Below are 51,194 nucleotides of genomic sequence, written 5' to 3' on the forward strand. Positions count from 1 at the left end.
GGAGCGTTCTGACCTGACCGAGTCGGCAGACGAGACCAGCTGAGACTCAACGCCCTCAAGGTCTTGCCCTTGACCTTAACACCTGAGAAGCGCATTTTTGCCAGGGGTGAATTTGCGCAGAATGCGCAAAGAGGGGACGCTTTTTGCAAGAGAAAAAGCGTCCCCTGGAAACCGGAACCTGCCGGCGGCGGGCAGCTTGGACAAAGCCAACTCGCCCGCCCGGACTGGGTGCCCCTCACCGCGCCGCCGGGCTTGCTTGCCCCCCTAATAAACTACACAAAAAGAGAGGAAAGGTACATGGAGGAAAATCAGAAGAGGCGGCGGAAGGGCCTGGTGCGGCGCTTTCTGCCCTATTTCAGAAAATATCTGTGGGTGATGGTGTTCGACCTGTTCTGCGCGGCGCTGACCACCCTGTGCGAGCTGACTCTGCCCCTGCTGGTGCGCTACGTCACTGACTTAGGCATCAATGACCTGGGGGCCTTGACCCTGGAGTTGGTGCTGAAGATTGGCGCGCTCTATCTGTTTTTGTGCGCGGTGGACGCCGGGGCCACGTTCTTCCGGGCCTCCATCGGTCATATTATGGGAGCGAAAATGGAAACTGACATGCGCACGGACCTGTTTGCCCATCTGCAAAAGCTTAGCTTCAACTATTTTGACAATATGAAGGTGGGGCAGATCATGTCCCGGATCACCTCGGACCTGTTCGACGTGACGGAGTTCGCCCACCACTGCCCGGAGGAGATCTTCATGGCGGGCATCAAGATCATCGGGGCCTTTGCCATCCTCTGCGGGGTGAATGTGCCCCTGACCCTGATCGTCTTTTCCATCGTGCCCTTCATGGTGCTGGCTGCAGCCTGGTTCAATATGAAAATGCGCAGCCAGTTCCGGCAGCAGCGGGCCCAGATCGGTGAGATCAACGCCCAGGTGGAGGACAGTCTTTTGGGCGTGCGGGTGGTAAAATCCTTTGCCAACGAGGACGTGGAGACAGAGAAATTTGAGGCCGGAAACCGGAAATTCTTTCATATTAAGCGGGGCCGATACTATTTGATGGGCGGCTTTGAGGCCACCAACCGCCTGTTTGACGGACTGATGCACTTTCTGGTGCTGCTGGTGGGGGCCATCTTCATGATAAACGGCAAGGTGAATCCTGCGGACCTGGTGGCGTATATGCTCTATGTGGGCACCCTGATCACTTCCATCCGGCAGCTGGTGCAGTTCGCGGAGCAGTTCCAGCAGGGCATGACCGGCATTGAGCGCTTCTTCCAAATTATGGACGCGGACGTGGAGATTTTCGATGAGCCCGGGGCGAAGCCCCTGCGGGTGAAGGCCGGCGGGGTGCATTTCGAGCATGTGGGATTCAGCTATGCCGACGATGGGAAACAGGTGCTTTCCGAGATCAACTTAGACGTGAAGCCCGGCCAGAATATCGCCCTGGTGGGCCCCTCCGGCAGCGGCAAGACCACCCTGTGCAACCTGATCCCCCGGTTTTACGACGTGACCGAGGGAAGGATTCTCATCGACGGCCAGGATATCCGGGAAGTGACCCTGAAGTCCCTGCGGGAGCAGATTGGCTTTGTGCAGCAGGACGTATATCTGTTCTCCGGCACGGTGTTTGAGAATATTGAGTATGGCAGGCCGGGCGCCAGCCGGGAAGAGGTAGAGGCAGCGGCAAGGCAGGCCGGGGCGGACGGATTCATAAACGGGCTGAGCCATGGCTATGATACTTATGTAGGCGAGCGGGGCGTGAAGCTCTCTGGCGGGCAGAAGCAGCGCATCAGCATCGCCCGGGCTTTCTTGAAGAATCCGCCTATTATGATTCTGGACGAAGCCACCAGCGCCCTGGACAACGAGAGCGAGAAGATCGTGCAGGAATCCCTGGAGAAGCTCTCAAAGGGCCGGACCACATTTACCATTGCCCACAGGCTTTCCACTATCCAAAACGCTACGATGATTCTGGTGCTTACGGAAAAGGGTATCGAAGAAAAAGGGACCCACCAGGAATTGATGGAGAGGGGGGGCGTATACTACCATTTGTATAGTACTTACAGCGGCGATCCGGAAGGCCGGAGAAAAGAGGGAAACAATGGATAAAGAGCGGTTTTTTCAGGAGGTTCGGGGCAGGCGGGTGGCGTTCTGCGGTGTGGGAAGAAGCCATATGCCGTTAATCGAACTGTTTCAGGACAGAGGAGCGGTTGTGTCTGTGCGGGACCGCCGGAATCTTTCGGAGCTGGGAGAAAACGGGGAAAAGCTCCGGGCTTTGGGCGTGGCGCTTCACCTGGGGGAGGACTATCTCCGGGACCTTTCCGAGGACGTCATCTTCCGCACGCCAGGGATGAAGTTTCACCTGCCGGAGCTGGAGGAAGCCCGAAAGCGGGGCCAGACTGTTACTAGCGAGATGGAGGTGTTCTTCCGGCTGTGTCCCTGCAAGATCTATGCCGTCACAGGCAGCGACGGCAAAACCACTACCACCACCATCCTCTCGGAGTTCTTGAAAGCCCAGGGGAAAACCGTGCATCTGGGGGGGAACATCGGCAAGCCCCTCTTGCCGGAGATTGACGGGATCCGCCCGGAGGATGTGGCAGTGGTGGAACTCTCCAGCTTCCAGCTGATCTCCATGGGCAGCGGCCCGGACGTGGCTGTGGTCACCAATCTGGCTCCCAACCATCTGGACGTGCACAAGGACATGGCGGAGTATGTGGAGGCCAAGAAGAATATTTTTCTGCATCAGGACGGCTTTTCCCGCACAGTGCTCAACGCCGACAACGAAATTACCGCCGGTTTCCAGGGAGAAGTCCGGGGAGACTGCTGGACCTTCAGCCGCAGGAAACGGCCGGCCAGGGGTGTTTTCTGCGACGGTCAGGCGGTGTATGTTAATGGGGAAAAGTTGCTGGCGGTGGACGAAATCAAGCTACCCGGTTGGCACAATGTGGAAAACTATATGGCCGCTATCGCCGCCGTCTGGGGGGACGTAGACCCAGAGAATATGCGGCGGGTGGCGGCGGAGTTTGGCGGTGTGGAACACCGGATGGAGTTCGTCCGGGAGCTGGACGGGGTAAAGTATTACAACGATTCCATTGCCAGCTCCCCCAGTCGGACCATTTCGGGAACGCTCTCCTTTTATAAAGAAAATCTGGTGCTCATCTGCGGCGGCTATGACAAGCACATCCCATACGACCCTCTGGGTCCGGCCATCTGCCAGAGGGTGAAAGCCCTGATTCTGATGGGGGATACGGGTCCCAAAATCCGCCGGGCGGTGGAAAACTGCGGGGAGTACCGGCCTGGAAAGCCGGAGATCCACGAGGCTCGGGACATGGCCCAGGCAGTGGAGCTGGCCAGAAGAGCGGCAGAGCCCGGAGATGTGGTGTCCCTTTCCCCGGCGTCGGCCTCCTTCGATCTGTACCCGGGCTTCGAGGTCAGAGGACGGCACTTCAAGGAGATTGTGAACAGGCTGGAATAAGAAGAGTACTGGCTCATGGAGCGCCACTATCAAAAAGGATAATAAATAAAGAAATGAGGAATATGATGAGAAACCACAAGTCAGCAGCGCCGGGCGGAAACAGCGTGGAAAGCTATACCCTGCCCTCTGCCGCCAACACTCCGGAGGAAATGCTCATCATCGCCGCGCTGAAACGCTGCGGCGGGGATGGCGTTCCCTCCAAGGCCCTGCACAGGGAATCGGGCGTGCGGGATAAAGACGCCTTTTACCAAGCCCTCCACAGCCTGGAGGAGAAGGCAGAGGTAAAAATTGACAAAGACCACTGGGTCAAGCTGGCCCCGCCTGCCAGAGAGGTGGAGGCGGAGCTGGTGTCTCTGTCCCAGAGGTTCGGCTTTGCCCGGCCTAAAATCGGCGAGGATATTTTTATTCCCGGCAGGGACCTGAACGGCGCTTTTGTGGGGGATACCGTTTTGCTCTATGACCTGCAAAAGCGGGACAGGGGCCCCAGCGGCAAGGTGAAGCGCATTTTAAAGCGGGGAGAGAAGAAGCTGACGGGCACCATGCGGGTGGACCCCTATGGAGCCCGGGTGACTCCCGACGGCCCGGTGCGCTACGACATGGAGGTCTCCCCCAATAAAACCGGCGGAGCCAAAGACGGTGATAAGGTACTCATAGAGCCCATCCAGGACGGCCGGGGAGACTGGAGCCAGGCTGCGGTGACCTTTGTGTTCGGCACGGGGGACCGGGCCCGGGTCTGCGCGGACGCTATCATTGAGCGCTGCGGTATTCCCACAGAGTTTCCGGAAGAAGTGCTGGCCCAGGCGGAGAAGATCGCCGGGATGACCGTGACCCAGGCGGACATTGACCAGCGTCTGGACCTGCGGGACGAGCCTATCTTTACCATAGACAGTGCCGACGCCAAGGACCTGGACGATGCGGTCTCCGCCATGAAAACCGTGGACGGCTACAGTCTGGGGGTGCACATCGCCGATGTGTCCCATTATGTGAAATACAATACCCCCATCGACCAGGAGGCCTTTCTCCGGGGCACCTCGGTGTATTTCGCGGACCGGGTGATCCCCATGCTGCCCGAGGCCCTGTCTAATGGGGTCTGCTCTCTGAACGCCGGAACCGAGAAGCTCACCTTCTCCGCCCTGATGGACTTCGACAGGGAAGGCAATATGATCGACTACCGCTTCGCCAAAACCGTTATCAACTCCAAGGTACGGGGAGTATACAGCGAGGTGAACGAGATCTTCCACGGCACGGCCAGCCAAGAGATTCTGGATAAGTACGCCCCGGTGCGGGAGAGCCTGGAGACCGCCAAGGAACTGGCGGATATCCTGGCCAAAAACGGTAAAGGCCGGGGTCAGATGGACCTCTCCAGCGACGAGACCAAGTTCATCCTGGACGAGGACGGAGTGTGCGTGGACATCCAGCCCCGGACCCAGGGGCTGGCAGAGGAGCTCATCGAGCAGCTGATGATCGCGGCCAATATCGCGGCGGCCAAAGCCTCTTTGGCGGCGGAGATCCCCTTCCTGTACCGAGTCCACGAAAAGCCCACCCCGGACCGGGTGGTCGAGCTCTGCGACCTGCTGGACAGGCTGAGCGTTCCCTGCAAGGAGCTGAGCCGGGGTACGCCAACGGCCAAGGATTTTGCCGCCGTGTTGGAACGGGTGAAGGGCACCGGCAAGGAGGCGGTGGTGAACCAGCGGATCCTCCGCACCATGGACAAGGCCCGCTATGACCACCGGGAGCTGGGGCATTTCGGCCTGGCACTGGGAGAGTACAGCCACTTCACTTCGCCCATCCGCCGGTATCCGGACACCTCCATCCACCGGATTCTCAGTGATCTGGTAAGAGGGGAGGACCGGGGAGCTATCCGGAAGCGCTATAAGGCGTTCGCGAAAGAGTCGGCGCTGGAGAGTTCTCAGAACGAAGTGCGGGCCGTCACCGGAGAGCGGGACGCGGAGGACTGCTACACCGCCGAGTATATGCGCCAGCACTTGGGGGAACATCATATCGGAGTAATCAACGGCGTGACCCCCAAGGGCGTGTTTGTAAAGCTCCCCAATAACGCCGAGGGCTTTGTGAGCCTGAGCGATTTTGAAGGCTGTGATTTTGAGTTTGACGGGGAGATCTGCCACCGGGATCTGCGGGGCGGCCGGACGCTGATGATGGGCCAGGAGCTGGGAATCATCATTGCGGCGGCGGACGTGGCCACCGGGCGCATCGATTTCGTGCCGGAGGAGGCATAGGAGGCTGCTTTCGCGCATAGTTTTGAAGTATTACGGAGTGGCCTCCGTCTGCATAGCGGCGCAGACTGCGGCAGGACCTTGAGGACTTTGCCCTCAAACTCCCACCACTTTTGAAAAAGTGGACAAAACTTTTTCTGTTCCACCAGGCTAAAATTATCTTATACTTCAAACTCTGTTGAAAGGGCTTTCCGCCATGAAAAGTTTTCTCATTTCCGCCGCCCTGGGGCTGCTGGCCCTGGCGCTGGTGAATCTCACCGGGCAGTACACCGGCGTGTGGATCCCGGTGAACCGGCTGAGCCTTGCGGCCTCCGGGGTGCTGGGCGTGCCGGGGGTCACCCTGCTGGTGATCCTGAACACGCTTCTATTATAAATTAAGGAAGTGCAAAAATGTTTCTTATCAACGGAAAATATTTGGATCAGGACTTCCGTCTGGCGGCGGGGGACGTGGAGATTGACAAGGGCAGGATTCTGCGGGCGGGAAAGGACTTGTCCCGCAAGTCTGAGGATATTGCCGTGGACATGGCGGGCTATACCATTGTGCCCGGCTTTGTGGACGTGCACATCCACGGCTGCGCCGGGGTGGACGCCTGCGACGGAACCCCGGAGGCCATCCGGGAGATGAGCCGCTTCCTCCTGCCCCACGGGGTGACCTCCTTCTGCCCCACCACCATGACGGTGGGCCGCAGGGTCATCGAGAGCGCCCTGCTGGCCGCCAAGGCCTGTATGGACGAGCCCGTCCCCGACGGCGCCAAAGTGGCCGGGGTGAACATGGAAGGCCCTTTTATCTCTAAGGAGCGCAAAGGCGCCCAGAACGAGGCGGACATCGCGGCCCCGGATTTCCAGATGTTCCGGGAGATGTTCGACCTGTGCGGGGGCATTGTGCGACTGGTGGACGTGGCCCCCGAGCAGCCCGGCGGGGAGGAGTTCGTGAAGCGGGCCAAAGAGCTGTGCACCGTGTCCATCGCCCACACGGTCTCCGGCTATGAGCAGGCCAAGGAGGCCTTCGACTGGGGCGTGACCCACGCCACCCACCTGTTCAACGCCATGAGCGGCCTGCACCACCGGGACCCCGGCGTGGTGGGCGCGGTGCTGGACGACAGCCGGGTGCGGGGGGAGCTGATCTGCGACGGCCAGCACATCCACCCGGCGGTGCTGCGGACGGCTTTCGCCCTTCTGGGGGACCGGGCCCTGATCGTCAGCGATTCCATGCGGGCAAACGGGATGCCCGAGGGCACGGCCTTTGACCTGGGGGGCCAGATGGTGACGGTGCGCGGCGGCAAGGCCACCCTGCAGGATGGCACCATCGCGGGCTCCGTGACTAACCTCCACCAGGAGGTCAAAAATCTGGTAAGCTACGGCGTGCCCTTTGAGCGGGCGGTGAAGTCCGCCACCCTGATCCCCGCCCGAGCCATCGGGCTGGAGGAGGAGATTGGTAGCATTGAGCCGGGTAAGGCGGCCGATCTGGTGGTGCTGGACGAGAACCTGGAGATCGTCTCCGTGTTCGTCAGCTACGGGACGGATACCCAGATGCTTACCTTTGGGGAGGATTGAGCGGGAAATTTTTTTGAGTAGTGGGAGGCCTCCGGCGCAAAGGGCGCGCCTACGGCAAGGTCGTGGAGCTCTGCTCCACACCTCGCCACCTTTGAAAAGGTGGACGAAACTTTTACCCTGGTTAGCTTTGTGCGGTAAAGCAAGACACATTGCGCGGTCCAGGGGCGGGGAAAATCGCCAGTGGCGATTGTTCTGACCCGGCCGAGCTGGCAGGTGAGACAGGCCCTTGGCCAGCTGAGAGCGTCCGCACCCAGCTTGGTAGAGTTTTGCGAAGCAAAACTCATGACACACCGCGAAACCCAGCCTGCGCATTTCGCCTCGTTTGGCGCGGTGTGCCGGAGGCCTCCTATTACTTCTCCAAAAGCGGAGGTTGTTTATGCTGCTAAAGTACAAAAATCTCACCATCCGAAACGCCGTCCCCGCCGACGCGCCCCAGCTGGCCGTCTGGTGGAACAACGGCGAGCTCATGGCCCACGCGGGGTTCCCCCTGGGCACCGGGGAGACGGCGGCGGAGATCGCCGCCCGCATCGCCCAGGGCACGGACGAGAGCCGGCGGCTGATTCTGGAGCTGGACGGCGCCCCCATCGGCGAGATGAATTACGGGCCCAATGACGGGTCCAGCGCCTGGATCGGCGTGAAGATCTGCGAGATTCCCCAGCAGGAGCGCGGGTACGGAAAGATCTTGCTGAGTATGCTCATCCGCTGGCTGTTTGAGGTTCAGGGGTACCACAAGATCACGGTGGACCCGGACCGGGAAAACCTGCGCTCCCGTCACGTCTACGAGCGGCTAGGCTTTCAGGCGGTGGGCCTGCGAGAGGACGCCTGGACCGACCAGCTGGGCGCGCACCGCTCCTATGTGGACTACGAGCTGACGCCGGAAAATTTCGTGGATTTTGCCAAATAACGAGAGTCTGTTTTATATCCGGCATTTCTCCGTTTTTAAAACAGACTCTAAGGCGGGGCCTAGAGACGGGTCCCGCTCTTTTTGGGAAATCCGGTTGAAACCTGCCAGCTTTCGTGCTATAAACGGCTTCGTATTGAAAAGGAAAAGGGGAGGTCCCTTGGAATTCCGCGTCCTGCAATACTTTTTTGGCCGTGGCCCGGGAGCAGAGCCCTACCAGCGCGCCGGAAACTCCCTGCCATATCATTTGGAAAAAGGTTTCGCTGCTTTCAAAGCCTGCGGAGAAATTCCCGGCTTGCTTGCAAGAGATGGTCTAACCTATGTGTGGCATAAACCGCCTCCGGTATACGGGGGCGGTTTTCGTTAACTATATTCTCCGCTGACGGTTTGGATAGAGGAGCGCTTTCCATCACATCTCTTTATGGAAACTTTTCGATTGCCGCCGCGCTGTCCTTCCCTTGGGATAAGGTTGACCTTCGCGCCCCAGTGTGCTATACTTACTTTATATTGCGCTTTGATAGGAGAGTCGATACTATGTTAACCCCCAGAACCCATACCTGCGGCCAGCTCCGCCTTGCTGATGCCGGGAAAACTGTCACCCTTTGTGGCTGGCTGGAAAACCTCCGGGAAGTGGGCGGCGGCGTGGCCTTTCTGATCCTGCGGGATTTCTTTGGCACCACCCAGGCCGTCCTGGAAACCCCCGAGCTTTTGGCTCAGATCAAGGCTCTTAATAAGGAGAGCACGATTGCCGTTACCGGCGTTGTCCGGGAGCGTACCAACAAGAACCCCAAAATCCCCACCGGGGATATTGAAGTTGCTCCAACCGAAATTCAGGTTCTCAGCCGCTGCCAGCACAACGAGCTGCCCTTTGAGATCAATTTCTCCCGGGATGCCGACGAAACCCAGCGCCTGCGCTACCGGTATCTGGACCTGCGCAACCCTGCCGTAAAGAAGAACATTGTCCTGCGCAGCCAGGTGGTTTCCGCCCTGCGCCGGGCCATGGAGGACCTGGGCTTCCCGGAGATCAACACCCCCATCCTCACCGCCTCCTCCCCCGAGGGCGCCCGGGACTATCTGGTTCCCTCCCGCAAGCATCCCGGCAAGTTTTACGCCCTGCCCCAGGCACCCCAGCAATTCAAGCAGCTGCTCATGGCCTCCGGCTTTGACAAATACTTCCAGATCGCCCCCTGCTTCCGGGACGAGGACGCCCGGGGCGACCGCTCCCCCGGGGAGTTCTACCAGATGGACATGGAGATGGCCTTCGCCGGACAGGAGGAGGTCTTTGCCGTGTTGGAGCAGGTTCTGCCCCCCATCTTCGAGAAATTCGGCCTCTACAAGCGGATTTCCCAGGCCCCCTTCCGCCGGATCCCCTATCTCCAGGCCATGGAGGACTACGGCAGCGATAAGCCCGACCTGCGCATCGACCTGCTGATCCGGGACGTGACGGACCTGCTGGGCGGCTGCGGCTTCGGGCCTTTTGAGAACGCCGTGGTGAAAGCGGTGCCCGTCTCTGGGTGCACTCTCACCCGCAAGGCCATCGACAAGCTCTGCGCCGACGTGGAGGTCCAGACCGCCCAAAAGACCTACTGGTTCAAGGTGGACGAGAAGGGGGAGATCGCCGGGGGCATCGCCAAGTTCATCAACGCCGATCCAGCCCTGGCGGAGAAGGTGACCGCCGCTCTGGAGCTGGAGCCCAACTCCCTGGTGATGCTGGCCGCTGGGCCCAAGGCCGTGGCCCAGAAAACCGCCGGAGTGGCCCGGAAGCTCCTGGGCGCCGCCTGCCCCCAGCACATGGACGAGGAGCAGTACGCCTTCTGCTGGATTGTGGACTTCCCCATGTATGAGATCGGCGAGGAAAGCGGCAAGCTGGAGTTCGGCCACAACCCCTTCTCTATGCCCCATGGCGGCAAGGAGGCCCTGCTCAAGGCGGAGCGGGGGGAGATGGACCCCCTGGACCTGCGGGCCCACCAGTATGATCTGGTGGTGAACGGCTACGAGACCGCCTCCGGCGCGGAGCGGAACTACGACCCCGAGGTGATGGTGAAGGCCTTCGAGCTGGTAGGCCTCACGGAGGAGGACGTGCGCAGCAAGTTCCCCGCCATGTACAACGCCTTCTGCTACGGCGCGCCGCCCCATGCGGGAGCCGCCCCCGGCGTGGACCGGATCATTATGCTGCTGGCCGGGGAGAGCTACATCCGGGAGGTCATCGCCTTCCCCATGAACCAGTCCGCCCAGGACGTGATGATGGGCGCTCCCAGCCCCGTCTCCCAGGCCCAACTGGACGAGCTACATATTGCGGTGACAAAAGAGGAGGACTAGCCTCCCAAAACCCGGAAACCCCTAGAAATATCTGGACGCCCGACCTTGCGGAGAGCTGGCACCGGCTCTCCGCCTTCCCTATATTTAGGGGTTGTTCTCAAAAAGAAATTTTAAAATCCACAAGATGTAGTTGACAACCGGTCCGGTTTGGCTTATAATAGAGTTAGCGGGGCCAGTCCTCTTAAGACCTTGGGGTGTTGCCCCAAACCCCACAAACTTTTACCCACTCCTCACTGCGTTCGTCGTGAACGTTTTATTATGTCTTGCCAAGCTAACCAGGGTAAAAGTTTCGCCGGCCTTTTCAAAGGCCGCAGGGAGTGGGACGGAGTCCCACGGTCTTGCCCTTGACCTTAAACACCTGAGAAGCGCATTTTTGCCAGGGGTGAATTTGCGCAGAATGCGCAAAGAGGGGACGCTTTTTGCAAGAGAAAAAGCGTCCCCTGGAAACCGGAGAAGGCCAGCGGCTTCGCACCTAGCCTCCGCCTTCTGCCTGCTTCGCGGGCCGAGAGCCAGCCCAACACGCTATATCTGGGGCGCGTCTAAAAAAGTATACAACCCTGTCTTTTCGGTAAAATATATATCTTTCTGAGAGGAGCCGTTCGCAAACCCATGCCAAAGAAAATCATCAAACGCAATGGCGAGCAGGTGAAGTTTGACCCTGCCAAAATCCGGGGGGCCATCTTCAAGGCCAACGTCCGCATCGCCACGGAACGCTTCAGCGACGCCGACCTGGATGCCCTTACCGCCCAGGTGGTGGCCGAGCTGGAGAAGATGAAAACCGTCCCCACCGTAGAGCAGACCCAGGATATTGTGGAGGAAAAGCTCATTGCCGCGGACTACGCCAAAACCGCCAAGGCCTACATCCTCTACCGGGCCCAGCACCAGCGCCTGCGGGAGATGGACGACGAGCTGGTGAAAATCTATTCCGCCCTGACCTTTGTCCCTGCGGAGGACGTGGACTTGAAGCGGGAGAACGCCAACATCAACGCCGACACCGCCATGGGCACCATGCTCAAGTACGGATCCGAGGGGGCCAAGAGCTTCTACGACAAGTACGTGATCCCGCCCCATCTTGCCAAGGCTGATGCGGACGGGGATATCCATATCCACGACAAGGACTTCTACACCCTCACCGAAACCTGCTGCCAGATCGACCTGATCCGCCTGTTCAAAAACGGCTTCTCCACGGGCCACGGCTACCTGCGGGAGCCCCAGGACATCCGCAGCTACGCCGCCCTGGCCTGCATCGCCATCCAGGCCAACCAGAACGAGATGCACGGCGGCCAGAGCGTGCCAAATTTCGACTATGCCATGGCCCAGGGCGTGGACAAGACGTATCACAAGGAATACTTCAAGGCTCTCACCCAGTTTTTGCAGCTGATGAAAGTGATGCCTCATGGGCAGGCTGAAGCCATGGTGAACGCTGCCCAGACGGCTCTGCACAGCAAAGTTACCATGAAGAATGTGGACAAGTACGGGGAGGCCTTTGCGGAATTCCTCCCCCGCCACCAGAAGGACAGCGGCTTTGAGGAGGTCACCTGGGAGGAGGCCAGCGACGCCGCCGCCTATGCCAAGGAAACCGCCTGGCGGGAGACGGACAAGGCCACCTATCAGGCTATGGAGGCCCTGGTGCACAACCTGAACACCATGAATTCCCGGGCTGGAGCCCAGGTTCCCTTCTCCTCCCTGAACTACGGCACCGACGTGAGCGAGCAGGGCCGCATGGTGATCCGCAACCTGCTGCTGGCCACCGAGGCCGGCCTGGGAGACGGGGAAACTCCCATCTTCCCGGTGCAGATCTTCAAGGTGAAGGAGGGGGTCAACTACAACGAGGGCGACCCCAACTACGACCTGTTCAAGCTGGCCATGCGGGTGTCCGCCAAGCGGCTCTTCCCCAATTTCAGCTTCATCGACGCGCCCTTCAACCTGCAATACTACAAGGCCGGGGACTACGATACGGAGATCGCCTATATGGGCTGCCGCACCCGGGTGATGGGCAACGTCCACGACCGCACCCACGAGACCACCTGCGGCCGGGGCAACCTGAGTTTTACCTCGGTGAACCTGCCCCGCATCGGCATAGAGGCCAAGGGCGACGTGAAGAAATTCTATGAGATCCTGGACCAGCGGATAGACCTGTGTGTGGAGCAGCTGCTCCACCGGTTCAAGATCCAGTGCAGCAAAAAGGCGTTCAACTACCCCTTCCTCATGGGCCAGGGGGTGTGGATCGACTCCGACAAGCTGGACCGGAACGACTCCGTGGCGGAGGTGCTGAAGCATGGGACCCTTTCCGTAGGCTTCATCGGGCTGGCGGAAACCCTGAAGGCCCTGACAGGCAAGCACCACGGGGAGAGCGAGGAGAGCTACCAGCTGGGCCTGGAGATCATCACCTACATGCGCAAGCGGATGGACGATCTCTCCGCCCAATACGGCCTGAACTTCACTCTGCTGGCTACTCCGGGAGAGGGGCTTTCCGGCACCTTCACCCGGCTGGACAAGAAGAAATTCGGCGTGATTGAGGGCGTCACGGACCGGGAATACTACACGAACTCCTTCCACGTGCCGGTCTACTACCCTATCAGCGCCTTTGAAAAGATCCAGAAGGAGGCTCCCTTCCACGCCCTGACCAACGCCGGGCACATCAGCTATGTGGAGCTGGACGGGGACGTGTGCAAAAACATCGAGGCCTTCGAGAGCATCATCCGCTGCATGAAGGAGTCCGGCGTGGGCTATGGCTCTGTGAACCACCCGGTGGATCGGGACCCGGTGTGCGGGTATAACGGCATCATCGACGACGTGTGCCCCCGCTGCGGGCGGCATTCCGGCGAGGGCGTGCCCCTGGAAAAGCTGGAGGAGCTGCGGAAGAAATACCACGATGTGCCCGACTATTCCAGCCTGATCAGCTAAGGTCGTGAGGCTCTGCCTCACACTCCGCCACCTTTTGAAAAAGGTGGACGAAAACTTTACCCACTCCTCACTACGTTCGTCGTGAACATTTTGATGTTTTGACGAGCTAACCCAACAACCGTAAAATGTTTCGTAGACTTCGTGAAACGAAGTCTTACCTTTCTCAAAGGTTGCGGTGGTTTGGAGGGCGACAATCGCCAGTGGCGATTTCCCGTCGCCGACCGAAGCGGCAGCTGAGACTCAGCGCCTCCAAGGTCTTGCCCTGAAACACCTGAGAAACGCATTTTTTGAGGGTGAATTGGCGCGCAGCGCCAAGAGGGAACTTTTTACAAGAGAAAAAAGTTCCCTAGTCCCGGAGTGTGTCAGCTCTGTGCGCCCAGCACCCAGCTTCGCAGAGTTTTCCGCAGGAAAACTCATGTCACACGGCGAAACTCAGCTATATCCTTTCGCCATTCTTCGCGCCGTGTGCCGCAATCAGCCAGCGTGCGCACTCACGCGCCTATATCAAAAACGATCAAAATAAATATAGTATTTATCCAAGGAGGAACTATTATGTCTAACACATCCAAAAAAATCGCAAAAATCTCTGGAACCGATCACATTATGGTCGGCGAGGGACGGGATTTCGAGCGCATCCGCCGGATTACCGGCTACCTGGTGGGCACCATCGACCGCTGGAATAACGCCAAGCGCGCTGAGGAGCGGGACCGGGTAAAGCACTCCATGACCCAGGAGTCCCGTCCATGAATATCCTGCTGGTAAACGACGACGGAATCAATTCCTCGGGCTTATGGGCGCTGGCTGGAGTTCTGGTGCGCAACCATGTAGTTACGGTGGTGGCTCCCGACCAAAACCGCAGCGCCATTGGCCATGGGATCACTCTGGGCACGCCCTTGTTTGCCCATCGGGCCGATTTTCCTCGGGGTGTGGAGGCTTGGTCCATTTCTGGTACCCCTGCCGACTGCACCCGCTTAGGCCTGCTGAATCTGGCTCCGGGACCGGTAGACCTGGTGATCTCCGGTCCCAACAAAGGACGAAATCTGGGCTATGATTTACCCTATTCCGGCACAGTGGCCGCAGCTTTGGAGGCGGCGATGTTCGGCGTAAAGGCGATTGCCTTGTCTGCTCCCATCGGGGCGGACGACCAGCGCACCATTGAGAGCTTTGCCTGCATTTTTGCTCTGTTGGACCTGGAGAACGATTTTGACCAGGTGCTAAACATCAATATTCCTGATCTGCCTATCCAGGAAATCAAAGGCCTGCGTTGGACGCCGTTGGGCTGCAACCGCTGGGAGGGCGCCTATCTGGAGCAGCCCTCTCCCAATGGGGAGTGCGTCCATGTGTTCCGGCCTCCCGCCCAGCCACCGGACTGGAACCCCGGCAAGGCGGACGATTGGAACAGTCTAAATGACGGCTACATCACCCTGACTCCTCTGACGTTCCGGCAGGAGCAGACGATTGAGGGACGCAGGGAAATTCCCTGGCAGTAGGAGGGAGAAATGGATTTAAATATTGCGGGGATCGTGGAGGAATCCATTGTGGACGGTCCAGGGATCCGGTATGTTGTTTTTACTCAGGGATGCCCCCACCATTGCCCCGGCTGCCATAATCCGGAGACGCATTCCTTCTCTGGCGGTCATTTTATATCTGTGGAGGACATTTTCACGCAATTCCAACAGGATGCCTTACTGAAGGGGATCACCTTTAGTGGCGGCGAGCCCTTCTGCCAGCCGGAGCCATTGGTGGAGCTGGCAAAGCTCGTACATGGCATGGGCAAGGACGTGGCGGTCTTTACCGGCTATACCTATGAGGAACTGATCAAAATGGAGGACCCCGCTATTCGCGTACTTCTGGATGAGACAGATTTACTCATCGACGGGCCCTATCTAGAGGACCTGCGGAATCTGGAACTGCGCTTTCGGGGCAGCGAGAACCAGCGTCTCATTGACATGAACGCTACCCGTACCGCGAGAAGCGTAATGTTGTGGGAAAACTGATCTCCGCTTCTTGCTGAATTTCGCGTTGCGAAATTCTTGTGAAAACAGCCAGGGGTTTTCTCTGGCTGTTTTCCATTGCAAGGTTTGCCTAGGGCAAACCTTGGCAAGAAGCGGGTCGGATAAAACGCAAAACGCAAAGACGAGGAGCCGGTTTTCCAGCCGCCCCTTTCCTTTTTTGGCGTGGCGGCATAAAGGTTCGCGTGCGCCTTTAGCGGTGCCGGCAGTATAGGAGAAACCAGCTCAAGTTACATGGGCATATCCTTTGCCAAGTGACAGACTTCCTCCACAGCCACCGCTCCATTCTCCTAGGACGTATCAGCCGACATATCAGTGCTCCGCCAAAAACCAAAGCGAATAAATTCATCGGGCCTAGCCACCCTAATGGAACGAGGTGATAGCATGAATTCGGTTTGGACAAAAGATATGGATCTGCCCCGGTTTCAGCCGCTGAAAGGGGATTTGCGCACGGATGTGTTGATCATCGGCGGAGGAATGGCGGGAATTTTGTGCGCCTATCAGCTGGCGAGGGAGGGCGTTGATTACGCGCTGGTAGAGGCTCGCTTCATCGGCGAGGGCATTACCAAGAACACCACCGCAAAGATTACGTCTCAGCATGGACTCATCTATGATAGATTGATCAAAAGGTTTGGTCTGGAGACAGCCCGGCTGTATTTACAGGCAAATCAGGCGGCGCTGGATAAATATAGAGAGCTCAGTCAGGACATGGATTGTGATTTTGAGGAAAAGGATGCCCTCGTATATTCTTTGGACGGCGCGGAGAAACTCCAACGGGAGGCAGCGGCGCTGGAGCGCTTAGGCTCTGCCGCCTCCTTCCAGCCGGAATTGCCGCTGCCCTTTCCTGTGGCGGGGGCGGTGTGGCTTCCCCACCAGGCGCAGTTCCACCCCCTTAAGTTTTTGCGGGGAATCGCCCGGGGCCTGCGGATCTATGAGCATACCAAGGTGCTGGAGCTGATGCCCGGGAAGGCTGTGACGACTGGGGGAATGGTGAGAGCGGATAAAATCATTATTGCCACGCATTTCCCCATTTTAAACAAGCATGGCAGCTATTTCCTCAAGCTGTACCAGCAGCGCTCCTATGTGTTGGCCCTGAAAGGCGCGCCGGACGTAGGCGGCATGTATGTGGACGAGAGGACGCCGGGGCTGAGCTTTCGCAATTACAACGGCTTACTGCTGCTGGGCGGTGGTAGCCACCGCACTGGGAAGCCCGGCGGCTGGAAGGACCTGGAGGCCTTTGCCCAACGCTTTTATCCAGGGGCAAAAATCGCCGCCCGCTGGGCCACCCAGGACTGCATAACTCTGGACGGTATGCCTTATATCGGCCAATACGCCAAAAGCACGCCGGAGCTTTTTGTGGCCACTGGATTCAATAAATGGGGAATGACCTCTTCTATGGCAGCCGCCATGTTGCTGACGGATTTAATTTTGGGCCGGGAAAACAAGTATGCCCGCGTGTTCCGGCCATCCCGGAGCATCCTGCGGCCGCAGCTGGCGGCCAACGCTACAGAGGCCGTCGCCGGGCTGCTGACGCCTACTGTTCCCCGATGCCCTCATATGGGCTGTGCCCTAAAATATAATGCCGCCGAGCATAGCTGGGATTGCCCCTGCCATGGCTCCCGGTTCCAAGAGGATGGGAGTCTCATTGACAACCCTGCCACGGACGACAAAAAGGAAATGGGTAGGGCACGCGGCGGAGCATAAGCAAAAGAAGGGATGACCGGTGGAGCGATCCGCCGGTCTTTTCTATGGCCATACGTTTTTTCCATTTCCGGCAATCGTTGTGACGCATTTGCCAATCACCGCAGGATTCCGGGAGTGCCCTAAGCGCGCGTTTTTGGACGATATTTACGGCCTCCGGCGGTTTAGGGGTTCCGGGTCTCGCCTGCCGGCTCGGTCGGCGACGGGAAATCACCACCGGCAATTGTCGCCTCTTAAAAACCCGCAACCTTTGAAAAAGTTGACGAAACTTTTACTGGTTGCCTATCGAAATTCTTTCGCTAACTCCCTTTTTCGGACACTCTCAGGATTCCCATGCTCCCCCAAAGCCAAACCTGGTTGACAGTATCTCGGAAAAGCCTTATAATGAAACAGCCCCTTCTGGGGGCGGACGCTTCTCAGGCGGCAGTTCATTCCAAGGAGAATCACATATGGACAAATCGAAAATCCGCAATTTCTGCATCGTTGCCCACATCGACCATGGCAAGAGCACCCTGGCCGACCGTATTTTAGAGCAGACCAAGGCTGTGCCCCTGCGAGAAATGGAAAACCAGCTTCTGGACAATATGGACCTGGAGCGGGAACGGGGCATCACCATCAAGGCCCACGCGGTTACCTTGGTGTATACCGCCAAGGACGGACAGGACTATGTGTTCAACCTGATCGACACCCCGGGCCATGTGGACTTTAACTATGAGGTCTCTCGGTCCCTGGCCGCCTGCGAGGGGGCCGTGCTGGTGGTGGACGCCTCCCAGGGCATCGAGGCCCAGACCCTGGCCAACACCTACCTGGCTGTGGACGCGGGATTGGAAATTGTTCCTGTGGTGAACAAGATCGACCTGATCAGCGCGGATCCGGACCGGGCCTGCCACGAGATCGAGGACGTGATCGGCATCCCCGCCATGGACGCCCCCCGGATCTCCGCCAAAAACGGGATCAATATCGACGAGGTGATGGAGCGCATCGTCAGCGACATTCCCGCCCCGGAAGGGGACGAGTCTGCCCCTTTAAAGGCCCTGATCTTCGACTCTTACTACGACTCCTACCGGGGAGTCATTGTCTATGTCCGGGTGATGGACGGCGTCCTCTGCCCTGGGGATGTCATCCGCATGATGGCCACTGGGGGAGAGTTCCAGGTGGTGGAGTGCGGCTTTCTCCGGGCCACCTCTCTGGAGCCCGCTGACGCCCTCTGCGCCGGAGAGGTGGGCTACATCGCCGCCTCCATCAAGGAGGTGCGTCAGGCCCGGGTGGGAGACACCGTCACCCTGGCGGACCGGCCCGCAGGGGAGGCCCTGCCCGGCTACCGGGCAGTACAACCTATGGTGTTCTGCGGCATCTATCCTGCCGATGGCGCCCACTACACCGACCTGCGGGAGGCCCTGGAAAAGCTCCAGCTCAACGACGCGTCCCTCACCTTTGAGCCGGAGACCTCCGTGGCCCTGGGCTTTGGCTTCCGCTGTGGCTTTCTGGGCCTTTTGCATATGGAGATCATCCAGGAGCGGCTGGAGCGGGAGTACAATCTGGACTTGATCACCACCGCCCCCAGCGTGGTATATAAGATTCGAAAAACCAATGGCGAGGAAATCTCCATCGACAACCCCACCAACTACCCGGACCCCTCTATCATCCAGAGCGCGGAAGAGCCCATCACCAATTCCCACATTTACTCCCCCTCGGAGTACGTGGGCAACATCATGGAGCTCTGCCAGGAGCGCCGGGGGACCTTCATCGACATGAAGTACATCGACACCGACCGGGTGGACATCCACTATGAGTTGCCCCTCAACGAGATTATCTACGACTTCTTCGACGCCCTGAAGTCCCGTACCCGGGGTTACGCCTCCTTCGACTATGAGCTCCTGGGCTACCGCCCCTCTCAGCTGGTGAAGCTGGACATCCTCTTGAACGGCGAGACCGTGGACGCCCTCTCCTTCATCCTCCACGCGGAGAAGGCCTATCCCCGGGCCAGGAAGATGACGGAGAAGCTCAAGGACAAGATCCCCCGCCAGCTGTTCGAGGTGCCCATCCAGGCCTGTATCGGTGGAAAGATCATCGCCCGGGAGACGGTGAAAGCCCTGCGCAAAGATGTACTGGCCAAGTGCTACGGCGGCGACATCACCCGGAAGAAGAAACTGCTGGAAAAGCAGAAGGAGGGCAAGAAGCGCATGCGCCAGCTGGGCACCGTGGAGGTCCCTCAGGAGGCCTTCATGGCGGTGCTGAAGTTAGATGAATAACCGCTGTGTTGGGAAGGAGCCGCAAAAATGGAATATTCCAGCTTGGAACAGAGGATAGCCGGCGGATATCTTGCCATGCTGCCTGAATTTGTCCCCTTGGAGCAGGGGAAAGCCAGTACTGGGGAGCAGCGGGAGTTTTACGGCCTGATGAAAACTCTCTATCAGCTTTTGTTGGACGATCCGGGCTTGCTGATCCCCACCCTCCATGAGGACGACGCTTACCCCACCCGTTACAAAAAAGCCTATGGGAAGCCCCAGTTGGACACAGCTGTGCTGAAAGCGGAAAGGGCCGTCAAGACTCTCCTGAATACCATGTTCCTGATGGGCCGAGGTCAGGAGGTAAAGAGGAACAAGCGAATCCGAAACATCTTCTCTCGGTTGGGTGTGGAAGAGGGAGGCAGGCTTCCTGCCGGATGGACCTGGATGGCCTCTCGTCCCGGCGCGGACTCGGTGGCCTTTGCCTACTGCTTGTTTGATAGAAATCATGTGTATGCCAGAGATATTTACGCCCCGCTGCTGGGCGAGGAGCCCTTCCGTCGGCTAGAGCAATGGATGCTCTCTCAAGGCTACCGGGCCTATGACATATATAAAACAGAATGGGCAGACTACCGGCTCTCCCTGAGCTATGCGAATCCGGCTTGGGGCCAGGAACCACCCAGCGCCGGCAATGAATATAAAATCCGGCACACCGGCATTTCGGTGGAATATGACGCGTATACGGCCAGCCCGGTATCCCTGGGCCTTTGCATTCCCTATGGGATGAAGCCTTTTTTGGAGCGTTTCGCCCAGATGAGCCCAAAGGTACAGGAGCTGGTACTGGAGCGCACCAAACGTTGCGATGGCTGTCGGTACTGCGTCCAGACAGATAAGACAGGGATCCGGCCTCTGGCCTGTGTTCCCGTGGAACATCAGGGCGCGGCGCACAAACTCTGCCCCTATTTTCCTGGATATGCCTACCGCTGGACAAGCCTTTCCAACGGCCTTGTGGGCCAGATGACTGCCTTTTTAGACTTTATGGACGGCTTTGCACAAGAAATTGGGTCAGAAAAAACGAATTGACCGCGAAAGGATTTTTATGAACCGGCATCCTCTTGGCCTCTATCTCCATGTGCCCTTCTGCGCGGGCAAATGCCCCTACTGCGACTTTTATTCTCTGCCGCCAACTCCGGAGCTTATGGACCGGTATCAAAAGCGGATGGAGGAGCTGCTGCTTTTATGGGGCCGCCGCCTGGGCAGGGCAGTGTCCACGGTCTATTTTGGCGGCGGCACGCCCAGCCTTTTGGGGGCCGAAAGGCTCTCCCGGCTGTTGGAAGCCGTGGCCAAGGGATTCGGCCTCCTCCCGGGGGCGGAGATTACCTGCGAGGTGAATCCGGGCAGCGTGGATCGGAGGTTTTGGGGGGAGCTGTGGGCAGGCGGCTTCAACAGGATCTCCCTGGGAATGCAGTCCGCCTTGCCGGAGGAGCTTCAGCTGCTGGGCCGCCGCCACACGCCGGAGGATACGGCCCGGGCGGTGGAATGGGCCCGGGCGGCGAGTTTTGGAAATCTCTCCCTGGACCTGATGCTGGCCCTGCCCGGAAGCAGTCCGGAGACGCTGGGCCGCTCCATCGCTTTTGCCGCCGGATTGGAGCCGGAGCATATCTCCGCCTATCTATTAAAGATCGAGCCGGGAACCCCCTTTGCCCGCCGGTCGCTGGCCCTGCCTGACGAGGACCGGGCGGCGGAGCAGTACCTGTTCGCCGTGGCGGAGCTGGAAGGGCGGGGCTACCCCCAGTATGAGATCAGCAATTTCGCCCGCCTGGGCCGGGAGAGCCGCCATAATCTTTTTTATTGGCTGCGGGAGGACTACCTGGGCCTGGGGCCCGGGGCCCATTCCTTTTATGGGGGGCGGCGCTTTTTCTGGCCCCGGGACCTGGAGGGCTTTCTCCGGGGAGGGGGGCCCCAGCCAGAGGGAGAGCCGCTCTCTTCGAAAGAGGCTCTAGAGGAGTTCGCCATGCTCCGCCTGCGCCTTTGTCAGGGCTTGACTCTGGAGGACTGCCGGAAACTGGGTCCGGAAGGCGAATCCCTGTTCCGGCGGCTCTCCGCCAACGCCCGCCGCTGCCCGGGTTCCTGCTTTCGGGAAAACAGCTTCCGGCGGGTTGCCCTCTCCCCGGAGGGCTTTCTGGTGAGCAACGCCCTGCTGGCACGGCTGCTGGATGAATAGAGAACCGCGCGCCGGAAACGCTTCTTGGATAGGGAGCGCTCCCGGCGCTTTTTGCGTGTTGATGGCCTCTGGCAAGGTCGTGAGACGTTGCTAAGGCACACCCTACCACCTTTTGAACTTTACCCTGGTTAGTTGTGAATGCTACAGTTAACAACATCGACTGGTCCAGCTGGTCTTAAGCTGGCGCGGGTTTGGGGTGAACGTCTGCCAGTGGCACACATGCCGCGAACTGACCGAACCGGCAGGCGAGACTCGCGCAGCCCCAAGGTCTTGCCGGAATGCGCTAGAGGTTCGCTTTGCACTCAGCTTGGCGGAGTTTTCGCCGCACTTTTGCGTAGCAAAAGACAGCCGTTCCACGGCTGGGGCGGAAACTCATGACACACCGCGAAACTCAGCTCGCGCCTTGCACTTACTTGGCGCGGTGTGCCGGAGGCCAAAACATCGTCGAAAAAGATACGACCCAGCCCCTCCCCTTTTCAAATCCCCTCTTGACTATTCCTTTCAAACTTGGTATAGTTAGCAACAAGAAAGAGCTGAAAAGAAATTTCAGCCAATAGAAAGGAATGAGATTGCCATGTCAGGCCCCATTCGTAACGAATACCCCCGCCCGGACCGGGTCCGGGAATCCTGGCTCACCCTGAACGGCCAGTGGGATTTCTCCTTCGACCCCCAAAACCAGGGGGTCCGCCAGAAATGGTATCAGCCCGGCTCCTCCCTGGGGGGCGATCCCCTGAAGATCGAGGTGCCCTTCCCCTACCAGAGCCAGCTCTCCGGCATCAACAGCCAGAAGCATGTGGACGTGGTCTGGTACAGAAGGAGCTTCCTCGTGCCGGAGAGCATGGGAGACAGGCGGCTGCTCCACTTCGGCGCGGCGGACTACAAGGCCCAGGTCTGGCTGGACGGCCAGCTGCTGGGGGAGCATGAGGGCGGCTACTCCGACTTCACCTTTGACGTTACCCATCTCACCCGGCCCGGCGAAGAGCATATCCTCGCCGTGCGCTGTGAGGACCGCCTGGACTTCGACCAACCCCGGGGGAAGCAGAGCTACCGGCCTGAGCCCTTTGCCTGCTGGTATACCCCCGTCACCGGACTGTGGCAGAGTGTGTGGCTGGAGGGTGTGGGAGAGTTTTACCCAGAGGACTTCCGTCTGACCCCGGATGTGGAGCATAACGCCGTCAAGGTGGAGGTCAGCCTGAACGAGCTGCCCCAGGTCCCCTGCTCCCTGCGCCTCACCGCCTCCTTTGAGGGGAAAACCGTGGCCCGGCAGGAGGTCTCCCTCACCACGAACCGCTTTCTCCAGACTACCCTCTATCTGTGCCACGACGGGGAGATCAACGGCGCCCACCTGTGGTATCCCGGCAGCCCCAGCCTCTACGACCTGACCATCGAGACCCTGGCGGACGGCCGCGTGCAGGACCGGGTGGACACCTATTTCGGCCTGCGGGAGATCCACGCCTGCGGGGACAAAATCCTCCTCAATGGCAGCACCCTCTACCAGCGGCTGATCCTGGACCAGGGCTACTGGCCGGACGGCCTGCTCACCGCTCCCAGCGAAGAGGCTCTGAAAAAGGATGTGGAGCTCACCCTGAGCCTGGGGTATAATGGGGCCCGGAAGCACCAGAAATTCGAGGACCCCATCTACCTGTACTGGGCGGATAAGCTGGGCCTCCTGGTGTGGAGCGAGCTGCCCAGCGCCTACTGGCTGCGGGACAGCCAGAAGCGCAACATGATCCGGGACCTCTCCCAGGCCATCCGCAGGGATTATAACCATCCCTGTATCATCGTGTGGACCCCGTTGAACGAGTCCTGGGGTGTTCCGGCGATTCAGAGCCACAGGGAGGCCCAGCAGCTGAACGACTGCCTCTACCACCTGGTCCACTGCCTGGACGGCACCCGGCTGGTTTCCGGCAATGACGGCTGGGAACAGGCGGAGACGGATATTGTCACAGTCCACGACTACTCCGCCTGGCCGGAGGACCTGAAAGGGTACGACAGCGAGGACAGCGTGCTGAACGGTGCTCCCAGCGGCAGGCTGATTACCGCCCAGAGCTACGGCAACTGGGGCAAACCCAAGATTTTCAGCGAATTCGGCGGGATTGCCATGGCAAAGGACGAGGGCGGCGGCAACTGGGGCTATAACGGCGCAGTAAAGGACGAGGCCGCCCTGCTGGAGCGTTTTGGAGCCATTACCGAGGCCGCGGGCAAGCTGCCCGGTTTCTGCGGCTACTGCTATACCCAGCTGACAGACGTATTCCAAGAGGTAAACGGCCTTTTGGACATGGAACGTCGGCCAAAGGCGAAAATTGACGAGTTTAAGCGCCGCAATCATTGAATGAGATAAATAAAAGCCTCCGGAAACGGGGGCTTTTTGTGTGCGAATTTGCCCAATGTATCATGCCATAATTCAACGAGGGCAAAATTTTCCCATGTGATGATAATTAGTTTATCGCATAAGAACTTGCGAAGAAAGAACGATTCAACTGAATTCAACCCGCCTCGACTAAGTTCGACATCGTATAAATATATTTTTCTTCGGCTTTTCTCCGGAAACTCTTGCGGGAAAACCTAATTTATGGTAAGATTTATTCACATTCCAATAGCAAAGGAGGATTCTGATTGGATAAGCAAATAAAGGTGCTGATTGGTTCGGAAGAGGGCGAATGGGCAGGCCTGCCCATGGAACATTTTGCTCAAAAGGGGCTCTCTCCCCTGTTTGCCCCCCGAAACGGAGCAGAGCTTCTGAAACGCATTCGGGAGGAACGTCCAAACGTAGTAGTAATGGAGCTTTTCATGACAGAGATGGACGCCTTAGGCGTAATGCACGGGGTATTCCAGGATGAGGGCCTGGAAAATCCGGTGTTTATCGTCACGGCCTCGTACCTTACGCCTGCGCTGGAACGGGAGATTCTAACGGGAGGAGCGTCCTATTTTGCGCTGATGCCTTATGACAAACTGGAAATGGTAGAGCGGATTGCAGCCCTGAACTCTACCAGGGGGAAGCACTTCGATTCGGAGCCCATTGACCCGCAGATGCGGGTGCAGGTTACGGAAATCCTGCACCAGATTGGCGTGCCAGCCCATATCAAGGGCTATCACTATCTGCGGGATTCCATCATCATGGCCATTGAGGACCCGGAGATCATCAACGCGGTTACCAAGCAGCTGTATCCCAATGTGGCGAAACGCTACAACACCACCAGCTCCCGTGTGGAGCGAGCCATCCGCCACGCCATTGAAGTGGCATGGGACCGGGGCGATGTGGAGGTTTTAAACTCCTACTTCGGCTACACGATACATAACACACGGGGAAAACCTACCAACAGCGAGTTCATTGCCATGATTTCCGACAAGCTGTGCCTGGTTGGAGCCAGAGGCCGCCACTTGGCATAGGCTTGCCGCGCTTTCCGACTAATGCCGCCCGTGTCCAGTTTGTCAAACACATTATATCATGTGGAAATTGGAAATCCTGTCGAAATATAGGGGCTTACCGCATATTTTTGAAAATTTTTGCGGATTGAGGCAGGATTTGCCAGAACAAGGGCTTTCCCGGAGAATTCTCCCGGGAAAGCTCGTTTTTTGCCGCGCCTTATTTATGGAATACAGAAAGAAGGACCCTCAGCGGGTCCTTTCCTTCTTGCCGGCACTTTTCTTTGGGGGCAGCGCCTTACCCAAGAGCTTTTCACCCTCCACCGCCGCCAGAGGGAACAGGGACAACCCCGCGACCATCAGCCACTGAACCGGGCTCAGGGCGGCCGTTTTAAACAAGGCGGAAAGGGGCGGAAAGATGATGACGCTTACCATGAGGAAGGCGCAGGCCAAGCAGGCCAGGTTCAGCTTTTTGTTGGTGAACAGCCCCAGCTCCAGCACAGAGTCCTGGGAGCGCATATTGTAGCTGTGCACCAGCTGGGAAAGGCTCAGCACCCCAAAGGCCATGGTGCGGCCAATCACCGGGTCGGCGGGATTGGGATCAAACCAGATTCGGCCGGCGCTGTAGGCCAGCAGGGCCAGCGCCCCCACAAGGCAGCCTTCGAGAGCTACGGAGAGGCCCATGCCCCCTGAAAAAATGCTCTCGTCCCGGCGGTGGGGGGGCTCCTCCATCACGTTCCGGGGGATGGGTTCCGCGCCCAGGGCTAAAGCAGGCAGGGAATCTGTTACCAAGTTGACCCACAAAAGCTGGATGGCCAAAAGCGGCGCGGGAGCCCGCAGCAGAAAGGCCGCAAACACCACCAGAATCTCCCCAATATTGCAGGACAGCAGGAAGTGAACAGTTTTTCGGATGTTGCCATAGATTCCCCGGCCCTCCCGGACAGCGGCCACGATGGTGGAGAAATTGTCGTCTGTGAGCACCATGTCCGCCGCGGATTTAGCCACTTCGGTACCGTTTTTTCCCATGGCGCAGCCGATATCGGCCGCTTTCAGGGCCGGGGCGTCGTTCACCCCGTCCCCGGTCATAGCTACGGTAAGCCCCCGGCGCTGATAGGCCTTTACCAACCGGACCTTGTGTTCTGGGGAAACCCGGGCGAATACCCGGCAGTCCAGAAGGCGCTGGGCCAATTCGTTGTCGGAAAGCCGGTCCAGCTGGGCGCCGGTGAGGGCCTGATGGTTCTCCCCGGCAATGCCCACTCTTCTGGCAACCGCCAGGGCTGTGGCCGCGTGGTCCCCGGTAATCATCACCGGGATGATCCCCGCCCGCCTGCACTCCAGCACGGCGGCCCGGACCCCCTTCCGGGGAGGATCCTCCATGCCGATAAGCCCACAGAACACCAGCTCATTCTCGATCTGGCTGTCGTCGCCGGGAAGGTGGTCTACATCTTTATAGGCTACCGCCAGAACCCGCAGAGCCCGTTCCGCTAGAGCGGCGTTGTCCGAGAGTAGCTTGGCCTTGGCGCTGCCACTGAGCACACCCTCGCTTCTGCCCCGCAGCTGCCGGGAACACCGGGCGATGAGCACATCCGGGGCCCCTTTCGAGATAATCCGATAGCCGTTTCCGGCCTTGTGGACAGTGGTCATCAGCTTTCTGGCCGAGGTGAAGGGAATCTCCCCCACCCGGGGCCAGGAGGCCTCCAGGCTGGCCTTGGGCGTGCGGCAGGCCCGGAGGAAGGCCGCTTCCGTGGGATCGCCGGCGATGCCCCCTTTCTCAGCCTCGCAGTTGTTGCACAAAGAAGCCAGCTCCAAGCAGAATTGGGCGGTGGTTCCCTCTGTAGGCTCACTGCCAAAAGCCCCGGAAAAAGCCACGACCGTCATCTTGTTTTGGGTGAGGGTGCCGGTTTTGTCAGAGCAGATCACCTGGGTGCTGCCCAGCGTCTCCACCGCCGGCATATGGCGCACAATGGCCTTCTTCTGGGCCATCCGCTTTACCCCCATGGCCAGGACAATGGTGACCACGGCGGTAAGCCCTTCAGGAATAGCGGCTACGCCCAGACTGATGGCAATCATAAACATTTCCAGAGGCTCCACCTTTTGCAGCAGGCCCATGGCGAAAATCAGCCCGCAGATGGCGGCTACGCCCAGACCCAACACCTTGCCGGTTTGTTTCAGACGATTTTGCAAGGGGGTTTCCGGAGAGCTTTCCTGGTCCAGCAGCCCGGCAATTTTGCCCATGGCGGTGTCCATGCCTGTAGCGGCGGCAATTCCTACCCCCGCCCCGGCAGAAATCCCCGTGCCGGCAAAGACCGTGTTCCTTCTCTCCGCCAGGGGAGCGTTCTTTTGGCAGACAGCGCCCGCCTCCTTCTCCACCGGAAGGGATTCCCCGGTCAGGGCGGACTCCTCGGCGGTTAGTTCCACTGTGCGGAGAAGGCGCAGGTCCGCAGGGACCAGGTCCCCGGCCTTGAGGATGACCACATCCCCGGGAACCAGCTGCCAGCTTTCAACCGTCTGCTTTTTACCCTCCCGCAGTACCCGGGCCTTGGGAGAGGACAGCTTCTTCAGCGCGTCAATGGCTTTATCCGCCCGTAGCTCCTGGACGGTCCCGATTACCGCGTTGCACACGACAATCGCCAGGATGATGATGGAATCCACGTATTCCCGGTCCCCACGCATGGCGGAAACCCAGAAGGAGATTCCCGCGCAGGCCAAAAGGATGAGGGTCATAAAGTCCTTGAACTGGCCCAAAAACCGGACCAACAGATTCTGTCGCCGGGCCGGACGGATTTGATTTTTTCCATATTTCTCCAGCCTTCGGGCGGCTTCAGCAGAAGAAAGCCCCCGCTTCGGGTCTGTGCCCAACTGTTCGGCGGCTTGTTGGCAAGTGGCGTGATGGAGCTCCATGGCATATCCCCCTCGAAATCTACTCTGGAATATATATTCGCCGAAAGGAGAAATTAGTAGTGGAAAAATCCGGCGGGAGCTGGTATAATAAAAGATATAATTTCTAAGAGTATGTGTTGGCCTCCGGCAGCCAGGGTTTCACCCTGGACTGGACCAAACTTTTTGAAAAAAGTTTGGATTAAAAACTTTTAACCGGGCTGGCTGGGTGCATAAAGGTTGACCAGGGTAAAATTTTGGTCGAGCTTTTTCAAAAGCTCGCTGGGTGTGGGACGGAGTCCCACGACCTTGCCGTAGTACGCGACCTGTGTGGCCTCCGCCGCCACGGATCGGCGGTTCCGGCAGGTGAGACTCCCTGTCCCGACCGCAGAGCAAGCGGGACAATCTCTTGGGCGCGAGAAAAGCCAGCTGAGCGCACGGGGAACCGGCTATAACGCCCGTCCGGCCTTGTGCTCCGCAATCAACCGGTGCGCGCACTCACGCGCCCATATAAAATTAAGAACCTGTATTCAAAACCTGCAATCACCGTCTGAGCGGCTTTTTTCGGGTTGCTCCGCGTTAAATTTGCTTGCCATACGGCAAGGATGCCTTCACAAATTTGCCTTGAGTAGCCCCAAAAATTCAGAGCTCAAGAGCTCTTGCTCATCCGGCAACTTCGGTTATGAATACAGGTTCTAAATTCCGGAAAGGAGTGAGCGTATGGAAGGAGTCAATCCTTTTGACGGGGCTGTTATGAGCTGGGTTCAAGAGACCTGCCACAACCCCTTCTTCGACTGGCTTTTCCCCACGATTACTTATCTTGGGGAAGGAGGGGCGTTCTGGATTGCCCTGGGGGTGCTGCTGGTGATTTTCGGCAGAAAGGGCGGGTGGCGCGTAAGCGGAATCCTGCTGCTGTGCGCCATGCTCCTGGGGCTGCTTATGGGGGAACTGGCCCTAAAAAATCTGGTGTGCCGTCCCCGGCCTTTTCAGGATTTTCCAGGATACACCCAGTTGCTCATTCCGCCGCCTTCGGGCTTTTCCTTCCCCTCAGGGCACAGCTGCTCGTCTTTTGCCGCCGCCACGGTGGTTTTCGCCCGGGACAAGCGCTGGGGAGCGGGAGCTTATATTCTGGCGACGCTGATTGCTTTCTCCCGGGTGTTTCTCTTTGTACACTATCCCACAGACGTGCTGTGCGGGGCGGCCCTGGGTATGTTGTGCGGGTTGGCGGCAGAGAGAGGCTTTGCGTTTCTCTGCCGGGAGAAGGCCTGAACGGATCGCGGGTGCTTTGCTGCCGGGAGGGCCGAGCTTTCCGCGCGCTGCGCAAACCCAGGCACAGGGAAATGGTTCTTCCGGCGGGATGGCCTTGGGAGGGAACGTCTTTTGGGGGACGTTCCCCTTTTGCTTAGGGCGTGTTCACATAAAGCTAACGCGCACGTCCTTAGATGCGAAACGCGGCGCCATAGAGAATGCGTTTACGATACCAATTTGGGGAGGCAATAGCATGGAGCTCGAAATTTTAAGGAATAACTGGACCACCACAAACAACGGAGTCCCTCTGGGCGGCGAGGAGGTGGAGAGGCTTTTGGCTGTGCGGCCCAGCCCCGCGCAGCTGCGGCAGGCCGCGCGGCCTTTCTACTGCTTCCTGCATTTCGGCATGAATACCGCCACCAATCGGGAATGGGGGCAGGGCGAGGAGGTTCCGATGGACTTTACCGTCATGAATCCCGATTCGGCCCAATGGGCGGAGACCGTGAAAGCCTCTGGGGCCACAGGGATTATCCTAACCTGTAAGCATCATGACGGCTTCTGTCTGTGGAATACCGCCGCCACGGACTTTTCTGTGGCGCGCAGCCCTTTTGGTGGAGATATCGTGGCCATGACCGCGGCGGCCTGCCGGAAAGCCGGGCTGGATTTCGGGGTATACCTCTCCCCCTGGGACATGCACGAACCCAGCTATGCCACGCCCCGGTATAACGATTTCTTCTGCGCGCAGCTTCGGGAGCTGCTCACAAACTACGGCCCCATTTTTGAGGTGTGGTTTGATGGGGCGAAAGGGGAGGAGGCCGCAGATTTTGCTTATGACTGGCAGCGGTATTACGCATTGGTGCGGGAACTGCAGCCGGAGGCCAATATCGCCGTCTGCGGGCCGGACATCCGCTGGGTGGGCAATGAGGCGGGAAAAACCCGCCGCTCTGAGTTTTCGGTGGTCCCCCACGTTTTGACCCTGGCTGAGACGGTGGAGAGGCATTCCCAGCACAGCGAGGTCCAGCAGATGCGGCGACTCCAATCATCGGACGAGGATCTGGGGTCCCGGGCGGTTTTGGCCCGGCACGAGGCTTTGTGCTGGTATCCCGCCGAGGTGGACGTGTCCATTCGGCCCGGGTGGTTCCATCACCCGGAGGAGGACAGCGCGGTGAAAAGCGCCGGAGAGCTTTTCCAGATCTACCTGGATTCTGTGGGCAACAACTGCACCCTTTTGCTGAACGTCCCACCGGCTGCCGACGGGAGAATTCCACCGGCAGATCAGGCGGCGCTGGCTGGTTTGGGTAAGAGGATCCAGGCCATGACGGTGGACCCCATTGCCGTTGCCGCCCCAGGGGAGATGCGGCAGGGCTGGCTGGAGCTGGACTTCGGCGGAGAGCGGGCTCCGGCCTGCTGCATACTGGAAGAGGACATCGCCAAAAGCCAGCGGGTGGAGCGCTTCGACCTTTACCTGAGGCTTCCCGACGGCGGGCTGAGCCTGTCCCGCTCGGGGACGGTGATCGGCAGCAGGAAGATCCTCTCTCTCACAGGGGAAGCGGCCGTGGGCGCGGTGCTGGTGATACGGCAGTCCCGGGGCGCGCCCCAAATAAAACGGATGGGGATTTACGCATAGGATGGATAGGGGAAAGCGGCCGTGGAAAGGCCGGAAAGCGCAGGGGAAAAGCGGATGGAAACACAAAACCGCACGTTTTTCTTGCAAATCCCCGCGGGATTTGGTAAAATGTCAGTATGTAAAAGCATAGAAAGGACGTATGGAACATGCAGCACAGCGAAAAGACAATGGATATGATTACCGGCCTATGCAAGACCCGGGGATTTATCTTCCCGGGCAGCGACATATATGGGGGTCTTGCCAACACTTGGGACTATGGCCCTCTGGGCGCGAGGCTGAAAAACAATGTGAAGGATACCTGGCGCAAGCGCTTCATTCAAGAGCGCCGCAACTCCTTCGAGGTGGACGCGGACATTCTGATGCACCCCAGGGTATGGGAGGCCAGCGGCCATGTGCAGAGCTTTTCTGACCCTCTTCTGGACTGCAAAGAGTGTAAGATGCGCCACCGGGCGGACAATCTGATTGACGCCTTTGACCCCGAGGCCCACGCCGACGGCATGACGAAAGAGGAGATGTTCCAGTATATCAAGGATCACAGCATCCCCTGCCCCAACTGCGGCAAGCACAATTTTACCGATATCCGGGAGTTCAACTTGATGTTCCAGACCTTTCGGGGCGTCACCAACGATAACAAGTCGGTGATCTACCTGCGGCCGGAAAACGCCCAGGGCGAGTATGTGAATTTTTTGAACGTCCAGCGCGCGATGCGGGCCAAGCTACCCTTCTCCATCGGGCAGATCGGCAAGGCCTTCCGCAACGAGATCACCCCCGGCAACTTCACCTTCCGCACCATTGAGTTTGAGCAAATGGAGTTTCAGACCTTCTGCAAGGCGGGCAGCGACGAGGAGCTCTATGAGTATTTTAAAAACTACGGTATGAAGTATTATCAGGATCTGGGCCTGCCCGCCGAAAAGCTCCGTTTCCATGACCATGAGAAACTGGCCCACTACGCCAAGGCCGCCTGTGATATTGAGTACCTGTTCCCCTTCGGCTGGGGGGAGATCAACGGCACCCACAACCGCACAGACTTTGACCTCACCCGCCACCAGGAGTACAGTGGCCAGAAGATGGACTATCTGGACCCGGAAACCAACGAGAAATTTATCCCCTATATCATTGAATCCACCTATGGCCTGGACCGCACGGTGCTGGCCCTGCTCTGCGAGGCATACGATGTGGAGATGCTGGACGAGGCGAAAAACGACAGCCGGGTGGTACTGCGGCTGAGCCCGGCCATCGCCCCCTACAAGGCGGCGGTGCTGCCTTTGTCCAAGAAGCTGAGCCCCAAGGCTCTGGAGGTGTACGATGCCCTCTCCGGCCATGTGATGGCTGATTTCGATGAGACCGGTTCCATTGGCAAACGTTACCGCCGTCAGGATGAGATCGGCACGCCGCTGTGCGTTACCGTGGACTTTGAAACCGTGGGCGACAGCGAGAGGCCTGCCGACAACTGCGTCACCGTGCGGGAGCGGGACAGCATGGCCCAGGAGCGGGTGCCTATTGAGGGCCTGGAGCGGTATGTCCGGGAGAAAATCGGCGAGTTCTGATATTCCGGTTCGAACCCTTTGAGGGAGGCGTTTGTGATGAAAAAATTATTTTTTGTTCTGTTGGCGTTCTGCTTGCTGGCGGGCCTTGCGGCCTGCGGAAAACCCGCCGCCTCCGGCCTTTTAAGCGATGAGGAGATCGCCCGTTATGAGAGCTGCTATCTTCAGGAAATCAACCAGGCCATTCAGAAACTGGGACTGAAGGAGGTAGAGCGAGACAAGAGCCTGCGCGGCGCGCTCTCGATTCACACGCCCAGAAAGGCGGCCGGGATTTCTTTCCAGCAGGAATTGCTGGTCTCTACCGGAAATGTCAACGGGCTGTATGGCGTCATGCTTGCCGTGGATTCTCTGGAGGAAGGGGACGCGGTGAAAGCCCTTTCAGAATTGTATACCCAGGCCGTGGAGAAGTACGGAGACCCCAGCACCTATCCGGGTCTGGGAAACAGGCTTTCGGAAGCCTTGGAGTCCATAGAGAAGAACGGGCTGCAAGGAGAGCGCTATGCGGAAACCTGGGCTGTGGGGGGCATGACCGACTTCACCCTGGAGATTTCCCCTAGAGAGCGAGGAGCCGCACTGACAGCGTCCTATCAGGTGCAGACAATTGTGCAGGGGAAGCCGCTCTCTGAAGAGGAGCTGAAAGAGAGGGTTGCCGCAAACCAAAAATAGGCGGAGAAAAGGACCCGGACCTGAATACCGGATATATTCGTTGAACGGGAGGCTGTTATGAAGAAAAAGCACATTTTATTAACCCTATTCACCATAGCTCTGGCCTTGCTGATCTGCGTTCCAGCCGTGGCTGACGAAGGGGACGGCTTTGGCTCGTCCTTTGCGGATGTGGAGCCCAGTGGCGATGGGGAGGGGGACCCCACGTCCCCGCCGGAGGACCCCACCCCGCCGCCCAGTGACGCCCCCACACCTCCGCCTACAGACGAGCCCACACCTCCTCCCACGGACGAGCCCACACCTCCTCCCACGGACGAGCCCACATCCACGCCGCCGCCCACGGACGAACCTACACCCCCGCCCACAGATGAGCCCACACCCGGTCCAGACGATGAAACCCCTACCCCAGAGCCTACGGACGAACCCAGCGGTTCTGAGCCTGAGGGTGGAAACGCGGGCGGTTATCAGGAGCCCAGCGACCCTTCTCCCACTTCCCGGCCCCCAGGAGGCGGTACGGGGGGAACCATCCGCCAGCCGCTTTTTCCCAGAACCCAGGTTACCCCAAGACCCAGCGGCAGCCCGGATCAGGAAGAGCCGGCGGACACAGGTCCCCGGTATATCACGTTTGCCAAGCTGACCCAGAAGAACAATTCTATGTCCGTGGTGCTGTTCTATAGCGGCAGCGCCTGTGTTGGCACGGGCGTTTTGGGACTGCTGGTGCTGACGGTGTTCATTATCCGGGGCAGAAGGAGCGACGAGCGGGAGGAAATCTTCCAGGAGATCCAGCAGGCGGAAACCCGGCGCCCAGTTCGGCCCAGACCCCAGGCGGTTTATGGAAATGCCGGGGAGAGTCCCCAAGAGTATGAGGGCGAGGACTATGGCCGTTACGCGGAGGGATATGAAAGCGGCCTCCAGCCCTCCCTTCACCGGCCGGAACCAGAGGAGCTTGCCGTGCCTGTGAATGGAAGCCTGTATACTGAGGAGTTCCAGCTGCCCCAGGCTATGCCTGTTCAGCAGGCTGGGGCCGGGGCCTCTCCAGAGCCGGTTGCCCCTGTTCCAGCCTCCATGTATACAGAGGAGTTTCAGCCTCTGCCAGTTGCCCCCGCGCCTAGGGGCGAAGCCCAGCCCTCTGCTGTGTCCGGCCGGGTTTCCCTGTACACGGAGGAGTTCTCCCTGCCGGAGGAGATGGCCCAGCCTCCCGTAGTCTCTAGGCCGGCGCGGAATACGCCGCCACCGCAGAATTTCCAGCAGGGGGCATATCGCGCGGCTGCGCCCCAGCGCCGCCCAGCTTCCCCGCCTGCGAAACAGCCGGAGAACTTTGATACCCAGGAACTGCTTCGAGAAATCCTCCACGGTGACGGCAAAAACTAAGAAGCTGTACCGATAGGATTTGTGTTATAGTAAACACACTTGAAAATCGGTATATACCGATTTTCAAGCTAGGCGGCACAGCAGTTGCTACGCCGCCTGGTTCAAAAGAGATATACCTCTTTTGAACTGCCTTAACTATACGATTTTCGGGCAAATACAGTTGGGAGCAGCAATCTGGCGGTTGGCAAGTTTTCACAACACTGCTTCCCGGCTGAATTTGCCGAAAAGGGGAATATAAACGCCTATCGGTACGGCTTTAAAATAGCGGAAAAAAGCGGCTGGGAATCCCTCCCAACCGCTTTTTCTACAGAAAATACACTTGGCGATTTTACCAGCCGAGAGACTTCAGGTACTCCCGGCTCATCGTGATGGCTTCCATGGGCGTGCGGCCGACAGACTGGTCCTGTTCTACCACAACCCATTTGGCGCCGGCTTCCAGGGAAGCCTCCAGAATGGAGGGGAAGTCCTGCATCCCGCTGCCCACAGGGCGGAACTCAAAGTAGCCTTTGTTCTCCTGCTCTTCAACGTCTGTGCCAATAAGCTGGTACATGTTTCCAGGCTTGCCTTCCTTATAGAAGTCCTTTAGATGGACCACCGGAGCCCGGCCGGTATATTTCTTCACATATTCCGCCGGATTCTCTCCCGCCACGTTTACCCAGCAGGTGTCGATCTCCGTCTGAAGCAGGTCGGCGGAAATGGTGTCATAGATGTAGTCCAGGGCATACCGGCCATCTGGCATCTTTATGAATTCAAAGTCGTGGTTATGATAGAGGGTCTGGATGCCGTGGGCCTTGCACACTTTGGAGATCTCTTCAAAGAGCTTTACGTTCCCGTCGAACTTTTCCCCGCCGGGGCGGTCCTCTTCCATCAGGTAGGGGATGGCGATATACTTGACGCCGATTTCCTCATACTGGCTTACCACGCCCTCCATGTCCGCCACCAGCTCCTGGAAAGGAACATGGGCTGAAACAGCCTCCAGCCCGGCGCTGGCAATGGCCTCTTTCACTTCTTTTGGAGTCAGACCATAAAGACCGGCCAGTTCTACGCCGTCATAGCCGATTTCTTTGATCTTTTTCATAGTGCCGGAAAAATCTCTGGCCGCGTCGTCCCGAACGGAATAGACCTGCACGGCCACGGGTAAATGGTTCATTGGGAATACCTCCTGTAAAATTCTTGTGGTTTTCCTCTATTTTATTCCAAATTTGCCCAAAGGTCAAGATAGCGGTTGAAAGTTCCGGAGATTTTTGGTAGAATAAGGGCAAGAAGTTTTCGGGAGTATGCGCCCCTGGTGGAGTGTGGGGCGGCATTCCCCCCCTGTTGAAGGCCAAGCCATGCCCAATACAAAAATTATCGCAAAAGGAAGTACCGCTCCCATGAAAAAGAATTTCCTCTTCTATCTAGCCCTGCTGGCCTCAAAGCTGACTATGGCCTGCCTACGCCTTCTGGGCCGTAAGGGAACAAACCTGCCCGGCGGCGTGGCGATTTTTCTGTGTAAAGATTTCTTGGGCCGGATGCCTCGCCCAAAAACCGTGGTAGGCATCACCGGTACCAATGGCAAAACCACTGTGGCAAACATGGTGGAGGATGTGCTGGAGCAGTGCGGCCGCCAGTTTGTCTGCAATAAAAACGGCTCCAATGTGGACACCGGCGTGGCCTCGGCCTTGATTGCCGAATCCACGCTGCTGGGTAAGCCGAAAAAGGAGCTGGCGGTGTTTGAGCTGGACGAGCGCAGCTCCAACCTGACGATGCCCTATATCAAGCCGGACCTGCTGCTGGTCACCAATATTTTTCGGGATTCCTACAAGCGCAACGCGCATCCGGAGTTTATTGTAGACATTCTCAACCGTTATGTGCCAGACGGGGTGAAGCTGGTGCTCAACGCCGACGACCTGATGTGCGCCAGCCTGAAGCCGGGAAATCCCAGAGCCTATTTTTCCCTGGACCCTCAGCCCGGAGAGCGTTCCGGCGGCGAAAATATTGTTCAGGATGTGCGGGTATGCCCCCAGTGCGGCGCTTTGCTGGAATGGGAGCTCCGGCGGTATCACCACATCGGCCGAGCCAGGTGTCCCCAGTGCGGGTTTGGTTCCCCCCAGGGTGATTACCGGGCCGTCTCCCTGGCCAACGGAGCCATGCAGGTGGAGGCAGGCGGACAGGCTTTCTCTTTCCCCTTGCCCAATACCAGCACGATCAATGTCTATAACGCGCTCTCTGCGGTGGCCCTGCTTCGAGAGTTTGGGCTGGAGCCGGGGGAAATAGCCGGCGCTATGGAGCGTACGGCCATCAGCGGGACGAGATACTTGGAGGAGGAGGCCGGGGGCCGGAAAGTGATTCTCCACTTGGCCAAGGGGCAGAACCCGGTGGCCTGCTCTCGGGCGTTTCAGAACATTCGGGACTATCCGGGCAGGAAAGCTGCCATCCTCTTTTTAGACGACTACTTCGACGCGGCCCATACGGTGGAGAATATTTCCTGGCTATATGACGCGGATTTTGAGTTTCTGACCGATCCTTCGGTAACCCAGGTAATTGCGGCCGGAGCCCGCCATTGGGATGTGTACCTGCGCCTGCTTATGGCGGGGGCGGAGCCGGACCGGACGGCCCATCTGTTGGATCCGGAGGCGGCTGCCGGGGCCTTGAAGCTGGAGGAAGCGGATGCGGTTTTCATTCTGTATGACGTGTATACCATCCCCCTGGCAAACCGCACCAAAGAGCGGGTGAAGGAGCTTATGGAAAAGGAGGGCGAGAAAAATGAGCGGCATGAAAATTGAAGTGCTTTTCCCGGAGTTCTGCAATCTGTTCGGGGACTTGTTTAATGTAAAGTACCTGGAGAAATGCCTGCCAGAGGCCCAACGGGTGGACACGCCCCTTTCCGGCCAGCCCCTTTTCGTTCAGGAGGCTCCCAGCTTGATCTATATGGGGCCTATGAGTGAGCGCAGCCAGGAAAAGGTAATCGCCAAGCTGAAGCCTTACCGGCAGCGACTGGAAGAGCTGATTCAAGAGGGCACGGCTTTTTTGCTGACGGGCAATGCCTTAGAAGTGTTGGGGAATTCCATCGAACAAGAGGACGGCTCTCAGATTCCAGGTCTGGGGCTTCTGCCTCTGAGAGCCAGAAGGGACATGATGCACCGGCACAACAGCGTGTTCCTGGGAGACTGGCAGGGCCAGGAGGTGATCGGGTTCAAATCCCAATTCACGATGGCATGGCCGGAAGAGAAGGCCCAGGGGCTGTTCCCGGTGAAAAAGGGTGTGGGTCTGAACCCCAAAGAGGGCTTTGAGGGCCTGCGGCGGCAGAATCTGTTTGCCACCTATTTGCTGGGCCCGGTATTGCTGATGAATCCCGGCTTTACCCGGTCTATTTTAAAGGCCATGGGGGCAGAGGCGCCGTCTTTGGCTTTAGAGTCGGTGGTTCAAACGGCCTGGGAAAGCCGGATTCGGGACTTCCATGAGAAGTGCTGATTTTTTCAGAAAAAGGAAAAGGACCGGTACACCGGTCCCTTTCCTTCTTTTGGGGAGGAGTTGTATTGAAATCGCGGCATTGCCGCAAACTTGTAATCCCGATTTTTAGAAAAGCAATTTTCATTTGTTATGCTCTTATTTTACACTACTATACCCGGAAAAGTCAACAAAATGTTACAAGGATTGACAAAATCCCTATTTTTATCAATATGGAATAGTGATATTTTCGATTTTTATACTTTTTTCACAATATTGTCAACTGATTTTACGGTTCCTTTGATTGATTAGCACTCTAAATAGACAAAATCACAACTCTGTTTCGAAAAGACAGCCTGAAAAACGGAGAAAACGACCGTCAAGAGCGGTGGAACGGAGCGAAATATGCCTTTACAAAAAAACCAAATCATTGAAATTCGTTTTACTGGCATGAACGCAGAGGGCCTGGCCGTGGGGAGGCACCAGGGTGAGGCAGTATTTGTGCCTCTGGGTGCCCCCGGCGATCTGGCGAAGGTAAAGATCGTTAAAGCCGGAAAAACCTATGCGTTTGGCAGGCTGGAGCAGCTGCTGGAACCGGCCGCCTGCCGTGTGGAGCCCAACTGCCCCGTCTACGCGCAGTGTGGCGGCTGCTGCTACCGCCACATCTCTTATGAAGCTGAGCTGGAAATTAAGACTCAGCGCGTCCGGGACGCTTTGGACCGGATTGGCGGGTTTCGGGATCTGCCTATGCAACCGATACTCCCTTCCCCCTGCCAGGATGGCTATCGAAATAAGGCTTTGTTGCCCATTGGTACAGACTCGGACGGGAAGATGGAGCTGGGATTTTACGCGAGAAACTCTCATCGGATTGTAGACTGCACTGAATGCCGACTTCAGCCGGAGGAATTTAACCGGGCTATGGAGGCCTTCCGTCAGTGGGCAGCTCAGTGGGGAGATCCTGTCTACCAAGAGACCCGTCACGTTGGGAGAATGCGGCGGCTGTTCCTGCGCAGAGGAGAAGCTACCGGCCAGGTAATGGCTTGCGTGGTAGTGAATGGCAACGGCCTCCATCATGAGGAGGAGCTTGTCGCGGCTCTTCGGGGCGCTGTGCCGGGGATTTCTAGCGTAGTGATAGATCCCAATCGAGAGCGCACAAACGTGGCTTTGGGTAAAAAGTGCCGGACGGTTTGGGGAAAAAGGGGAATTACCGACCGGCTCTGCGGACGAGAGTTTTTCATTTCGCCCCTCTCTTTTTATCAGGTAAACCGTGCCCAGGCGGAGAGGCTATACCAATTGGCGGCGGAGTATGCAGACCTGCGGGAGGGGGAACTGCTGTTAGATCTTTACTGTGGCACAGGGACGATAGGCTTGTCGATGCTTCCACCGGGAGGACGGCTGATTGGCGTGGAGGCAGTGCCTCAGGCAGTAGAGGACGCGAGGGAGAATTCCCGGCACAACGGAATCAAACACGCGGAGTTCCTCTGTGGAGACGCGGCCTGGGCGGCACAGGAGCTGGCAAAGCGGGGCGAAAGACCGGATGTGGTGGTGCTGGATCCTCCCAGAAAAGGCTGTGGGCAGAAGCTGGCAGAAATTGTGGCAGGCTTCGCGCCCCGGCGCGTGGTGTATATCTCTTGTGACCCGGCGACTTTGGCCAGAGACCTGAAATTTTTTGCCGGACTGGGATATCTGCCGCAAGAAGCCACCCCGGTGGATATGTTTCCCAAGACGGCGCATGTGGAGACGGTTGTAATGCTTTCCCACAAAAAACCCGATAGCGTAATCAACGTAAAAGTGGAGTTTGGCGAGGGTGAGGGCAAAGTGCCACTTGATAATATTGCCAAGAGAGCTGAAGCGTATAAGCCGAAAGAGCGAGTTACATACAAGATGATTAAGGGGTACATAGAAGCGAAGTATGGCTTCAAAGTACATACCGCATATATCGCAGAGGTAAAACGAGATTTAGGTTTGCCGATGTATGATGCCCCTAATGCGGTAGAGAAATTGAAACAGCCGAGGAAACATCCGACAGCGGAGAAAGTGGAAGCGATAAAGGATGCGTTGAAGCATTTTGAAGTTATCTGATAATCATAAGCGTATCATTAGAGATAGTGGTACGCTTTTCTTGAAAGAATTTGTTAGAAGTAGTAATATAAAAATACTTAGATATATTTGGGAGGAGGAAAAGAAAGTGAATCGCATCACAGAAATAACAAAACGTGACATTTTGGATTTATTTAAAAATGGATTGGAAATAGATGATTTTTTTGCAACTAGAACTGTTCCGTATCCCTATTTTGGTAGGCTTGAAGAATTAGACTTCCTTAAAAGGTTATATAAGTTGAAAGATATGCCAAGCAATGATTCAAGATATGAAAATGCAGAACAGGATATTTGGCAACATACAGTTAATAACGATGATTATTCTGATTGTTGGGTTTTTGAAGATGAAAGATTTTATTTGCAAAATGGTGATGATGAAACATATTTAAAATTTTTATGTGAAGTGTTCCACCCTGCTGTCAGATATGAAAAAGGTTACTGGAAAGAATTTTTAACAGAAATCAATAAATTATTGCAAAATGATGGATATGAGCTTTATCCAGCGGAAAAAGTATCTAACCGTGAGGTTTATAGATGGAGAATATTTCAGCGAGAGGAAAGTGCATTGTTTGTTCCATATTCTCAAAGGAATGAGAAAGATATAAAAGAAAAAAGGATAGTTTTGTCCATAAATCGAAAAGCCAGGAATCAAATTTATCAATTTTTGGAACGATGCAATATAGAATATCAAGCAACTGATGATACAGGATATAATTACAGTACCAATATAGCGGCAGATGTATTTTATGACATAAGACAGTTTTATGTGCCAAAGTGCTTTAATAATCAAAAGGAATATGTTGAAACTGATAATTTGCAAGATTTTATAATCTCTAATTTGCCATTTTGTGTTTTGGACGCAATAGAGCTTTTTGCCAGACATAGTATGTTGGATGATTTTGAAGCCCAAATTAATACAATACTAAAGTTGAATGATATTGCGTTTCAGCTTAGTAATGGGAAAATAGTAAATTCATTTGATGTTCAAATAACCCAAAACTCACTAGGAGTAGTGGAAGAAGCTGGATTGAAAGAATTGTTGCAAGAGGCATCTAAATATTATGATGCAAATAATATGCAAATTGCAGTAGAAAAACTTTGGGATGCATTTGAAAGATTAAAAACGTATTACTGTTCCCCATCCATAGACAAAAAGAAATCTGTAAATAAGATTGTAAAGGACATGGGAAATAATCAACAAGCGTTTATGGAATTATTTGATAGAGAATTTCATGCACTTACATCTCTCGGAAATGATTTTAGAATTAGACACCATGAAACAACAAAGGTTGATATTCAAGATAAAAGGCACTTTGAATATTTTTATAAGAGATGCTTGACATTAATTTCAACAGCAATTGAGTATTTAGATGGAAGATGTTTATAAAACTAAGGAATCAAGTATTTTTATAGCTTTGTACAAGAATGAATTTGAGCTTATAATGAAGCTATAAAGGAGGTTGATACCTTATGAGAGAAAAGAAGAACCATTTGTATGTGGACAGCCAAGAAAGGAGTATTTTATTACATAGCCTTGTAGAACTGAAAAACCAACTCATACAGCAGGGCAGATATACAGACTGCGTTGACGAACTGATATTCAAGGTCGTAAACGCACCAGTAAAGAGAATGAAAATTGAATATGTCTAAGGCACATCACAGAGCCGTTTATTCTTATTGATTTTTAAGAGTAAGCGGCTTTTTTGCGTTCTGTCGTTCTCTGATATTGTTACATAGCCACCTTGACAAAGTGGCTAAATCTATGCGAAAGGAGGACGCACCCTATGTCAAATTGCAAAGTGATTGCTTTAACCAACCAGAAAGGCGGCGTCGGAAAGACCACCACGGCGGTCAATCTGGGCGTAACTCTGGCACAGCAGGGCAAAAAGGTACTGCTCATTGATGCCGACGCACAGGCAAATCTAACCATGTCGCTCGGTTACAGCCGACCAGACGACTTGCCCGATACGCTCTCCACCATCATGCAGGACATCATTGATGATAAACCCGTCGATGTTTCCAGAAGCATCCTACACCATGACGAGGGCGTTGACCTGCTCCCGTCCAACATTGAACTGTCGGGACTGGAAGTAAGGCTGATTAACGCCATAAGCCGTGAAAGCGTGCTGAAAACCTGCATCAATGAGGTGAAAAAGAATTATGATACTGTCCTCGTGGATTGTATGCCGAGCTTGGGTATGCTGACAATCAATGCGCTTGCGGCTGCTGACAGCGTGGTTATCCCGACACAGCCCCACTATCTTTCTGCCAAAGGCTTAGAGCTGTTGCTTCGCTCCGTTTCTAAGGTCAAACGGCAAATCAATCCCCATCTGCGGATTGACGGTATTTTAATGACGATGGTAATGCCACGCACGAATATCTCTAAAGAGATTACCGCAACGGTAAAGAGTGCCTACGGGCAGAGGATTAAAGTTTTTGATGCCCAAATACCCCATTCCATCCGTGCGGTAGAAGCCACCGCAGAAGGCAAGAGCATTTTTGCCTACGACAAAGGCGGCAAGGTAGCCGCAGCTTATGAGCAGTTTGGAAAGGAGGTGGCAGAGATTGGCGAGAAACAAAAGAACAGAAATCGAGCTGACCGCATACGATGACCTCTTTGAAACGGACGAGAGCCGTGCAGAAGCAAATCTAAGCAGGATAAGGGAAATACCCATTTCCGAGATTGACGAGTTCCCAGACCACCCATTCAAGGTTTTGATGAATGAGGATATGGAGCAGCTTGTGGAAAGTGTCAGTCGGAGCGGCGTAATGACCCCTGCGACAGTTCGGCAAAAAGAGGACGGACGGTACGAGCTTATCAGCGGTCACAGGCGGAAAAAGGCTTGTGAGCTTGCAGGTCTTGAAACGCTGAAATGTGAGGTTAAGGAGCTGACCCATGATGAAGCGATTATTGTCATGGTTGAGAGTAATCTCCAACGCTCTGTTATTCTGCCGAGTGAAAAAGCCTTTGCTTATAAAATGCGGTTAGAAGCAATGAAAAGACAGGCAGGCAGACCCCCGAAAGAAAATGCGTCGCCATTGGCGACTAATTTATCAAAGGGGCGTTCTGATGAAGAATTAGGCGAACTTGTTGGAGAAAGTAAAGACCAGATACGCCGATTTATCCGTTTAACCGAGCTTGTGCCCGAAATCCTGCAAATGGTAGATGAACGCCAGATTGCTTTCCGTCCTGCGGTGGAAATCTCCTATCTTTCCGAGGAACAGCAGTACACGCTTTTAGAAGCGATGGGCTACAACGATGCCACCCCCTCACTTGCACAGGCTATCAAAATGAAAAAGTTTATGCAGGAGGGAAAACTCACGGACGAGGTTATCCAGTCCATCATGCAGGAGGATAAGCCAAACCAGAAAGAGAAGCCTGCCTTTAAGGACGAGCGGATAACCAAGCTCATACCAAAATCCATCCCCAGAGGGCAGGAAACGGATTTTGTCGTAAAGGCGTTGGAGTTTTATAACCGACACTTACAAAGGCAGCGGGGGCAGGAAAGATAACCGCACACTTGGGGAGAAGTCTGCCCTTTGGGGGACAGCAAATTTTTTTCTCTTTCCCCCTCTCCACACCTCACCCCCTAGATACTGCCAGTAACTATCCGAGAAAAGAATTATTAAAGGCTGTCCACACGGGCGGTTTTTTTCTGCCAGAAAGTCAACTATCAACATGAGAACGAACAGGAGGTAACGATGAAGATTCGTAAATTATTCAAAAGGGCTGCGGCGTTTGCCCTTGCTGCGGTCACGGCATTGTCCGCCGTCCCTGCCACAACAGCGTTTGCAGCGGGCGACATTGGGACGATTAGCTTTACCCACACCTACGACGGTGCAGGGAACGCCATGAGGTATAATTCCAGTGCCAATATCGGCGGTCATACCGCAGGAGGGACAGGCGAATACAAATACCGTATGTATGTGGACGGGGAAACGGCGTTCTGCCTTCAGCCAGGAGTGCCGCTGAAAACGGGGAACACATTGGCAAAGGCTTCTTCCAACGCTTGGAACGCCCTCTCCGCAGAACAGAGAAAGGCGGTGGGGCTTGCCCTGCTCTATGGGTATCAGGGGAACAGCGGGAATCTGTCTGGGAGCGATGACGAGAAGTGGCTTGCCACCCAGACCCTTGTGTGGGAGTTCGTCACGGGATGCCGCAACGCCACAAGCCCGTACAGCCAGACAAGCACGACCGTTTACAGCCTGCACTTTGGCTCTAATTATGAGAACAGCGGGGCGGTGGCGGCTTACGACCAGATTGTGTCGCTGATGACAAGGCACAGTACAATTCCGAGCTTCATGTCGGCAGGGAAGAAAGACATTACAAAGGAGCTTGCCTATAAGGACGGGAAGTACAGCTTAACGCTGACGGATAAGAACAATTCCCTTTCCGAGTATTCCTTTACCAGTTCCGACAGCAACGTGAAAGTGTCCAAGTCTGGGAACAAGCTCACTGTCACATCCAAGAAAGCCATTGACGGAAAAGCAAGGATTACTGCTACAAGGAACAACACGCCGACGGTCAGCAGCGGGGCGATGATGATTGCTTACGGCGACCCCAACTTGCAGGACGTCATTACGGGCGTGGAAAACGTGGATACCATGACGGCGTATATCAACGTGGAAACGCCGACAGGCACGGTCGCACTGAAAAAGACTTCCGAGGACGGCGTTGTTGCGGGGATTTCCTTTACCATCAAGGGCGACGGGTTCAATAAGACCGTAAAAACAGATAAAGACGGAAACATCACGGTGGAGGGGTTATTCCCTGGCACTTATACCGTCACTGAACAGTCCATTGACCGTTATGAGCCGCAGAAAACCCAGACAGTGACAATCATTGGCGGAAAGACTTCTACAGTCACGTTCAGCAACACTTTGAAGCGTGGAAGCCTTGAGGTTGTGAAAACATCCGAGGATAATCTGGTGGAGGGCGTGAAGTTCCACCTTTACGGCACTTCTTTAAGCGGATTGGCAGTTGATGAATATGCCATAACCGATAAGAATGGATTGGCAAAGTTTGAGAACGTCCTTATCAGCGGCAGCACGCCTTATACCCTTGAGGAAGTGGACACGGCAGTCCGCTACGTCGTGCCTGCATCCCAGACAGCCTCGATTGAGTGGAAAAAGGTTACAAACCGCAGCTTCCACAACATTTTGAAGAAGTTCAATGTTACGGTATTAAAGACCGACGTGGAAACAGGAAAGAAGCCGCAGGGCGACGCTTCCCTTGCAGGTGCGGTTTATGGCATCTATAAGGGCGAGGAGCTTGTGGACACCTACACCACCGACGAAAACGGTCAGTTCACAACGAAATATTATATCTGCGGGAACGATTGGAGCGTCCGTGAGATTACCCCGTCCGAGGGCTATCTTTTAGATACTACAATCCATCATGTAGGGGCAGAGCCAGAGCTTTACACCGTGGAATATAATTCCGCAAAGAATGATGTGAATGAGCAGGTCATCAAAGGCAATATTGCCATCATCAAGCACACCGACAACGGCGAAACCCAGATTGAAACGCCAGAGGAGGGGGCTGTCTTTGAAGTGTATTTAAAATCCGCAGGCGGCTTCGATGCGGCGGAGGAAACCGAGCGTGACACATTGATATGTGACGAGAACGGCTTTGCCCAGACAAAGGATATGCCGTATGGCATTTATACTGTGCATCAGACTTCTGGATGGGACGGGCGTGAGCTGATGAAAGATTTTGACGTGTTCATCTGCAAAGACAGCCAGACTTACCGCTACCTTATCAACAACGCCAATTTTGAGAGCTATATCAAAATCGTTAAGAAAGACGTGGAAACAGGCAAGGTTATCCCCTATGCGGGCGCAGGCTTCCAGATTTACGACCCGAACGGGGAGCTTGTGACGATGACGTTCACTTATCCCGAAGTGACAAAGATTGACACGTTCTATACTACCGCAGACGGAGAGCTTATTACGCCGCAGACTCTGGAATACGGCAAGGGATATTCTCTTGTTGAGGTGCAAGCCCCATACGGCTATGTCCTCGACTCCGAGCCAGTTTATTTTGACGTGGAGCAGGAAAATTCCGAGGAAGAAAGCGGCATCACCATTGTCAAGGTGGAACGCTCCAACGTGGCACAGAAAGGGAAAATCACGGTAGGAAAATCTGGGGAGATATTCAGCAGGGTATCAGGAAACAAGGGGCTGTACCAGCCGATTTTTGCCGTGGATAATTTGGAGGGTGCGGTCTATGAGATTACCGCAGCCGAGGACATTATTACGACAGACGGAACGGTAAGAGCCGAGAAAGGCGAGGTTGTAGATACGCTCACTACGGGCGAGGACGGCACAGCGGAAAGCAGGGAACTTTATCTCGGAAAGTACGAGGTAAGGGAAGTGACCGCCCCGTATGGTATGGTGTTAAGTGAGGAAATCCATGCCGTGGAGCTTGTGTATGCGGGACAGGAAATTGAAGTGACAGAAGCAGGCACGGATTTTTACAACGAGCGTCAGCGTGTGGAAATCGACGTAATCAAGAGCCTTGAAGTGGACGAAGCATACGGCGTGGGCAATAACGGCGAAATCAAAGACGTTACGTTCGGTCTGTATGCCACCGAGGAACTGACCGCCGCAGACGGCACAACAATTCCTGCGGACGGATTGATAGAAGTCATCTTCCTTGACGAGAACGGTCACGGAAAAGCTATCAGCGACCTGCCGATGGGCAGCTATTATGTGCAGGAAATCAGCACAAACGCCGCCTACCTTGTCAGCGACGAGAAATACCCTGTTGACTTTGAGTACGCAGGGCAGGAAACAGCCGTTGTGAACATCACGGCAAATGAGGGTGAAGCCATTGAAAACGAACTGATTTACGGCTCTGTCAGCGGCAAAAAGTCCAACGAGGACGGCGAAGATTTAGGCGGTGCGTTAATCGGCATCTTCCAGACGGGGACAACGGAATATACAAAGGAAACTGCGATTGCGACTGCCACATCGGAAGATGACGGCAGTTTTTCTTTTGAGGAAGTTCCGTATGGCACATGGGTAATCCGTGAAATCGAAAGCCCGAAAGGATATGTACTCTCCGAGGAAGAAATCAGTGTGACAATCGGCGAGGTTGATGAGGTTGTGGAGATTGAACTTGTAAACTATTTCATCAAAGGCAATATCGCTCTGACGAAAGTAGACAAGGACTATCCAGACAACAAGCTCACGGGTGCGGTATTCGAGGTTTACTCTGATACAAACGAGGATGGAAAACTGGACAAGAAAGACGAGCTGCTCGGCGAGATGGGCGAGGTAGAAAAAGGCGTGTACCAGATGAACGACCTCAGATACGGCAAATACCTTGTCCGTGAGAAAACCGCCCCGACAGGCTTCGTTCTGGACGAGAATGTTTATCCCGTATCCATTGAGGAAAACGGCAAGACCTACAACGTGGAGAACGAAGCGGGCAAAGGCTTCTTAAATGAAGCACAGAAAGGCTCATTAAAAATCGTCAAGACTTCCTCTGACGGCAAGGTGGAGGGCTTCTCTTTCCGTGTCATCGGCAAAGATTACGACCAGACCTTTACCACTGATAAGAACGGCGAAATCGTCATTGACGGCTTGCGTATCGGCGAATACACCATTTCCGAGGTCAGCGACAAGGCATCCTCTGGCTATATCCTGCCTGCCGACCAGAAAGTGACAATCAAAACAGACGAAACGGCAACCGTAACCATGCACAACGAGCTGCGTGACACACCGAAAACAGGCGACGACTTTAATCTCGGCTTGTGGGTGAGCCTTGCGGCTGCATTTACAATCGGTGCAGGAATCTTTGGATTTGTCGGTTATAAGAGCGGAAGAAAGAAAAAGGAGGATTAAACAGGATGAGAGAAAAAACCATTATTGCTATTGTGCTTGTGGCATTTATCGGCGGTGCGGCTGCGTGGCTGCATTTCCGCAGGAAGAAATAAATTAGGAGGTTTTTGATATGGGATTGGGGCGGTTCAGAATGACCGCCCTCTTTCCATTTATAGAGGGTGTTTGTGCGAAGAAACACACAGAACGGAGGAATTTATGGACAGTCTGAAAACCATTGAGGGCAAAGTCAGAGCCGTCTTGCAAGAGAATGAGGACGCTAGAAATGACGACATGGTGCTGTACCTTGCCCTCTGCAACCTTTATCTGAAAGATGCGGGAGCTATGCCGCTTGCCCGAATACTTTTGAACCATAAGGAGCTTGGATTGCCGAGCTTTGAGAGCGTGGGCAGGACACGCCGCAAGTTGCAGGAGAAATGCCCAGAGCTTTTAGGGAGTGTACGGATGCAGAAAATCAGAGCCAAAGGCGAAAAGGCATACCGTAGATATGCGAAAGAATCGTGAGGTGAAAGATGCAGGATAAGTCTTTTGAATACGGAGGGCATCATTTTATCCCAGAGCGGCAGTTCACAAAGCGGGAAGATGATTTTTTCAAGATTACACGCAGATTAAAGACGGACAGGGAACTTGGCTTTTTCGCCGCTGACTATTACGGCAGGGGAAGCCAGAAATTCCCTTATTCTTATGATGATTTTTATGCTGCATCCACGGATAAGAAATGCGATATTTTCCGCTGCGTGGAGAACGGCAGGCTGTATGTCCCCTGCCAGTATGAATTGCAGCAATATATGGACGGGAAACAAAAAGAGAGGAGGAACGCCTATGAACGGTGAAACACGCTCCAATCAGGGCTATGAAATCATAGAGAGCTGCACTATCGGGAACACGGAGCTTGTCATCGGGCATCACCCGAAAGCCCCGAACCCTTATGTATGCTGGTACTGTAAGGGCGGCGACAACTATTACTGGGGCTGCTACTGCAATACCCTTGAAGCCGCAAGAGAGAAGCTGAACGAACGCTACCAGTCAGAGTGCCAGATGCCGTACAATCAACAGTCCGATAAAAAGGCGAAGCGGCACGATGGGCGTGAGCGGTAGCATGAGCGGTGAGAATAAAAAGTATGACTGTACGACCTGCCCTTATCCCCGATATAAGGACAGCCGTACTATCTTCTGCGATGTCTGCATCCAAAAGATTTTAGACTGGCAGAGGGAGAAAAAGCAGGGAAAGGAGAAGCCCGATGAAGAATGAAGAAAAACGGATGATTAGCTCTTATGAGGTCACACAGAGCATCCACATCGGAAAAAAGGAAGTGGTGTTCGGCATAGATGAAAAAGAAAAATATCCTTTTTTAGTCTGCGACTGCACTTATGACAATCCCCTGTCCGCAGAGTGGGTAACAGATGCGGTCGGCTCCGATGACTATCTGGAAGCCATGCAGATTTATACCGACAGGGTGCAGGAGCAGATAGGGCTTGTGAGAGCCGAGCAGGAACAGTTCAAATTTGATATGACCCCCTTTACCATTTCTGACTGTTTCCCCGATGACAGGGATAAAAATATTGTGGGAAAAGTGGTCGTTATCAATGCCGAAGTCAACCGCTATGAGTACCGGCATTCCGCTTATCAGCTTGTATTGGTGGATGGCGGACATGGTGCAAGGGGCGGCAGGGGGCAGGCAGTGTTTGGGACTTCCCTTGCAGACGGCAAGCACGCCCGATGGGAAAGGTACGATGTGCTTGGTGAAATCAAGCCAGAAAAAATGCCCGATTGGGCAAAAGAAGCCCTTGCAAAAATCAAGGAACAGGAAAAAACGAAGAAATCAAAGAGCAGGGAGGAACGCTGATGGAGATACGGGCTTTGACACAGCCCGAACAGAAATACACCTATGCCCAGAGTATGCAGCTTGAGGGGCAGACGGGATGTATCGGTCATCTCCGTGGGGGCTTTGGCGGCTCTGGGAATGAGTTTCATACCGATTGGTCTGATACGAGGGAGCAATGGAAAACCGATGAATTTAAGGCGGAGCTTGACGATGTAATCAACGCCCTGCGTGAAGATAAGAGGCTTCTGCACAGCCGCCGTGATATGTCGTCGGCTGCAAGGCAATCCCCCGATGCCGCCTTTATGGGGAATTACTGTACCGAGTACGGCTTCCGTGCGGACACCGACAAGCACGCTTTCCTGCTCCGCTGCAATCCGACAAAGGGCGACTACAATTTTTACTGCTACTGCTATGTGAAAGAATGGCTTGATAAGCATATATCCAGGGCGGAACAGGGAATCCGATTTATTGATCCCCATTATAAAGAGCTGTTCCTCATCCCAGACGGCGGGAAAATCACCATCACTTATGATTGGGGAGAAAAGGCGGAAAAGACCTGCCGTTTCATTGACGAATACCATACCGAGGTGGGCAGCAACCTCTACCATATCTGCGAGTTTGCCGAGCGTATGGAAAGGAACGAACACAGTTATGAGCCAAAGCCGCAAGAGCCGCAAGCGGCACAGAAAGCCCTGAAGCACAAAGACCATGAACGATAGGAGGTTTTAGATATGGCAGTCAACCAGAAAGCCGTTAAGGTTTTAAATAAGATATTTGAAGCGGGCTTTACCGAGGAAAAAGCCATTGCCGCCATGACGATGGACGATATTTTATCTATGCAAGGCATTACGGTTGCGGACATCACGCTCATCAACGAGCTGCAAAAGAGCATCAAAGGGAACAAGGTCATCTCCTTTCTGGTAGGTGGCACGGAATGAGCAGGGGACGGAAAATCTGCATGACGGACAGTGTAGGAAAGGCACTTTTCTCTGTCCCCGATGGCGGCATTATCCGTATGCTTTACGGGAACGGGGAGGATTATTTTGCCGTCTGCCGTTATCTGGACGAAACCCATGCAGAGATTGACGGCGTAAAATACGCCGTTCGGGAGTTTGCACAGAGGATGGAACAAAACAGAATCAGCTATGCCCCTGCCTAAAGGCGGGGCATGGATAAGAGGAGGATTGATATTTTTATGGAATATGTTGTTTTATCGGGCGGTGGTAAGAAGTGAGTACCGAGCTTATCAACCGTATCACAGTAAAGAAAGACGGCGTTTACCTGTCCTCTCACAGCTCGAATGACACCTCTCCGTATCATTCGTGGAGGTGTAGGGGCTTGTCGGAAATCTATGCCGCCGAGGGGCAGAAAGGGCTTGACCGTGAGGTTATCCGTATGCTCTATGAGTATGCCGAGCTGCGTGGCTCGCATAAGAGCCTTGAACGCTACCGATACGCAAAGGACGCCCCTGCCGCCCGTGCCATCTATCAGAAATATATGGATAAAATAGACGATTGTTATGGGCAGATGGACGAAGCTGACCAGAAAAGCGTCTGGTACAAGCCCACGGAAAAGGCAAAGGAATACCGAGCCTATGAGCGTGAGATGCGGGAAAAGATGTATTCTGAAATCGCTGAACGGTGCGGGGAATACGACAGGAAGCAGAAAAACAAAGATTTGGAACGATAAGCATTCCTATAGAGAATGAAATTTGAACTTTGAAAAAATAAAATCTCCCCGTATGATGTATATGAGTTT

Annotated in this window: 40 protein-coding genes and 1 pseudogene; 39 read left to right on the forward strand and 2 right to left on the reverse strand. The window is 55.6% G+C overall.

Annotation, left to right across the window (positions count from 1 at the left end; all coding sequences use genetic code 11):
* Nucleotides 1–297 precede the first annotated feature (297 nt).
* From D7X94_RS12065 to spo0A, 17 genes and pseudogenes are all read left to right on the forward strand, one after another.
* Nucleotides 298–2,091 (forward strand): ABC transporter ATP-binding protein, encoded by a 1,794-nt coding sequence (locus D7X94_RS12065; protein WP_120427946.1) that lies wholly within the window; start codon nucleotides 298–300, stop codon nucleotides 2,089–2,091.
* Complete coding sequence (gene murD / locus D7X94_RS12070) at nucleotides 2,084–3,457, forward strand: UDP-N-acetylmuramoyl-L-alanine--D-glutamate ligase (protein ID WP_120427947.1); 1,374 nt, start codon at nucleotides 2,084–2,086, stop codon at nucleotides 3,455–3,457. Before D7X94_RS12065 ends, murD begins: the two co-directional genes overlap by 8 nt.
* A 62-nt stretch (nucleotides 3,458–3,519) precedes the next feature.
* Nucleotides 3,520–5,694, forward strand: a complete 2,175-nt coding sequence (gene rnr, locus D7X94_RS12075; protein WP_158591014.1) for a ribonuclease R — start codon at nucleotides 3,520–3,522, stop codon at nucleotides 5,692–5,694.
* Nucleotides 5,695–5,854: 160 nt separating this feature from the next.
* A complete protein-coding gene (locus tag D7X94_RS12080) occupies nucleotides 5,855–6,064 on the forward strand; it encodes a pro-sigmaK processing inhibitor BofA family protein (RefSeq protein WP_279221786.1) in 210 nt (69 codons plus the stop codon).
* 17 nt (nucleotides 6,065–6,081) lie between these two features.
* Nucleotides 6,082–7,245 carry an N-acetylglucosamine-6-phosphate deacetylase gene (gene nagA / locus D7X94_RS12085; RefSeq protein WP_120427950.1) on the forward strand — a complete coding sequence of 388 codons (1,164 nt, stop codon included), beginning with the start codon at nucleotides 6,082–6,084 and terminating at the stop codon, nucleotides 7,243–7,245.
* Between the two features lie 376 nt (nucleotides 7,246–7,621).
* On the forward strand, nucleotides 7,622–8,149 hold the full coding sequence (locus D7X94_RS12090; protein ID WP_120427951.1) for a GNAT family N-acetyltransferase: 528 nt from the start codon (nucleotides 7,622–7,624) through the stop codon (nucleotides 8,147–8,149).
* A 531-nt stretch (nucleotides 8,150–8,680) separates the two neighbouring features.
* On the forward strand, nucleotides 8,681–10,465 hold the full coding sequence (gene aspS, locus D7X94_RS12095) for an aspartate--tRNA ligase (protein WP_120427952.1): 1,785 nt from the start codon (nucleotides 8,681–8,683) through the stop codon (nucleotides 10,463–10,465).
* 609 nt (nucleotides 10,466–11,074) lie between these two features.
* A complete protein-coding gene (locus tag D7X94_RS12100; RefSeq protein WP_120427953.1) occupies nucleotides 11,075–13,372 on the forward strand; it encodes an anaerobic ribonucleoside triphosphate reductase in 2,298 nt (765 codons plus the stop codon).
* A 612-nt stretch (nucleotides 13,373–13,984) separates the two neighbouring features.
* A pseudogene (nrdD, locus tag D7X94_RS12105) lies at nucleotides 13,985–14,119 on the forward strand (anaerobic ribonucleoside-triphosphate reductase); the annotation flags it as partial.
* Nucleotides 14,116–14,862, forward strand: a complete 747-nt coding sequence (gene surE, locus D7X94_RS12110; protein WP_120427955.1) for a 5'/3'-nucleotidase SurE — start codon at nucleotides 14,116–14,118, stop codon at nucleotides 14,860–14,862. The pseudogene nrdD and the gene surE, both read left to right, overlap by 4 nt.
* Before the next feature lie 9 nt (nucleotides 14,863–14,871).
* Entirely contained in the window at nucleotides 14,872–15,369 is a 498-nt protein-coding gene (gene nrdG / locus D7X94_RS12115; protein WP_120427956.1) for an anaerobic ribonucleoside-triphosphate reductase activating protein, read from the forward strand.
* A gap of 399 nt (nucleotides 15,370–15,768) precedes the next feature.
* Nucleotides 15,769–17,088, forward strand: coding sequence for an FAD-dependent oxidoreductase (locus D7X94_RS12120; protein WP_120427957.1), 1,320 nt, complete (start codon nucleotides 15,769–15,771; stop codon nucleotides 17,086–17,088).
* 446 nt (nucleotides 17,089–17,534) lie between these two features.
* A complete protein-coding gene (gene lepA, locus D7X94_RS12125; protein ID WP_120427958.1) occupies nucleotides 17,535–19,337 on the forward strand; it encodes a translation elongation factor 4 in 1,803 nt (600 codons plus the stop codon).
* Between the two features lie 27 nt (nucleotides 19,338–19,364).
* The gene (locus D7X94_RS12130) at nucleotides 19,365–20,396 is read left to right on the forward strand and encodes a hypothetical protein (RefSeq protein WP_120427959.1); all 1,032 of its coding nucleotides are present in this window, start codon (nucleotides 19,365–19,367) and stop codon (nucleotides 20,394–20,396) included.
* A gap of 16 nt (nucleotides 20,397–20,412) precedes the next feature.
* The gene (gene hemW, locus D7X94_RS12135) at nucleotides 20,413–21,537 is read left to right on the forward strand and encodes a radical SAM family heme chaperone HemW (protein ID WP_120427960.1); all 1,125 of its coding nucleotides are present in this window, start codon (nucleotides 20,413–20,415) and stop codon (nucleotides 21,535–21,537) included.
* Nucleotides 21,538–22,111: 574 nt separating this feature from the next.
* Nucleotides 22,112–23,869 (forward strand): glycoside hydrolase family 2 protein, encoded by a 1,758-nt coding sequence (locus D7X94_RS12140; protein ID WP_120427961.1) that lies wholly within the window; start codon nucleotides 22,112–22,114, stop codon nucleotides 23,867–23,869.
* A 284-nt stretch (nucleotides 23,870–24,153) separates the two neighbouring features.
* On the forward strand, nucleotides 24,154–24,927 hold the full coding sequence (gene spo0A, locus D7X94_RS12145) for a sporulation transcription factor Spo0A (protein WP_120427962.1): 774 nt from the start codon (nucleotides 24,154–24,156) through the stop codon (nucleotides 24,925–24,927).
* A 225-nt stretch (nucleotides 24,928–25,152) separates the two neighbouring features.
* Here spo0A and D7X94_RS12150 read toward each other — a convergent pair whose 3' ends face one another.
* Entirely contained in the window at nucleotides 25,153–27,804 is a 2,652-nt protein-coding gene (locus D7X94_RS12150; protein WP_120427963.1) for a cation-translocating P-type ATPase, read from the reverse strand.
* A 696-nt stretch (nucleotides 27,805–28,500) separates the two neighbouring features.
* Here D7X94_RS12150 and D7X94_RS12155 point away from each other — a divergent pair.
* The 5 genes from D7X94_RS12155 to D7X94_RS18805 all read left to right on the forward strand — a co-directional run bounded on the left by D7X94_RS12155 (nucleotide 28,501) and on the right by D7X94_RS18805 (nucleotide 34,233).
* Nucleotides 28,501–29,049: a phosphatase PAP2 family protein gene (locus D7X94_RS12155; RefSeq protein WP_120427964.1), complete on the forward strand. Its 549-nt coding sequence runs from the start codon at nucleotides 28,501–28,503 to the stop codon at nucleotides 29,047–29,049.
* A 232-nt stretch (nucleotides 29,050–29,281) separates the two neighbouring features.
* Complete coding sequence (locus D7X94_RS12160) at nucleotides 29,282–30,655, forward strand: alpha-L-fucosidase (protein ID WP_120427965.1); 1,374 nt, start codon at nucleotides 29,282–29,284, stop codon at nucleotides 30,653–30,655.
* Between the two features lie 146 nt (nucleotides 30,656–30,801).
* A complete protein-coding gene (locus tag D7X94_RS12165) occupies nucleotides 30,802–32,202 on the forward strand; it encodes a glycine--tRNA ligase (protein WP_120427966.1) in 1,401 nt (466 codons plus the stop codon).
* A gap of 36 nt (nucleotides 32,203–32,238) precedes the next feature.
* Nucleotides 32,239–32,865: a hypothetical protein gene (locus D7X94_RS12170; RefSeq protein WP_120427967.1), complete on the forward strand. Its 627-nt coding sequence runs from the start codon at nucleotides 32,239–32,241 to the stop codon at nucleotides 32,863–32,865.
* Between the two features lie 57 nt (nucleotides 32,866–32,922).
* Nucleotides 32,923–34,233 (forward strand): hypothetical protein, encoded by a 1,311-nt coding sequence (locus D7X94_RS18805; protein WP_199715107.1) that lies wholly within the window; start codon nucleotides 32,923–32,925, stop codon nucleotides 34,231–34,233.
* Nucleotides 34,234–34,561: 328 nt separating this feature from the next.
* Here the strand turns inward: D7X94_RS18805 and D7X94_RS12180 are convergent, their stop codons facing one another.
* Entirely contained in the window at nucleotides 34,562–35,383 is an 822-nt protein-coding gene (locus D7X94_RS12180; RefSeq protein ID WP_243111301.1) for a sugar phosphate isomerase/epimerase family protein, read from the reverse strand.
* A gap of 223 nt (nucleotides 35,384–35,606) precedes the next feature.
* On the opposite strand from D7X94_RS12180, the gene D7X94_RS12185 reads away from it, so the two are divergent.
* The 17 genes from D7X94_RS12185 (at nucleotide 35,607) to D7X94_RS12260 (ending at nucleotide 51,125) form a co-directional block, all read left to right on the forward strand.
* Nucleotides 35,607–36,998 carry a Mur ligase family protein gene (locus tag D7X94_RS12185; protein WP_158591015.1) on the forward strand — a complete coding sequence of 464 codons (1,392 nt, stop codon included), beginning with the start codon at nucleotides 35,607–35,609 and terminating at the stop codon, nucleotides 36,996–36,998.
* Nucleotides 36,979–37,686 (forward strand): hypothetical protein, encoded by a 708-nt coding sequence (locus tag D7X94_RS12190; protein ID WP_120427969.1) that lies wholly within the window; start codon nucleotides 36,979–36,981, stop codon nucleotides 37,684–37,686. The genes D7X94_RS12185 and D7X94_RS12190 overlap by 20 nt, the downstream gene beginning before the upstream one ends.
* 381 nt (nucleotides 37,687–38,067) lie before the next feature.
* Nucleotides 38,068–39,744 carry a 23S rRNA (uracil(1939)-C(5))-methyltransferase RlmD gene (rlmD, locus tag D7X94_RS12195; RefSeq protein ID WP_120427970.1) on the forward strand — a complete coding sequence of 559 codons (1,677 nt, stop codon included), beginning with the start codon at nucleotides 38,068–38,070 and terminating at the stop codon, nucleotides 39,742–39,744.
* Between the two features lie 106 nt (nucleotides 39,745–39,850).
* A complete protein-coding gene (locus D7X94_RS12200) occupies nucleotides 39,851–41,149 on the forward strand; it encodes a hypothetical protein (protein ID WP_120427983.1) in 1,299 nt (432 codons plus the stop codon).
* Between the two features lie 83 nt (nucleotides 41,150–41,232).
* A complete protein-coding gene (locus D7X94_RS12205; RefSeq protein ID WP_120408590.1) occupies nucleotides 41,233–41,412 on the forward strand; it encodes a hypothetical protein in 180 nt (59 codons plus the stop codon).
* Nucleotides 41,413–41,546: 134 nt separating this feature from the next.
* Nucleotides 41,547–42,374, forward strand: a complete 828-nt coding sequence (locus tag D7X94_RS12210) for a ParA family protein (RefSeq protein WP_120427971.1) — start codon at nucleotides 41,547–41,549, stop codon at nucleotides 42,372–42,374.
* Nucleotides 42,298–43,275, forward strand: a complete 978-nt coding sequence (locus D7X94_RS12215; protein ID WP_424959995.1) for a ParB/RepB/Spo0J family partition protein — start codon at nucleotides 42,298–42,300, stop codon at nucleotides 43,273–43,275. The genes D7X94_RS12210 and D7X94_RS12215 overlap by 77 nt, the downstream gene beginning before the upstream one ends.
* A 189-nt stretch (nucleotides 43,276–43,464) precedes the next feature.
* Entirely contained in the window at nucleotides 43,465–47,613 is a 4,149-nt protein-coding gene (locus D7X94_RS12220) for a SpaA isopeptide-forming pilin-related protein (RefSeq protein ID WP_120427973.1), read from the forward strand.
* 195 nt (nucleotides 47,614–47,808) lie between these two features.
* Nucleotides 47,809–48,114 (forward strand): hypothetical protein, encoded by a 306-nt coding sequence (locus tag D7X94_RS12225; protein ID WP_120427974.1) that lies wholly within the window; start codon nucleotides 47,809–47,811, stop codon nucleotides 48,112–48,114.
* Nucleotides 48,115–48,122: 8 nt separating this feature from the next.
* Nucleotides 48,123–48,443 carry a hypothetical protein gene (locus D7X94_RS12230; RefSeq protein WP_120427975.1) on the forward strand — a complete coding sequence of 107 codons (321 nt, stop codon included), beginning with the start codon at nucleotides 48,123–48,125 and terminating at the stop codon, nucleotides 48,441–48,443.
* The gene (locus D7X94_RS12235; RefSeq protein WP_120427976.1) at nucleotides 48,433–48,708 is read left to right on the forward strand and encodes a hypothetical protein; all 276 of its coding nucleotides are present in this window, start codon (nucleotides 48,433–48,435) and stop codon (nucleotides 48,706–48,708) included. The genes D7X94_RS12230 and D7X94_RS12235 overlap by 11 nt, the downstream gene beginning before the upstream one ends.
* Before the next feature lies 1 nt (nucleotide 48,709).
* The gene (locus D7X94_RS18810; protein ID WP_199715109.1) at nucleotides 48,710–48,862 is read left to right on the forward strand and encodes a hypothetical protein; all 153 of its coding nucleotides are present in this window, start codon (nucleotides 48,710–48,712) and stop codon (nucleotides 48,860–48,862) included.
* The gene (locus D7X94_RS12240; RefSeq protein WP_120427977.1) at nucleotides 48,852–49,457 is read left to right on the forward strand and encodes a hypothetical protein; all 606 of its coding nucleotides are present in this window, start codon (nucleotides 48,852–48,854) and stop codon (nucleotides 49,455–49,457) included. The genes D7X94_RS18810 and D7X94_RS12240 overlap by 11 nt, the downstream gene beginning before the upstream one ends.
* Nucleotides 49,457–50,155, forward strand: a complete 699-nt coding sequence (locus D7X94_RS12245; protein ID WP_120427978.1) for a hypothetical protein — start codon at nucleotides 49,457–49,459, stop codon at nucleotides 50,153–50,155. The genes D7X94_RS12240 and D7X94_RS12245 overlap by 1 nt, the downstream gene beginning before the upstream one ends.
* Before the next feature lie 12 nt (nucleotides 50,156–50,167).
* Nucleotides 50,168–50,374, forward strand: a complete 207-nt coding sequence (locus tag D7X94_RS12250) for a hypothetical protein (protein WP_120427979.1) — start codon at nucleotides 50,168–50,170, stop codon at nucleotides 50,372–50,374.
* Nucleotides 50,371–50,595, forward strand: a complete 225-nt coding sequence (locus D7X94_RS12255; RefSeq protein ID WP_120427980.1) for a hypothetical protein — start codon at nucleotides 50,371–50,373, stop codon at nucleotides 50,593–50,595. The genes D7X94_RS12250 and D7X94_RS12255 overlap by 4 nt, the downstream gene beginning before the upstream one ends.
* Nucleotides 50,596–50,666: 71 nt before the next feature.
* Nucleotides 50,667–51,125 (forward strand): hypothetical protein, encoded by a 459-nt coding sequence (locus tag D7X94_RS12260; protein ID WP_120427981.1) that lies wholly within the window; start codon nucleotides 50,667–50,669, stop codon nucleotides 51,123–51,125.
* Nucleotides 51,126–51,194 lie beyond the last annotated feature (69 nt).

Origin of the sequence: Acutalibacter sp. 1XD8-33 (genome assembly GCF_003612555.1) — a bacterium.
Classification (GTDB): Bacteria; Bacillota; Clostridia; order Oscillospirales; family Acutalibacteraceae; genus Acutalibacter.

What these genes read in the sequence shown, in the direction of transcription:
- D7X94_RS12065 (WP_120427946.1), top strand. Translation starts at nt 298, where the DNA reads ATGGAGGAAAATCAGAAGAGGCGGCGGAAGGGCCTGGTGCGGCGCTTT.
- murD (WP_120427947.1), top strand. Translation starts at nt 2,084, where the DNA reads ATGGATAAAGAGCGGTTTTTTCAGGAGGTTCGGGGCAGGCGGGTGGCG.
- rnr (WP_158591014.1), top strand. Translation starts at nt 3,520, where the DNA reads ATGATGAGAAACCACAAGTCAGCAGCGCCGGGCGGAAACAGCGTGGAA.
- nagA (WP_120427950.1), top strand. Translation starts at nt 6,082, where the DNA reads ATGTTTCTTATCAACGGAAAATATTTGGATCAGGACTTCCGTCTGGCG.
- D7X94_RS12090 (WP_120427951.1), top strand. Translation starts at nt 7,622, where the DNA reads ATGCTGCTAAAGTACAAAAATCTCACCATCCGAAACGCCGTCCCCGCC.
- aspS (WP_120427952.1), top strand. Translation starts at nt 8,681, where the DNA reads ATGTTAACCCCCAGAACCCATACCTGCGGCCAGCTCCGCCTTGCTGAT.
- D7X94_RS12100 (WP_120427953.1), top strand. Translation starts at nt 11,075, where the DNA reads ATGCCAAAGAAAATCATCAAACGCAATGGCGAGCAGGTGAAGTTTGAC.
- surE (WP_120427955.1), top strand. Translation starts at nt 14,116, where the DNA reads ATGAATATCCTGCTGGTAAACGACGACGGAATCAATTCCTCGGGCTTA.
- nrdG (WP_120427956.1), top strand. Translation starts at nt 14,872, where the DNA reads ATGGATTTAAATATTGCGGGGATCGTGGAGGAATCCATTGTGGACGGT.
- D7X94_RS12120 (WP_120427957.1), top strand. Translation starts at nt 15,769, where the DNA reads ATGAATTCGGTTTGGACAAAAGATATGGATCTGCCCCGGTTTCAGCCG.
- lepA (WP_120427958.1), top strand. Translation starts at nt 17,535, where the DNA reads ATGGACAAATCGAAAATCCGCAATTTCTGCATCGTTGCCCACATCGAC.
- D7X94_RS12130 (WP_120427959.1), top strand. Translation starts at nt 19,365, where the DNA reads ATGGAATATTCCAGCTTGGAACAGAGGATAGCCGGCGGATATCTTGCC.
- hemW (WP_120427960.1), top strand. Translation starts at nt 20,413, where the DNA reads ATGAACCGGCATCCTCTTGGCCTCTATCTCCATGTGCCCTTCTGCGCG.
- D7X94_RS12140 (WP_120427961.1), top strand. Translation starts at nt 22,112, where the DNA reads ATGTCAGGCCCCATTCGTAACGAATACCCCCGCCCGGACCGGGTCCGG.
- D7X94_RS12150 (WP_120427963.1), bottom strand. Translation starts at nt 27,804, where the DNA reads ATGGAGCTCCATCACGCCACTTGCCAACAAGCCGCCGAACAGTTGGGC.
- D7X94_RS12155 (WP_120427964.1), top strand. Translation starts at nt 28,501, where the DNA reads ATGGAAGGAGTCAATCCTTTTGACGGGGCTGTTATGAGCTGGGTTCAA.
- D7X94_RS12160 (WP_120427965.1), top strand. Translation starts at nt 29,282, where the DNA reads ATGGAGCTCGAAATTTTAAGGAATAACTGGACCACCACAAACAACGGA.
- D7X94_RS12165 (WP_120427966.1), top strand. Translation starts at nt 30,802, where the DNA reads ATGCAGCACAGCGAAAAGACAATGGATATGATTACCGGCCTATGCAAG.
- D7X94_RS12170 (WP_120427967.1), top strand. Translation starts at nt 32,239, where the DNA reads ATGAAAAAATTATTTTTTGTTCTGTTGGCGTTCTGCTTGCTGGCGGGC.
- D7X94_RS18805 (WP_199715107.1), top strand. Translation starts at nt 32,923, where the DNA reads ATGAAGAAAAAGCACATTTTATTAACCCTATTCACCATAGCTCTGGCC.
- D7X94_RS12180 (WP_243111301.1), bottom strand. Translation starts at nt 35,383, where the DNA reads ATGAACCATTTACCCGTGGCCGTGCAGGTCTATTCCGTTCGGGACGAC.
- D7X94_RS12185 (WP_158591015.1), top strand. Translation starts at nt 35,607, where the DNA reads ATGAAAAAGAATTTCCTCTTCTATCTAGCCCTGCTGGCCTCAAAGCTG.
- D7X94_RS12190 (WP_120427969.1), top strand. Translation starts at nt 36,979, where the DNA reads ATGAGCGGCATGAAAATTGAAGTGCTTTTCCCGGAGTTCTGCAATCTG.
- rlmD (WP_120427970.1), top strand. Translation starts at nt 38,068, where the DNA reads ATGCCTTTACAAAAAAACCAAATCATTGAAATTCGTTTTACTGGCATG.
- D7X94_RS12205 (WP_120408590.1), top strand. Translation starts at nt 41,233, where the DNA reads ATGAGAGAAAAGAAGAACCATTTGTATGTGGACAGCCAAGAAAGGAGT.
- D7X94_RS12210 (WP_120427971.1), top strand. Translation starts at nt 41,547, where the DNA reads ATGTCAAATTGCAAAGTGATTGCTTTAACCAACCAGAAAGGCGGCGTC.
- D7X94_RS12215 (WP_424959995.1), top strand. Translation starts at nt 42,298, where the DNA reads ATGAGCAGTTTGGAAAGGAGGTGGCAGAGATTGGCGAGAAACAAAAGA.
- D7X94_RS12220 (WP_120427973.1), top strand. Translation starts at nt 43,465, where the DNA reads ATGAAGATTCGTAAATTATTCAAAAGGGCTGCGGCGTTTGCCCTTGCT.
- D7X94_RS12225 (WP_120427974.1), top strand. Translation starts at nt 47,809, where the DNA reads ATGGACAGTCTGAAAACCATTGAGGGCAAAGTCAGAGCCGTCTTGCAA.
- D7X94_RS12230 (WP_120427975.1), top strand. Translation starts at nt 48,123, where the DNA reads ATGCAGGATAAGTCTTTTGAATACGGAGGGCATCATTTTATCCCAGAG.
- D7X94_RS12235 (WP_120427976.1), top strand. Translation starts at nt 48,433, where the DNA reads ATGAACGGTGAAACACGCTCCAATCAGGGCTATGAAATCATAGAGAGC.
- D7X94_RS18810 (WP_199715109.1), top strand. Translation starts at nt 48,710, where the DNA reads ATGAGCGGTGAGAATAAAAAGTATGACTGTACGACCTGCCCTTATCCC.
- D7X94_RS12240 (WP_120427977.1), top strand. Translation starts at nt 48,852, where the DNA reads ATGAAGAATGAAGAAAAACGGATGATTAGCTCTTATGAGGTCACACAG.
- D7X94_RS12245 (WP_120427978.1), top strand. Translation starts at nt 49,457, where the DNA reads ATGGAGATACGGGCTTTGACACAGCCCGAACAGAAATACACCTATGCC.
- D7X94_RS12250 (WP_120427979.1), top strand. Translation starts at nt 50,168, where the DNA reads ATGGCAGTCAACCAGAAAGCCGTTAAGGTTTTAAATAAGATATTTGAA.
- D7X94_RS12255 (WP_120427980.1), top strand. Translation starts at nt 50,371, where the DNA reads ATGAGCAGGGGACGGAAAATCTGCATGACGGACAGTGTAGGAAAGGCA.